The organism is Ralstonia sp. AU12-08, from assembly GCF_000442475.1.
In the GTDB taxonomy this organism is placed as follows: Bacteria; Pseudomonadota; Gammaproteobacteria; order Burkholderiales; family Burkholderiaceae; genus Ralstonia; species Ralstonia insidiosa.
Genome location: NZ_ASZV01000049.1, coordinates 57,157 through 111,776, shown reverse-complemented (window position 1 = coordinate 111,776; position 54,620 = coordinate 57,157). Strand labels below are relative to the sequence as shown.

Annotated in this window: 66 protein-coding genes (2 of these 66 only partly in view); 26 read left to right on the top strand and 40 right to left on the bottom strand. The window is 61.6% G+C overall.

Annotated elements, in window-relative coordinates:
* From C404_RS55425 to C404_RS55415, 3 genes are all read right to left on the bottom strand, one after another.
* Positions 1 to 1,329, bottom strand: the 5' portion of a protein-coding gene (locus C404_RS55425; RefSeq protein WP_012435715.1) for a metallophosphoesterase family protein. 84 nt of this gene lie to the left of the window's left edge; the window shows 1,329 of its 1,413 coding nt (coding positions 1-1,329); it begins with the start codon at positions 1,327 to 1,329; the stop codon falls past the left edge of the window.
* 121 nt (positions 1,330 to 1,450) lie between these two features.
* Entirely contained in the window at positions 1,451 to 2,728 is a 1,278-nt protein-coding gene (locus tag C404_RS55420) for a recombination directionality factor (RefSeq protein ID WP_012435714.1), read from the bottom strand.
* On the bottom strand, positions 2,680 to 2,997 hold the full coding sequence (locus C404_RS55415) for a DUF7696 family protein (RefSeq protein ID WP_012435713.1): 318 nt from the start codon (positions 2,995 to 2,997) through the stop codon (positions 2,680 to 2,682). Before C404_RS55415 ends, C404_RS55420 begins: the two co-directional genes overlap by 49 nt.
* 640 nt (positions 2,998 to 3,637) lie before the next feature.
* Here C404_RS55415 and C404_RS55410 point away from each other — a divergent pair.
* From C404_RS55410 to C404_RS59685, 6 genes are all read left to right on the top strand, one after another.
* A complete protein-coding gene (locus C404_RS55410; protein WP_012435712.1) occupies positions 3,638 to 4,225 on the top strand; it encodes a hypothetical protein in 588 nt (195 codons plus the stop codon).
* Positions 4,226 to 4,418: 193 nt separating this feature from the next.
* The gene (locus C404_RS55405) at positions 4,419 to 5,099 is read left to right on the top strand and encodes a hypothetical protein (RefSeq protein ID WP_012435711.1); all 681 of its coding nucleotides are present in this window, start codon (positions 4,419 to 4,421) and stop codon (positions 5,097 to 5,099) included.
* Between the two features lie 10 nt (positions 5,100 to 5,109).
* The gene (locus tag C404_RS55400; RefSeq protein WP_012435710.1) at positions 5,110 to 5,493 is read left to right on the top strand and encodes a bactofilin family protein; all 384 of its coding nucleotides are present in this window, start codon (positions 5,110 to 5,112) and stop codon (positions 5,491 to 5,493) included.
* 159 nt (positions 5,494 to 5,652) lie between these two features.
* Positions 5,653 to 6,384: a hypothetical protein gene (locus C404_RS55395; protein WP_012435708.1), complete on the top strand. Its 732-nt coding sequence runs from the start codon at positions 5,653 to 5,655 to the stop codon at positions 6,382 to 6,384.
* 10 nt (positions 6,385 to 6,394) lie between these two features.
* A complete protein-coding gene (locus C404_RS55390; RefSeq protein WP_012435707.1) occupies positions 6,395 to 7,084 on the top strand; it encodes a hypothetical protein in 690 nt (229 codons plus the stop codon).
* A 120-nt stretch (positions 7,085 to 7,204) separates the two neighbouring features.
* Complete coding sequence (locus C404_RS59685; RefSeq protein WP_012435706.1) at positions 7,205 to 7,492, top strand: hypothetical protein; 288 nt, start codon at positions 7,205 to 7,207, stop codon at positions 7,490 to 7,492.
* A 174-nt stretch (positions 7,493 to 7,666) separates the two neighbouring features.
* Here C404_RS59685 and C404_RS55385 read toward each other — a convergent pair whose 3' ends face one another.
* The 10 genes from C404_RS55385 to C404_RS0130475 form a co-directional block, all read right to left on the bottom strand.
* Positions 7,667 to 8,071, bottom strand: coding sequence for a hypothetical protein (locus C404_RS55385; RefSeq protein WP_021197377.1), 405 nt, complete (start codon positions 8,069 to 8,071; stop codon positions 7,667 to 7,669).
* A 143-nt stretch (positions 8,072 to 8,214) separates the two neighbouring features.
* Positions 8,215 to 9,432 carry a vWA domain-containing protein gene (locus C404_RS55380; protein WP_012435703.1) on the bottom strand — a complete coding sequence of 406 codons (1,218 nt, stop codon included), beginning with the start codon at positions 9,430 to 9,432 and terminating at the stop codon, positions 8,215 to 8,217.
* A gap of 9 nt (positions 9,433 to 9,441) precedes the next feature.
* The gene (locus C404_RS55375) at positions 9,442 to 10,365 is read right to left on the bottom strand and encodes a hypothetical protein (RefSeq protein WP_012435702.1); all 924 of its coding nucleotides are present in this window, start codon (positions 10,363 to 10,365) and stop codon (positions 9,442 to 9,444) included.
* Between the two features lie 76 nt (positions 10,366 to 10,441).
* Positions 10,442 to 11,506 carry an ATP-binding protein gene (locus C404_RS55370; protein ID WP_012435701.1) on the bottom strand — a complete coding sequence of 355 codons (1,065 nt, stop codon included), beginning with the start codon at positions 11,504 to 11,506 and terminating at the stop codon, positions 10,442 to 10,444.
* A gap of 280 nt (positions 11,507 to 11,786) precedes the next feature.
* Positions 11,787 to 13,325, bottom strand: coding sequence for a hypothetical protein (locus C404_RS55365; protein WP_012435700.1), 1,539 nt, complete (start codon positions 13,323 to 13,325; stop codon positions 11,787 to 11,789).
* Between the two features lie 85 nt (positions 13,326 to 13,410).
* Positions 13,411 to 13,791 carry a hypothetical protein gene (locus tag C404_RS55360; protein WP_012435699.1) on the bottom strand — a complete coding sequence of 127 codons (381 nt, stop codon included), beginning with the start codon at positions 13,789 to 13,791 and terminating at the stop codon, positions 13,411 to 13,413.
* Positions 13,792 to 13,913: 122 nt separating this feature from the next.
* A complete protein-coding gene (locus tag C404_RS55355) occupies positions 13,914 to 14,345 on the bottom strand; it encodes a hypothetical protein (protein WP_021197375.1) in 432 nt (143 codons plus the stop codon).
* Positions 14,346 to 14,640: 295 nt separating this feature from the next.
* A complete protein-coding gene (locus tag C404_RS55350; RefSeq protein ID WP_012435696.1) occupies positions 14,641 to 15,111 on the bottom strand; it encodes a hypothetical protein in 471 nt (156 codons plus the stop codon).
* Positions 15,112 to 15,123: 12 nt separating this feature from the next.
* Positions 15,124 to 15,504: a hypothetical protein gene (locus C404_RS55345; protein ID WP_012435695.1), complete on the bottom strand. Its 381-nt coding sequence runs from the start codon at positions 15,502 to 15,504 to the stop codon at positions 15,124 to 15,126.
* 181 nt (positions 15,505 to 15,685) lie between these two features.
* Entirely contained in the window at positions 15,686 to 15,919 is a 234-nt protein-coding gene (locus tag C404_RS0130475) for a hypothetical protein (protein WP_012435694.1), read from the bottom strand.
* Positions 15,920 to 16,043: 124 nt separating this feature from the next.
* Here C404_RS0130475 and C404_RS60875 point away from each other — a divergent pair, with 124 nt between their 5' ends.
* Complete coding sequence (locus tag C404_RS60875) at positions 16,044 to 16,169, top strand: hypothetical protein (RefSeq protein ID WP_257019857.1); 126 nt, start codon at positions 16,044 to 16,046, stop codon at positions 16,167 to 16,169.
* 67 nt (positions 16,170 to 16,236) lie between these two features.
* On the opposite strand, the gene C404_RS55335 is transcribed toward C404_RS60875, so the two are convergent.
* The 19 genes from C404_RS55335 to C404_RS55265 form a co-directional block, all read right to left on the bottom strand.
* A complete protein-coding gene (locus C404_RS55335) occupies positions 16,237 to 16,536 on the bottom strand; it encodes a glycine zipper 2TM domain-containing protein (protein ID WP_225694730.1) in 300 nt (99 codons plus the stop codon).
* 461 nt (positions 16,537 to 16,997) lie between these two features.
* Complete coding sequence (locus C404_RS55330; RefSeq protein WP_012435691.1) at positions 16,998 to 17,294, bottom strand: hypothetical protein; 297 nt, start codon at positions 17,292 to 17,294, stop codon at positions 16,998 to 17,000.
* A gap of 15 nt (positions 17,295 to 17,309) precedes the next feature.
* Positions 17,310 to 17,474 carry a hypothetical protein gene (locus C404_RS60500; protein ID WP_012435690.1) on the bottom strand — a complete coding sequence of 55 codons (165 nt, stop codon included), beginning with the start codon at positions 17,472 to 17,474 and terminating at the stop codon, positions 17,310 to 17,312.
* A gap of 252 nt (positions 17,475 to 17,726) precedes the next feature.
* A complete protein-coding gene (locus C404_RS55325; RefSeq protein WP_012435688.1) occupies positions 17,727 to 18,152 on the bottom strand; it encodes a hypothetical protein in 426 nt (141 codons plus the stop codon).
* A gap of 319 nt (positions 18,153 to 18,471) precedes the next feature.
* Entirely contained in the window at positions 18,472 to 18,855 is a 384-nt protein-coding gene (locus C404_RS55320; protein WP_012435687.1) for a hypothetical protein, read from the bottom strand.
* 138 nt (positions 18,856 to 18,993) lie between these two features.
* On the bottom strand, positions 18,994 to 19,269 hold the full coding sequence (locus tag C404_RS0130470) for a hypothetical protein (protein ID WP_225694722.1): 276 nt from the start codon (positions 19,267 to 19,269) through the stop codon (positions 18,994 to 18,996).
* 120 nt (positions 19,270 to 19,389) lie between these two features.
* On the bottom strand, positions 19,390 to 21,465 hold the full coding sequence (locus tag C404_RS55315) for an SPFH domain-containing protein (protein WP_012435685.1): 2,076 nt from the start codon (positions 21,463 to 21,465) through the stop codon (positions 19,390 to 19,392).
* 372 nt (positions 21,466 to 21,837) lie between these two features.
* A complete protein-coding gene (locus tag C404_RS60160) occupies positions 21,838 to 22,368 on the bottom strand; it encodes a hypothetical protein (protein WP_021197371.1) in 531 nt (176 codons plus the stop codon).
* Between the two features lie 279 nt (positions 22,369 to 22,647).
* A complete protein-coding gene (locus tag C404_RS55305) occupies positions 22,648 to 23,439 on the bottom strand; it encodes a PRTRC system ThiF family protein (protein ID WP_029674028.1) in 792 nt (263 codons plus the stop codon).
* 5 nt (positions 23,440 to 23,444) lie between these two features.
* Entirely contained in the window at positions 23,445 to 24,086 is a 642-nt protein-coding gene (locus tag C404_RS55300) for a PRTRC system protein A (protein WP_012435682.1), read from the bottom strand.
* 1 nt (position 24,087) lies between these two features.
* Positions 24,088 to 24,810: a PRTRC system protein B gene (locus C404_RS55295; RefSeq protein WP_012435681.1), complete on the bottom strand. Its 723-nt coding sequence runs from the start codon at positions 24,808 to 24,810 to the stop codon at positions 24,088 to 24,090.
* 8 nt (positions 24,811 to 24,818) lie between these two features.
* On the bottom strand, positions 24,819 to 25,811 hold the full coding sequence (locus C404_RS0130465) for a PRTRC system protein F (protein ID WP_235180687.1): 993 nt from the start codon (positions 25,809 to 25,811) through the stop codon (positions 24,819 to 24,821).
* Between the two features lie 32 nt (positions 25,812 to 25,843).
* Positions 25,844 to 26,062, bottom strand: coding sequence for a hypothetical protein (locus C404_RS60755; protein ID WP_012435679.1), 219 nt, complete (start codon positions 26,060 to 26,062; stop codon positions 25,844 to 25,846).
* On the bottom strand, positions 26,055 to 26,273 hold the full coding sequence (locus C404_RS55290; protein ID WP_012435678.1) for a PRTRC system protein C: 219 nt from the start codon (positions 26,271 to 26,273) through the stop codon (positions 26,055 to 26,057). The genes C404_RS60755 and C404_RS55290 overlap by 8 nt, the downstream gene beginning before the upstream one ends.
* Before the next feature lie 9 nt (positions 26,274 to 26,282).
* Entirely contained in the window at positions 26,283 to 26,768 is a 486-nt protein-coding gene (locus tag C404_RS55285) for a PRTRC system protein E (RefSeq protein ID WP_012435677.1), read from the bottom strand.
* A gap of 44 nt (positions 26,769 to 26,812) precedes the next feature.
* Positions 26,813 to 28,477 (bottom strand): PRTRC system ParB family protein, encoded by a 1,665-nt coding sequence (locus C404_RS55280; RefSeq protein ID WP_012435676.1) that lies wholly within the window; start codon positions 28,475 to 28,477, stop codon positions 26,813 to 26,815.
* 266 nt (positions 28,478 to 28,743) lie between these two features.
* Positions 28,744 to 29,676: an N-6 DNA methylase gene (locus C404_RS55275; RefSeq protein ID WP_012435675.1), complete on the bottom strand. Its 933-nt coding sequence runs from the start codon at positions 29,674 to 29,676 to the stop codon at positions 28,744 to 28,746.
* Complete coding sequence (locus tag C404_RS55270) at positions 29,673 to 30,047, bottom strand: hypothetical protein (protein ID WP_012435674.1); 375 nt, start codon at positions 30,045 to 30,047, stop codon at positions 29,673 to 29,675. The genes C404_RS55275 and C404_RS55270 overlap by 4 nt, the downstream gene beginning before the upstream one ends.
* A gap of 351 nt (positions 30,048 to 30,398) precedes the next feature.
* Entirely contained in the window at positions 30,399 to 30,887 is a 489-nt protein-coding gene (locus C404_RS55265) for a hypothetical protein (protein ID WP_012435671.1), read from the bottom strand.
* A 172-nt stretch (positions 30,888 to 31,059) separates the two neighbouring features.
* Between C404_RS55265 and C404_RS55260 the strand changes: the two genes are divergently transcribed.
* The 12 genes from C404_RS55260 (at position 31,060) to C404_RS60870 (ending at position 42,066) form a co-directional block, all read left to right on the top strand.
* Positions 31,060 to 31,494: a hypothetical protein gene (locus C404_RS55260; RefSeq protein WP_012435670.1), complete on the top strand. Its 435-nt coding sequence runs from the start codon at positions 31,060 to 31,062 to the stop codon at positions 31,492 to 31,494.
* A 1-nt stretch (position 31,495) separates the two neighbouring features.
* The gene (locus C404_RS55255) at positions 31,496 to 32,956 is read left to right on the top strand and encodes a 3'-5' exonuclease (protein WP_012435669.1); all 1,461 of its coding nucleotides are present in this window, start codon (positions 31,496 to 31,498) and stop codon (positions 32,954 to 32,956) included.
* 11 nt (positions 32,957 to 32,967) lie between these two features.
* Positions 32,968 to 34,188: a DUF1173 family protein gene (locus C404_RS55250; RefSeq protein WP_012435668.1), complete on the top strand. Its 1,221-nt coding sequence runs from the start codon at positions 32,968 to 32,970 to the stop codon at positions 34,186 to 34,188.
* Positions 34,188 to 35,555 carry a hypothetical protein gene (locus C404_RS55245; protein ID WP_012755744.1) on the top strand — a complete coding sequence of 456 codons (1,368 nt, stop codon included), beginning with the start codon at positions 34,188 to 34,190 and terminating at the stop codon, positions 35,553 to 35,555. The genes C404_RS55250 and C404_RS55245 overlap by 1 nt, the downstream gene beginning before the upstream one ends.
* A 39-nt stretch (positions 35,556 to 35,594) precedes the next feature.
* Complete coding sequence (locus C404_RS55240) at positions 35,595 to 36,365, top strand: hypothetical protein (protein ID WP_012435666.1); 771 nt, start codon at positions 35,595 to 35,597, stop codon at positions 36,363 to 36,365.
* Positions 36,366 to 36,544: 179 nt separating this feature from the next.
* Complete coding sequence (locus C404_RS55235) at positions 36,545 to 38,374, top strand: hypothetical protein (protein ID WP_021197368.1); 1,830 nt, start codon at positions 36,545 to 36,547, stop codon at positions 38,372 to 38,374.
* Positions 38,375 to 38,412: 38 nt separating this feature from the next.
* Complete coding sequence (locus C404_RS55230; RefSeq protein WP_225694719.1) at positions 38,413 to 38,706, top strand: hypothetical protein; 294 nt, start codon at positions 38,413 to 38,415, stop codon at positions 38,704 to 38,706.
* 34 nt (positions 38,707 to 38,740) lie between these two features.
* Positions 38,741 to 39,553, top strand: a complete 813-nt coding sequence (locus tag C404_RS55225) for a hypothetical protein (protein ID WP_021197367.1) — start codon at positions 38,741 to 38,743, stop codon at positions 39,551 to 39,553.
* A 310-nt stretch (positions 39,554 to 39,863) separates the two neighbouring features.
* Complete coding sequence (locus C404_RS55220; RefSeq protein ID WP_012435662.1) at positions 39,864 to 40,106, top strand: hypothetical protein; 243 nt, start codon at positions 39,864 to 39,866, stop codon at positions 40,104 to 40,106.
* A gap of 80 nt (positions 40,107 to 40,186) precedes the next feature.
* The gene (locus C404_RS55215) at positions 40,187 to 40,759 is read left to right on the top strand and encodes a Lar family restriction alleviation protein (RefSeq protein WP_021197366.1); all 573 of its coding nucleotides are present in this window, start codon (positions 40,187 to 40,189) and stop codon (positions 40,757 to 40,759) included.
* 241 nt (positions 40,760 to 41,000) lie between these two features.
* Entirely contained in the window at positions 41,001 to 41,918 is a 918-nt protein-coding gene (locus tag C404_RS55210; protein ID WP_012435660.1) for a DNA/RNA non-specific endonuclease, read from the top strand.
* A 25-nt stretch (positions 41,919 to 41,943) separates the two neighbouring features.
* Positions 41,944 to 42,066 carry a hypothetical protein gene (locus C404_RS60870; RefSeq protein WP_012435659.1) on the top strand — a complete coding sequence of 41 codons (123 nt, stop codon included), beginning with the start codon at positions 41,944 to 41,946 and terminating at the stop codon, positions 42,064 to 42,066.
* 79 nt (positions 42,067 to 42,145) lie between these two features.
* Here C404_RS60870 and C404_RS55205 read toward each other — a convergent pair whose 3' ends face one another.
* Positions 42,146 to 43,303 (bottom strand): hypothetical protein, encoded by a 1,158-nt coding sequence (locus C404_RS55205; protein WP_012435658.1) that lies wholly within the window; start codon positions 43,301 to 43,303, stop codon positions 42,146 to 42,148.
* Between the two features lie 9 nt (positions 43,304 to 43,312).
* Positions 43,313 to 44,500, bottom strand: coding sequence for an integrase domain-containing protein (locus tag C404_RS55200; RefSeq protein WP_012435657.1), 1,188 nt, complete (start codon positions 44,498 to 44,500; stop codon positions 43,313 to 43,315).
* A gap of 1,179 nt (positions 44,501 to 45,679) precedes the next feature.
* On the opposite strand from C404_RS55200, the gene C404_RS55195 reads away from it, so the two are divergent.
* The 3 genes from C404_RS55195 (at position 45,680) to C404_RS60495 (ending at position 47,339) form a co-directional block, all read left to right on the top strand.
* Complete coding sequence (locus tag C404_RS55195; protein WP_012435655.1) at positions 45,680 to 46,678, top strand: PRTRC system protein D; 999 nt, start codon at positions 45,680 to 45,682, stop codon at positions 46,676 to 46,678.
* 19 nt (positions 46,679 to 46,697) lie between these two features.
* Positions 46,698 to 47,084, top strand: a complete 387-nt coding sequence (locus C404_RS55190; RefSeq protein WP_012435654.1) for a hypothetical protein — start codon at positions 46,698 to 46,700, stop codon at positions 47,082 to 47,084.
* Positions 47,085 to 47,201: 117 nt separating this feature from the next.
* Entirely contained in the window at positions 47,202 to 47,339 is a 138-nt protein-coding gene (locus C404_RS60495; protein ID WP_012435653.1) for a hypothetical protein, read from the top strand.
* Between the two features lie 81 nt (positions 47,340 to 47,420).
* Here C404_RS60495 and C404_RS55185 read toward each other — a convergent pair whose 3' ends face one another.
* The 6 genes from C404_RS55185 to C404_RS55165 all read right to left on the bottom strand — a co-directional run bounded on the left by C404_RS55185 (position 47,421) and on the right by C404_RS55165 (position 51,210).
* The gene (locus tag C404_RS55185) at positions 47,421 to 47,627 is read right to left on the bottom strand and encodes a hypothetical protein (protein ID WP_225694718.1); all 207 of its coding nucleotides are present in this window, start codon (positions 47,625 to 47,627) and stop codon (positions 47,421 to 47,423) included.
* 101 nt (positions 47,628 to 47,728) lie between these two features.
* Positions 47,729 to 48,805: a primase-helicase zinc-binding domain-containing protein gene (locus C404_RS0130460; protein ID WP_012435651.1), complete on the bottom strand. Its 1,077-nt coding sequence runs from the start codon at positions 48,803 to 48,805 to the stop codon at positions 47,729 to 47,731.
* 237 nt (positions 48,806 to 49,042) lie between these two features.
* On the bottom strand, positions 49,043 to 49,576 hold the full coding sequence (locus C404_RS55180) for a single-stranded DNA-binding protein (RefSeq protein ID WP_012435650.1): 534 nt from the start codon (positions 49,574 to 49,576) through the stop codon (positions 49,043 to 49,045).
* A gap of 17 nt (positions 49,577 to 49,593) precedes the next feature.
* On the bottom strand, positions 49,594 to 50,361 hold the full coding sequence (locus tag C404_RS55175; RefSeq protein WP_012435649.1) for a hypothetical protein: 768 nt from the start codon (positions 50,359 to 50,361) through the stop codon (positions 49,594 to 49,596).
* Positions 50,362 to 50,369: 8 nt separating this feature from the next.
* Positions 50,370 to 50,798, bottom strand: coding sequence for a hypothetical protein (locus tag C404_RS55170; protein WP_012435648.1), 429 nt, complete (start codon positions 50,796 to 50,798; stop codon positions 50,370 to 50,372).
* A gap of 97 nt (positions 50,799 to 50,895) precedes the next feature.
* Positions 50,896 to 51,210 (bottom strand): hypothetical protein, encoded by a 315-nt coding sequence (locus tag C404_RS55165; RefSeq protein WP_012435647.1) that lies wholly within the window; start codon positions 51,208 to 51,210, stop codon positions 50,896 to 50,898.
* On the opposite strand from C404_RS55165, the gene C404_RS60155 reads away from it, so the two are divergent.
* From C404_RS60155 to C404_RS59675, 4 genes are all read left to right on the top strand, one after another.
* Positions 51,209 to 51,388 (top strand): hypothetical protein, encoded by a 180-nt coding sequence (locus C404_RS60155; protein WP_146049767.1) that lies wholly within the window; start codon positions 51,209 to 51,211, stop codon positions 51,386 to 51,388. The two genes, C404_RS55165 and C404_RS60155, sit on opposite strands and share 2 nt — an antisense overlap.
* A gap of 652 nt (positions 51,389 to 52,040) precedes the next feature.
* Complete coding sequence (locus C404_RS55160) at positions 52,041 to 53,165, top strand: hypothetical protein (protein ID WP_012755742.1); 1,125 nt, start codon at positions 52,041 to 52,043, stop codon at positions 53,163 to 53,165.
* 50 nt (positions 53,166 to 53,215) lie between these two features.
* Positions 53,216 to 54,397, top strand: a complete 1,182-nt coding sequence (locus C404_RS55155) for a FlhC family transcriptional regulator (RefSeq protein WP_012435645.1) — start codon at positions 53,216 to 53,218, stop codon at positions 54,395 to 54,397.
* A gap of 146 nt (positions 54,398 to 54,543) precedes the next feature.
* Positions 54,544 to 54,620, top strand: partial view of a hypothetical protein gene (locus tag C404_RS59675; protein WP_012435644.1) — the 5' end (the start) only. It continues 283 nt past the right edge of the window; the window shows 77 of its 360 coding nt (coding positions 1-77); its start codon is at positions 54,544 to 54,546; its stop codon lies beyond the right edge, outside the window.

Here is a 54,620-nt window from a genome sequence, read left to right as displayed (position 1 = left end):
AGCGTCCTGCCAGGCCGGCTGAACTGTCACCGGCTCAGCCGTGGCGGACGCCACCGTTTCACCGTTGTCGGCAGCAGACCCGCTCTCCAACGAGGCGACCACTCGATCCGCGATGTCTTGCGGCTCCAGTGCCTCCAGGATGGACAGGCGCTCCAGCAACGCGTCCGGCTTCACGTCGGTCAAACCGCACCAACGCTGAACCTTCTCACCGAGAGTCGCCGCGCGGCTGATGCCCTCCGCACGGCTTCTGACGGCAGGCAACACACGCGGATCCAGCTTCAGCTCCGCGGCGCCGGCGAACAGCGTGCGGATGGCCTCGCGGTCGACCAGCTGGCGATGCTCCTCGTCAATGGTCCAGCGAACGCGCACGAACTTGTCCTGCGTTTGCTCGGCGATGTTGGCCAGGCGCTCCATATCCGGCGGGCCGTCGAAATCGACACAGACCGTTTCGCGCGCCGGCGTTTCCACCTGCACCGCTTCGGCCCGGCCCGGCTTGATCTGCCAGCTCAGGTAGCCCTTCTTGCCCTTTTCGCCGTAGTGGAAGCACCCGATGGAACCGGCGTAACCGACCAGCCGGCCTTCGCGTTCCCACAACTGCATCGCATGGATATGTCCCAGCATGAAGGCATCGCACTCGGCTTCGAACAGCGCGCCGAGCGAGAACTCATGGTCGAACCCGGCCATCGGTACGCCGTGCTCGGTGTAGCAGCCATTGACCGTTCCATGCGACACACCGATGGTTCGGATGCCTTTGGACCGCAACAGCCGATTCACCTTGCCGGCGGCACCCAGGAATACCGTCAGATGCTCGCCCACCGCGGTTGCCGCATCCATGGCGCCCACGATGCCCGCCAGCACAGCCTTGTTGACGGTCGGAACGCAGGTGAACACAGCAGAGGGTGTGCCCTCCTGCAGCAGCGTTTCCAGCTCTTCGACGGTGAACAGCGGGCCGGCCGATGGCAGGAACGTCGATCCGACGAGCGCAACCTGGTGAATGCGATCGGCGACGTAGACGGGGTGGCGGCTACCGATCAGCCGGAACAGGTCCAGCGTGCCCGGCGGCTCATGCGAGAAGGTCCCCTGCAGCATGAGGACCGGCATGTGGCCCGACAGCGCATGAATGCGCTCGGCAAGCACCCGCAGTGCCGGCGTGTGCGCGTCGAGCCGATGATCGGTTGCGTCACCGGAAACGATACCCACATGGCAACCACGCGCGACCGCATCTTCCACGGCGAAACCGAAGCATCGGTCCGCTTCCACCAACCGCTCAGTCGAATAGTGCAGGTCGGAAAAATGACCCACGTGAAGGCTTTCGCCATCGTTGGGCATGCTCACCTCCTATGGAATAGCCGCAACCAGAACGGTCACAGCAACAGAAAAGAAAAACGGCGTCGGGGGAACTCTCGACGCCGCACGTTGATGCTACGACCAGGCGCCAAGCCGGCGCAGGTCAAGCTGAGAACAGACTGCCATCGAACTCCGCTTTCACCTTCTCGCGGAAGGCGGGAGGAGACACGAGAGCCACACCCATCTCATCGATCAGCGCTCGCATGTCCTGCTCGCGCTTGGTCCAGCCCTTGCCAAACTTGGAGTGTGCGTACACGCGCAAATGCTCGCGCGTTTCCTGCCCCTCCATGCCCAGCGCCACGATGAGACGTTCAAACTGCTCGGCGATAGAGCCGCCGACAGGCGGCTCGCTCTGCGCTCCTGGCTGACCACCCTCCTCGCCTGACGTTGGCGTGGCAGTGGCGGCCGGCTCGGTCGTCGGGTGCTCCAGCAGGGCAACCGTCTGCGTACCCACCTCGATCGCAGCACCAATATGGTCAGCGCCATCCAGCAGCGCGCCCAGGTCGATTTCGGCATCCAGCGTGGTGAGCCATTGTTTCTGGCGTACCGGCAAGCCGTTATCGTCGATGCGGGAAATCTCCACTTCCTGCTTGGAGAGCCAGAACCTGGTGCCGACCAGACGGCCGCCGCGCGCAATCGCCACAGTCTGCATGGCCGCATGGGCCTTCTGCAGGACGTAGATCGAATTGGTGGGCAACTCAATCAAGCCAAGGCCTCGAATGTCAAGGATCGCAAATAGGAAGCTGGCCGTGAGGTTGCAGTGTCGGTCCTGGTATTGCGGGCAGACCTGCGGGTCGCATACGCCATCGGGAATGGCGTCGTCCTGGCGCAGGATGATGGTGCGGCCGCCGAAGATGCGCTTTGCACGCCTGGCGCGGTCACTGCGCTCGACAGGTGCGTACGTCTTGCATTGACGAAGACCATCCGCCCCGTACTGCGACCAGAACACCTTTCCCGTGCCGTTGAATACCGCCAGCTCGTTGGGGATGTTGCGCAACCAGTCGTCGAACGCAAAGACGACCGGAAAGCGCCAGAGCTTGAGGCCGTCACCGCGATCCTCCCCGTATCGGGTCAGGATCTCTTCCGCGATGGCAGGATTCGTGAAATCACTGCCACGACACGTGAAGTACGGCGTATTGCGGGGGATGAGGGCGTAGCTCAGGCCGGTTTTTCGTTCGATCTCGGAACCGATGTCCTCGAACGAGAGCCCTTGGGCGAGAAGCGCGTCGTGAATCTGGACGGCTTGGGGATTCTCCCTGGCCTTCTTGGTGAGGACCTTGATGCCAGGGCGGATCTTTCCAATGACGGGCGGCCGCAGGGGCCGCTCCTCAATTATGCTGCGCGGGGTCGCGAAGCCTGGGTGGGTTGGGATTGCGTGCATGAAACGCTCCTGTTGTTCAGGTACTGAACGACTTTGGAACGAAGGGTCTCAGCACGGTCCCCAAGATGCAGGGCGGCGTCGGCCCCGCGTTGGGTCGTTACTTCGTTGAGATATGCCGCTCGCGCGGCGTCGGAAAGGCTGGCAACGTGCGCCGCCTCGCAAAAATTTTTCCAGCTGTACGGCTGGTCCTTGTACTTCGGTCGACGGGCGTGGATCAGTTCGGCGATCTGCGCCTTGATCTGGGATTGCAACGTCATTTCGAGTGCCATGGTCAGCTCCTCCGTGTGGGGTCTCTCACTTAAAAGCAAAAAAAGCCCGCTCCGGTAACCGGAAGCGGGCTTCTTGTGAGAAACCTGCTGCCACGCCCCTTTCGGGGGCGTGGCTCACAGGGAGCGTCGTGCCAATGCACTTCGCTCAGGGGGGAGAACGTAAAGTCGTTCTCGTGCAGCATGTTCACGCCGCACAACAACCCATTTAGGACTTTCGTCCACCGCAGGTTCACGGATCAGTCGACGACAACCGTCCTGCACCCGGAGGCGCTGGAGAGAGAGACCACACATTTCCGGGGCTCAGACGGTGTTCACAGGCATGACCTAGGGTCATACACACGGGAACGCGTATTACGGCTGATAGATGGGGAGTGTCTGGCTAAGCACTCATCACAAGGGGGGATTTCCACACCAGTTGCCAACTGGTCGGCGCATGCGCAAGGCACGACTTTTTTAAGGAGATGGACTCGCTAGGGAGTCAGTTCGATGCGTCGATGACGCGAGGAGTGATTGCAGTATGCACCAGACAATCCATTAGGAATCCCGGAAAGCTCGCCAAAATAGCGTGGCTTTTGTAAGCAGCCACCGTGTTCACGTGCCGGAAAATTTCGAGTGAGAGATGAGATACCACACATGAACCATGGTCGCTGCCCAACACCCCCAGGAACTTGAGGCGCCATTAGGCGCGCCACAGCCGAGTACATCCAACTCCGGACTCAAGCCGATCGCGCGGCTGGTCGGAGAAAACAGGATTAAGCGGATCGTCCCCGAGACGGCCGCCAGTGCTCAAGTCACCTATTCCTCTGTGTACGTTCGCGATTTCCTGCGCTCCGCGTACAACTTCTGCTCTTCCAAGTTCTCAGTCGCCAGGTCAGGCAAGACCCGAGCGCTCGACGAAAAATTCCGCGAAGCCGAGCTTTGGTTCGAAAAAGCCATCGCGTGGCACGCGAACAAAAGCCAAACCCCCATCCCCATCGAGACCGATACCGTTGAGGTCCAGGTCACACATCCGCTGTCTGGGCGCCTCATTCGCCTCCTGAACCAGCACGACAGGCTGTTCGCGCTCGCCATCTTCGCCCGCGTCGCCAACTCCATATCGGCGCTCGAATTCGAGGGCACGATGAAAGTGGCCGGCAGCAAGATCGCTTCAATCCACCAGAGCTGCATCCCCGACAACGACCGTTTCGCTGCTGACGGCGCACAAGACGGCGACACCCCTGCGGGATAGCCAACCACACCACCCAACGCACCCATCGGGATGGCAGCCGGCATGGCGCCATATCCGACCTAGCAGCCAACACGGCGCCCGAAACAGTGGCCGGTACGAAGGCCAGAGGGGATTGTCGTCCCGCGCGAAGGCATCGCGGACCGAATAAACGACCTCTCAGGCGCCCCCCTCACCCCAACCGCTGGAGAGAGCCATGGATATTCGCGAAATCTACCGATTGCACCAGCAGTACTCGCACTCCCCTGTCACGATCGACATGGGCACGGCGGAAGATCATGCGGCCGCACCGGCCCTTACCTACGCCGCCGGCGGCAAGCGCCGGTGGGACCAGCACAAGCCTGCCTTGAAGGTTACTGCGATCTGCTGCGCGTTCATCGTGCTGGCCACGATTGCTGGCCTGGGGCTTGGGGACCTGTACGCCAAGAAGGGCCGGGCGGGTTCGGCGGCAGCGGCCGGGCCCGAGCAAGTCACGCACGCAGTACAGACGCAAGCGCCGGCCGCCCCTGCCTCGGCGCCGGAACCTGCAGTCGCCGCAAACCAAGCCACGCCGGCAGCCATCGGAAGCTCGACGCCCTCAGCGCCGGTTGCAGCATCTGTCACGGCCGCGCCCACTGCACCGGTGGCTCAACCACAGCGAGCCGCCCTTTCCGCAGCCGAGGTGGCGCCCCGCGAGCGCGTTCCTGCGCCGGAGAAGGTCGAAACAGCCCCGGCTCAGCCCGCTGCTCGGCGTACCGAGCGCACCGCACCCGATCAAGCCCCTGTTACGCGGCCCGCGCCGGCACCCCAACCAACCGCCACGGCACCGCGCGCCGCTACACCACCGGCACGCACCACGGAAGCGAATCGTCCGTCCGGCGACGTGAAGATGTTCTGAGGAGCAAACCATGAAAGAGCAGATGGAAATCAGCATCATCAACGAGGGCATGGCGATTCACGGCAATGTCGACATGGACCATGGCGGCTCCATCCTGGGTCTCGTCAATGGCAACGTCGTCTCGTCAGGCGGCCTTCTCCACATCGGCCCGGCCGCCGTCATCAAGGGGTCGGTCACCGGGCAGTTCGTATTGATCCAGGGCGCAGTCGAAGGCGACGTCAATGCCCAGGTCTCTCTCAAGGTGGAAGGTGCGGTCAAAGGCGAGATCCGCTACGCCGGCACGATTCGGCTCGGCCCGCACGCCAACCTGGAGGGTCGCATCACGCGCATTCCGCGCCTTTCAGCGGCGGCGCCCGCGCCTCCTGTCGAAGATGCGCTCGAATCGAGTACCTGACGCTGGCCTCTCGCCACAGCATGGCGGCAATGCGAAATCGACACGACGCAAACACCATGAAAATCACCGACGGCGTGATGGATCGACACGAGATGCCGCGCTTCCAGCTCTTTGGCTGTCTGACCAGCCGCACCAACAAACCCAACTGACAGGTCGATCATGCACCTTGCATCCAGATACGCCGCCCTCATTCCGGTCGCCGCACTCTGCCTTGGCTTGGCCGCCTGCAGCGACAAGACAACCGATACAGCCAAGCAGATCAACCGGGAGATCGAGACAACCAAGACCATCTCCGACCCGGTTTCTGCTCTGGCCAAGCTCGATCCGCTGCAGGGTAGTGGTCGAGATGCCCTGACTGGTTGCGAAGTCGTCTGTGGCGATATTGTGCAAGCCATGGCCAACCTGGACGACGCACGCACGGCGCGGATCAAGCAAGCGATGGACCGGCTCACGCCGGCAAAGCTGGCGGAATACTTCGAGGGCGACTCGATGCTGCCCCTACGCGACGACATGGCGCCCCGCATTCTCGCGGCGGCCCAGGCTTCCACGGGTACCGCAGTCAATAGTCGGCTCCTGCGTGTTGCTGGCCAGATCGTGCGCGATGGAAAATACGTGATTCGTAGCTCCGACAAGGCGGCAGAGTTGTTCGCGCGCGCCTGGTTGGCGGGCGACCCGACCGCAGCGGCGAACAACGCGCAGCTCTACGATTCGTTGCATGACCTGAACAACGCCTACCTTTGGGCGTTACGCTGCCGAGCCGAGTGCCATCCTGATGACGGCTACCGCCCGGTCAACGCGGAATCGCTACGCAGCCGCCTATCCACGGCGGCGATCCGGCAGGCCGAACAGGCGGCACTCGACCCCACCGTGCTGTCTCTCGCTGGGCGCTAGGGGAACCACCATGCGCAAGATCTCGACCCTGACCGTTGCCCTCGTGCTTTTGAGCGCGGCACAGGTCGCAGACGCCGGCCGCGGTGGCGCTGGCGGTAGCTCGACAGCAAGTCGTAGTGCCGGAGGCATTTCGCGGTCTGCCGGCGCCAGCAAGCCCGGCACCTACCGACCAGCGACCAACAGCCTTGCGCAGACTAGCACGCCAGGCGCGCGGGCGCGCGGCACACGCCGCAGTCTGCTGGAAGGTGGCGCACAGCCCTCCGCTCATTTGGCGCAGGTTATCCGCGAGCGTGAAAGCAGCGGCCCGGGATGGCTTGGCACCGCGTTCCTGGTGGCGCTGCTCAGCCGCCACGATCTCTCCGACAGTGACCGCCACTGGCTGCAGGCCAAGATCGACGCGCTCGCCGACGACGAGGCTGATGACCAATCTGGTCTCGAACCCCCGCTCGTACCCACTGTCACGTTCCTGTATGCCGGCCTGCAGGGCAATTTCATGACCGGTCGCGGGTCTACGATCCGCGTGACTGCGCACGGGACGCCTGTGAATCCGATTCCGGTGAGTTGCACCATGCCCGAGGCACGCATCAGCACGGAAGGACCCGCTGCGGTGATCGTCTGGGAACCGCGCGCGCCAGCGGCCTATGTGCTCACATGCCAAGCGGGCGGGCAGCGCGATCGACGCCTGCTCAAGGCCGGGTAGCAACCTGGCGCCGGATGGACTCGTCCTACAAGACACACCGTACATCGCTCCGTGCATCGTTTTTTGCTCGGAAAACAGGGCCAGTCGGAATATCGTGTTGAACAAATCATTGGAGACGCCGTGGAACCCGTGAGCACCTTGATCGACTGGATTGATTGTCGTGAACGCAAGCCTTCCCCGCCTGAAACACCCTATAAGGAGTACCTGGTCTGGGTGGTGCAGTTGCTACCGAATGCCGCCGGCGGCATGTACTTGCTGCAATTCAGCCGTGAACGCAACGACTGGATGCCGCTACCGTATGGTCCTGCCGGTGCACCCATGGTCGTCACGCACTACAGTGAAGTTCTTGACGTATTGGGTTCCCCTGACCCCAAACCCTATGGCCCTCGAGGGCGTGAGTACCTTTGAGGCGGGCGCTGCCGCACTTGCTCTTCAGGATAGAAAAAGAAAAAGGGGGCACTTGGCCCCCTTGGTTTGCACCCCCACCATCGGGTGGGTTCTGACACACGCGTTTACCGCGTTCAGGATAAATCCACAGAAAGCCGCTTCGCGCATCAGCCCTTTCGCCATGCCTAGCGCAAATCAGGCCGCTGGTCCGGGCACCAGGATGAGCGTGTGCAACTCTTCAGCCGTGAACAGCCGGCTGATCGAGATCCAGGGCCGGCGCTCTGCGTCGCCATCACCATAGAAGGACACAAACGGTACGTGTCCATCCATGAGGCAGTGGAAGCGCCGCTTCGCGCTGCCGCCCTGCTCGATCTCGAAATCCGCGCCGTGCTGCAGTTCGAAGATCACTGATCCCTGTCGATACTGCACCGGCTGGCCATCGCGGCCACCGGCCGCGCCGATCAGTGCGGATTCGAACCAGTCGTCAAACCCGAGATCCGTACCACCCTCTTCTACAGCCTGTTTCCAGCGGCCAATCCACCCGAGGTCGGCCGCGCGAGGAAGAGACTCGATGTCGATCGGCTCTTCTTTGTCCATCATGATGTTGCTCCTCCGGGCACAGGACTAGATATGTCGAGTGCCACAAAAATTTTGATCGATTTCGGCACGCGGTCAAATTGGGCGGAACACCCACCAACCGATGCCGGAGCAAAGAAATGCCCCGGGATGGCCCGGGGCAATGGTCAGACGATGACCTCGATGCAATCGCCGAATGGCGGGGTATGGATTCTGCGCAACGGTGTGGTTGAGGCCCACAGCACCGGATACTCCGGCGGCACTTCGGGGAACGTGCCATACATGTCCGTCAGATAGGCGAGAAACGCCGGCCGAAAGCCCTGTTCCTCCACCCACTCGAACGGCGGTGCGAAGCAGGTACCGCCGCCGCCTTTCACAGGCGCCAGTTCAAGCGCATCACCGGGCTCGAACACCTGCACCTGCGTGACACGCGCGTCACAGTCGATGACGATCAGCCGCGATGGCTTCACTTCATCGAAAACGCGGTGGATCTCGGATGCGAACTGGCGTTGCGTTTCATCGAACACCGAGCCACTCGAATCGCGCACAAACACGGCGTCCCCCACCCGCCGGCTATGAAGCGCCGGCAAATAGAGACCAAGGTGCGTGAAGCGGCGGTTCGGTATCGACCAGCTGTAGTCGGCTTGGGCCGACTCGCTTGCAAAGCGCGCGAGGGCCGCACGCCAATCGACCGCCGGCGTAACCAGTTGGTCAACCACGGTCTGCAGATCCGCACCGAACTTGCCGCGCATCTTGGCCACCTGCGCAGCCTTCATCGCCGCGACTTTCCACTGCGTCTCCGTCGAGGCCTGGTCATTGCCGCGATCCTTGCGGATGTCGCCGGGCTCATACGTCGGGCTGCCGTCGGCGTTGCCACCTTCGGCAGCGCCCTGCCCTTGTGCCGCATCGGATGCGTTCGGGTCGCGCGATGGCAGCCCAGCGCCCGTACCGCGAGCGCCCTGGGCCTGAGGCTCTTGGGGAGCCTCAGGTGGCCGTTCCTGGCGGAGCACCGCATAAATCTCCTCTGCTGACTTGCCAGTGAAGCGTTCCTCCAGCAGTGCGCCTTTCGGGAGCTTCAAGTTGGCAGCGAGCACAACCGGATTGACCGCATAGTCACAGGCCGCGTTCCACAGCTTCTGATCGCGATTGCCACGCCGCCAGCAATGCCCGCTGGCGGGGTGCAGCACCTCATGAGCGAGACACCCACGCAGTTCAAGATCGTCCAAGGTGGCCACGAACTGCGCGTTGTAGCCAAGCGCCCGGCCGTCAACCCAGAACGTGTGGCACGTGGGGTCTTCGACAGGCTTCAGACGAAGCGCCAGCGCCCCGAAGAAAGGGTGGTTCAGCACCAGTTGACCACGCTGCTTGATGATCCGTTCGAGCATGGCCACACCTCACGAGGCAAGGAGGAAACTGAGCGCAGACGAATCGCCAAGTGCCGGTGCTGCCGGCGTGCTGAGCGCGCCGGTCATGTACACCGCCATCTGCGCCTCGATCTCCATCGCCTTCTCCGCCACCTTCTGGCGAAGATCGGCCGAATCCTTCAATTCGGCGCCCGTGTAGCAAGCCAGGTGATTGCGCGTCTCGTTCAGGATGTCCGTCAATGCCGGATCCTGTGTGAAGTTCAACGTCGGAAGCAGGTCACACAGTTCGCGCACCTTGTCGACAACGCCCAGCCGGACGTTGCGTCCCGCGTACAGACGGTTGGCGAAGTGCTGCACAGCGTCGTAGAGGCGGCCGACGATGTCTTCGTTGGCCGTCTTGACCGCGCTGAACACCCGCTCGTCCATATCCGCCTTGATGCCGTCCAGCACGTTGGCCGGCAAGTTGATGCCGAACTGGCTTGCGTCCGGAAACGGCAAGGGAGACAGGCGTATACCGAACTTGGTCGACAGCGCTTCGAGGGTCGGGTAGTCCGCCTCGGTATAGAGCCCGTTGAGAGCACCCTTGGCCTGCTCCTTCAACGCTGGGTATTCGGCGAGAAAGGCTGACGTGGCTTCACGGAACTCGTCTTGAAACTCGCGCAGCCGGTCAGCGACCTTTAGGTAAACAGCCGTGGGCAGCAAACGCACGCCAAGCTGGTCGTATTCGAGGGTGTGCGCATTGAAGAAGGCACGTGCTTGCGTGGCGATGCTGCACACGCTCTTGTAAGAAATGGCATCGTCGGTCAGGAGCTTCTTGTTGAAGCGCCCGATGTCTTTGGTGGCGTGGTTCTTTTCCACCTCTTCCGTGGCGCGGGTATCGAAGCGACGTGCGCGCCAAACGGAGATGCCAAGGGATGCGAGCATGACACGCTCGTGAACGTTGAGGATGTTCATGGAAATAGCCTCTTGAAATGAAAAGCGGCGAGCCAAAGCTCGCCGCATGGGATGTACTGCTTGAAAGGGAACCGGTTTACCGGCCGTCCATCGCGGCACCGATCCAGCCGGATTGCGCTGCAATGAAAGCCGGCACGGAAACGATAGACTCGTCACGGCGGATCGCGTCGCTGATCATCATCGTTGCGCAGTCACCGTCACCGCCCGCTTGCATGCGGTCGGCGTAGACGAGGACGCGATCGATGTTCGCGACCGTGGTTTGACTCGCAACTGCCGTCGCAATCCCGATGCGCGCCGAGGGCTCCTCCGGGATGGAGGCAGTGTCCGGCGCAAACAGAACGCTTGCCACAGAGGGGAGACTGCGAAAGGTCTCGCGAAACGCCTGGAACTCGGTCGCGGCACCAGCGCCGACAGCACCGGTGAACACGATTGCTTCCAAGCCAGCTGGCACCACGGGCATCTGCTTCCCAACCGCGCCCCAGCCTCGCGGCGACGGCAGGTTCTCGATATCACGCGTGCGCTCCTTCGCCACCAGCAGATCCGGCTTGAAGCGCAGGAACGCGATCAGTTCAGCGGGAAGCTGCGACTTCACAGCCCATGCCGCCCAGGCATCAACGTTTGGCACAAGCTCGACGATGGTCGCAAACCGCGACTTCACCGGATCGAGAATGCCAGACACGCCGGCGTTGTCGGTCCGGCGATTCGTCGCCGCCAAGAACGTCACATGCTCGGGAAGCTTGTGCTCGCCGATGCGGCGCGCGAGCAGCAGTTGCATCTTGGCGGCTTGAACCGCCTGAGACGCTTGACCGAGGTCGTCGAAGAACCAGACCAACGGCTCTTTCGCGTGTAACACCCTCTCCAGATCCCCGAACGGCAGGAACCTGGCGGATTGGCCATCCGCGCCGGGGAACGGCAGGCCCTTGGAGTCTGTCGGGTCCTCGACCACCGGATGCGAGATCAGCAGGTCGTAGCCGGCGCGCTCTGCAGCCGCGGCTGCGATGTCGGATTTCCCGACACCTGGCGCGCCAGTCACGAGCACGGGCAGGTGTGCCGGAATGTAGGCAGCCAACAGGGTCTCCAGTTGCGACGGGGAAACCTGATTGGTGAGGGGCGTAACTTGATCGGTAAGGGTATTGTCCATGGGGTATCACTTGACGAAAACCCACGGAATCCACGCCCACAGGGAGTAGACCCCTGTGGGATGGTTGAAGAAACGGCCGATGCTGCCGGCGTTGGATCGATGCGTCGGAGACGCGAGGAAAAACAGTGTTTGGGTTGGCTCAGGCCAGTCCGAACAGCGCTTTTCAGCAAGGAGAGGTTAGCAGGTTGCGCGGCGCGGCGCCACACGCGCAAGGGGGTAGAAACGGCCGCCCTGCCCCCGTGATGGAGGGGCAGGGACTGGCGCGTGAAAGAGATTGGCGTCAGGCGTACGCCGGCACACGCTCTGCCGGTGTACTCAAGCAAGCGCGTGCATAGTCCAGGGTGCCGTCCTTCACCTTCAGTGGCCTGCCCAGGTCGCGCTTCGGATCGACGAAGAGGTAGCTGACAGCATTGCCGCGCCGCGAAGGAACAATCTGCGAGAAGCCTTCCGCGATGCACAGGTCGACGTACTGCTTGCCGGTCATGACCTGCCCACCGCCGACGGAATAGCGTACCGACTCAGCAGTCTTCTTTGCCTGCTCCATGGCCTCAATGCGGCGCTTCTCCGCCTTGGCCTCGGCCGCATGCTGCTCCCACACGTCCTGCTCCTGCTGGGCGAACCCGCACATGCTGAAGATGGCGCGCCGGCGCGCTGCTCCCGTTACCGTCAGCAGGTTGACCCCGATGACTTCACGAATGGCGCGCTTGCTCGATTTGTTGTTGGGCTGGTCCAGAATCTCGAGCAGCCCAGCGACATTACGCTCCAACAACAGCGAGGCAATCATGTTGCCGTAGTGGTAGTTTCTGCAATTGCGTTGGCGCTCGGCCATCATCATCTGCAGCTCGAAACGGCGCTTCGAAAGGTTACCGTCCTCCCGCTCCTGCCGAAGCCGCGCCACCGTCTTCTCATACACGCTCTCGTTGACGCACTCCGTCACGCGCTTGGCCAACGGCGAAAGCGGCTCTGCGTCAGGCCCCTCTGCGAGCTGAAGTGTCGGCGCCGTGAGTGGGCCGAGGATCTTCGCGTCGTAGAACGCGTCGTCGATGTCGATATAGGAGCTACCGACCGGCAAGGCCCGAACGATGGCGAGCAGCTTCGACACGTTTTGCTCGGTCATCGCCATCTTCTCGCGTCTGAGCACATCACACAGGTCCCGCAGCGTCTCCGCCGGCAGCGCGCCGCGTAGCACTGGGAACTCAATGAGAGCGTTCAGCCATTCCAAGCCGTGAGGGATCGCCGTGCTCGTGTGACGGTAGAAGTTGAGGATGCAATCCTTGACGCGCTCGCCACGTTGTAGCGCGTAGGCGACGTGCCATTCATGCCCCTTGCACGCCCCTCCGCCCGGATAGGCGTGTGGCCCGCCTGTTCCGAAGCCAAACCGGCGAAGTAGCTCGTCCGTGATGAAGCGCTGCGGACTCTCGACTTGGAACTCCGAGAAAAGCGAGCCCTCCTTCAGGCGTTCAGGATCGATCAGGTATTCGCTCTCGTAGGCCAGCGCGCTTGCGGCAAGGACAGCTTCCCAGGATTCAAAGCTGACCTCGTAGGGCCGCAGCAGCTTGCCGTCCGGTTTCAGGATGATCCGCTCGACTTCGGTGATCACGTGCAAGAGGATCTCGTGCACCGTGCCGTCGGGACGCAGCCCGATTCGGCCGCGTGGCAGACCAACGACGGGGATTGGACCATTTTCGACGGTATGTACAGTGAACGAGTCCGCGGTGAATTTGCGCGGAATCGATTTGTCGGCGTTCAGGAGGGCCAAGACGCCGGCCATCGTTGTGCGGGTCTCGGTCTTCGTATGGTTGATGGTGATGATGTACATGAACGTTGCTCCAATAAGGACTGGGGCAACGCGCCCCACCGGGGCGATTGCCCCTGGTGGGATGGAAGGAATTGAAGGCCGCGCGTCAGTGCGACTTGCGGCGCCTCTTTGTCGCGGCAGCAGCGTCGACACGCATCGCGACGACTTGGCCGATCAGTTGCTCGTCGGCAATGCGCCAGATGGGGAACGTCGCATAGCCGCTGCGAATGACGCGCCCGGTATCAGCAAACGCGCCCGTGTGCAGCAGTGCTTGGCACATATCCTGCGGCACCAGCCCCGAAGAAAATGCAAACTCGTCGTCTGCGAGCGGAGCGTGCCGGATGTTGGTGGACAACGAGGCATAGCGCAGACCGTCGTCCGCCGCGTGCAGATGAACTGCGACGTGCATATCCGTGTAGAGCTGCACGGCGATCGTCACGCCCGCTGGGAATGATGCCAAGCCGGCACCGACGACTTGATGGCCCATGGAGAACTCCTTGTTGTACGCGGAGTGCCCCATCGGGGACGCACCCCGCGTGGGTTGTTGGATGAAATGGTGATGCGGCGGCGTCAATGACTGACGACCATCCTGCGACTTGAGGTGGAGATTTAATCGTCAGCCTGGTGCCAATTGCTCTCGCGCTCCTTTGCGACTGCAACAGCCTCTTCAAGCGTCGGCACGGCTTCACCGTAATGCACGTCGCAATCTCCGCCTTGGTACGAGACTTCCAGCCCCGGGAGGTAGCCTGCTGGCGACTGCGCAACGCTCGCGCGTGTTTCGCGCAGACCGTCAAAGTCCATTCGCCACCTGCCAAACCAAACGGTCGGTGGGTGACGCTCGGCGTATTCGTCATCTTCCTTTCCCTGCCGGCGGCCATCGCGAAAGTGCATCTCAAGCGAGCCGCCATCGGCTACAAAGACCGGAATGCGGTCGCTATCGATGGCCTGCATTCCTGCAAGTTCTGCCGCCCATTCGGCACGCTCCTGCAGCTCCCGGCTGCCGATCGGGTCAACCGACGACAAGACGCGCGAGAGCGACATGAGAACGCTTGCCCCGAGGGGGTCAAGCTTACAGTTGTATGCCAACGCCTGGCATTCGGGTGAACGGATTGAAATCATGGTTGAGCCTCCTTAAGAGGGCTTTTGCCGCTTCGGCCAAAGCCGAAACGGCAAAAAAAACGCACCCACGAATGGGTGCGTCATTTGGTGTGGCTGGCTGGGCCAGCGTCGAGCAATCGCTAGTCGTTGTTGAGCTGACGACCACGTCGGTCGGCCCACAGCAGATATGCCGCGATCAATGTCGTGACGACAGCGGCGAACATTCCGAGCGTCATGGTCAGTCTCCTTTGGACAAAACAGCGCCTACTACAAATAGTACAACAGTGACGGCGATCAACGTAGCGACATCGGACACGGCACCCAGCGTCCAAGCGCGACTGCCACTGAAATAGCTGGCAGCACCGATCAGCGCCGCGGCCGACAGCGTATGAGCGAAACGACCGTACTGCTGGCGCTGATCGCGCGTTGGCGCGAGAAGTGCGCTTCGCACCACGCTCCACAACGACTTGCGCGCCCGGCCCTTGCGGTTCAAGCGAAACGTCGCCGCTTCGACGTGCACGAGCGGCATTTCGTAGCCATCCTCGGCAGCAACGAGGACGTACGCCTCGCCTGCGGCCTTGGCCGACTCGATCTGCTGCACCAACCGGTTGGGCAACACGACAACATCGGTGTCAGCCTGGATGGCTGCCCTTCCAGATGTCTCGTCCCCGCTGGTCGAGCGCAGAATGACCTTGATGAGTTTGGACATGGCGGCCTCGCTTTAGCCACGGCGGCCGGCAACGAATCGCAGGTTGGCCAGAAGCTGGCTGTAACCTTCCGGCGATGCCAGCGACTCCAGGCAGACGGCGTTGTTGCGGCCGCCGCCAAGATCGTGACGGCCGGCGCAGGTGCGATAGCGGACCAACACCTTCGGGTCCGCCGGCGCGTGCGAGATTTCGAAGTACAGCGCGTCGGTGTGCAGCGCGAAGACGTCGACCAGGCGGCGACGCTGGCGACGCGTGCGGATCGAATATTCCCGTTGACGCAGCGCCAGGTCATTGGCGACGCGACGCAGAACGCGTGAAGCATCACGTTGCAGGATTGCGCCGGCGGCCGTGTTCGACGGGCAGCGGCTTCGGGTAAAGGATTGAGGAATCTTCATCGTTGGTGTCCTATGAAAGAGTGCGGTACACCAACCCCAGCGGGACGGTGTCCCGCGATGGGTATGGTCTGGGCATGCCAGACAAAGCTCGATGCGTCGGTGACGCGATCAAAAGCGCTTGCCCAACTGTTGGCAGTTGGGCAAGCCCTCTCGGGCTTGCTATGGGATGGAGCGCCGCGGACTAGCGCTGGAGCTGCGGCAGCGGAACACGCGCGGTGACGCGCAACAGCCCCTTGCGTTCGGGCAGAGGTTTCTCCGGGTGTGCGTCATCGAAGAACACCACCACTCGGTGATCCTGATCGACATACCCGAAGCGAAAGCCCGGGACGCAGCTGGAACCCGAGAGAGCGTCGCTCGCCTCGCCGGGATTTGGGTACTTCGAGGAAGTGCAGCGGATGAGATTTTGTTCGCTCATGATGGGTCGGCTAGACGGGCAGTACTGCCGCCTCGCGTTGCAAGAATTGTTGGCCCGCCTCCCGGATCAACTCCGTCGTGATGCCCTGCATGTAGCTGGGAATCAGGAACGGAACGATCGAGGGATGCGAACTGAATTCGAAGAAGAAGACGGTGGAACAGCGGCCACGCGTCAGGTGGCTGAAGACTTCCAGCGTCCGGTGATCCCGACGATAGACAGCCAGATCGTCTGTGGTTGGGGTGGCCATTGAGTGGAGGGGGAGCAGCGTTGGCAGCGCCAACAGGGCGGTGACCGCCTTGCGGCGGCCACCAAGAGGATCAGCGGGTCAGGCGAAAGCCCGCCGCGCTGGAGATCATGTACAGACGCTCCCGAGCCACAAACTGCTGCGTGGCATCCTGGGTAACGACCAACGTTCGCCCAGCATCCGTGCGAACGATGACTTCTACGCCCGGGCGCTTGTTCAGCACCTGGGAGACTTGCTGCGTGATCACACCGCCCACGGCGCCGGAGACTGCGCCGGCGACATAGCGGCCATTGCCGTTACCGATGGAACGGCCACCGAGGAATGCGCTGATGCCTGCCCCGATGAGACCGGGCATGCCGCTTGATGCGGACATGTAGCCATCGTCACCAGTGATCGTGACATTGCGAACGCGAACAACAGTGACCTGCTCGGCATCACCGCGGCGCATGACTTCCATGCCGCGGTAGACGTCGGGCGAGCTCTATTGAAGAGCGCATCCAGATGCTAGAACGCAGAAGGCGACGAGAGCAGCGGAGAAAAAGGACTTGAACATGATGGGCCTCGAAAAAAACGGGCCCATCACACCTACGGGCGTGAGGGCCCGTAAGGGGGGGAGAAGAGATACCAGCCAAAGACTGGTGTGAATCGATGCGCCTAAGACGCGGAAAGCAAGGGCATCGTAGCAGCTTGCTTTGGCGCCGGAAAGGGGCCGTCGACACGCATTTTGAAAAACTCGCAGCATCCCCGAAAAGGCACCGGCCGGCTACCCCCTTTCGGGTCCGACTGTTGCCTTCACAGCGGCAACGATCAGATCAGGCGTCCGAGGCTTTCCCTCTATCGCTCTTGATTCGGGTCCTGTCGAAGCCCTTTCAACGGCTCCATGCCGAAGGCATGGAGAAGCGATCCGTCCACGGCCAAAGCGAGTGGAGTGAGTCCGTACAGCACTGCGACACACGCGATGGCTGCGCACGCGGTCTCGACGTACCTGCCATCATCCAGCAGCGGCAGGATGGTCCGCATCCCGATAATCGCGAAGCCACCAGCCCCGCATATCGCGGCGCCGAGTGCGATCAGCTTGCAGAACAAGCGCACGAACCACTCGCCGAGCTGCATTTCAACGTGCTCACGCATTATCCGTTCTTCCGATCAACCTTCCGCCTTACCGTCTGCCACCATCCAGGCCATGGCAACCAGCAAAGCGATCAGCGTTGAAACCCACCAGTACGAACTAAACGAATAGCGATCAACCTGCATCCACAAAAGACTACCAACCGCATCAACTAACCCCGGCAGCGCATATTTTGCATTCATCGTCGTTGTCCTATTTCGTCAGCCCGCGCGGTGCCGGCGTCTTTCCTTCGCACTTATCACTGGTCCTGTAGGCCGCCACCTTGCGAATGTGCTTGCTCCCGCTGGGGCGATGCCCGGTCTGGTGAGGCAACGGCTCTGTCGGGAAAGGAAGCACTTCGCGGCAATGCTTGCAGCTATAGCCGTTGCCGTGTTCACACAGCGGCGAGAGTGGTTCGTCCCAGTGTGGCGGCCGGCGACTCGGCATGTTTCTTTCTACCGCCCAATGAGAAGGTCACGCAGATGCTGTTCCTGCTCTTGCCGGTCGAGCACGGACTGCGGAAAGTTCTCTTTCAGCCCCAGCCAGATCCGGCCAAGGTCGTCTGCGTAGGAATGGAGTCCTTCGGAACGAACCTGTTCAATGAACATCATCAGGTCCATCATCGACTTTCCAACCTTGGGGCCCTGCGCGACCAGCACCTTGCCTGCCTTCATCGCCTGCACCGCAGACGCCCAGTCCGCACACCCTGCCCGGCGCGCAAATGCATCGCACGGATGCACGATCTTGGCGCCTGGCCCGAACATCGCTTCAACCAAGTCGGTCGGCTTCGACAAATCCACTTTGAACGGTGCTGCGACAGGCTGGCTGGCCAGGTGCCCCAGCAGGTGCTGCGGATCGGTACTGTTGTTCGCAATTGACATGGTCTGTTTCCTTCTACCGGCGCAGCCGGCGTTTTTCCTATCCCGGTATGACGAACGATGCGACTGCCGCCGCAATGCACAGGGCGATCACGCCGAATGAAACCGATCGATTGAATGGTGCAATCACCCCCAGGCTGAAAGCCGACATGAAGAGCACTCCGATGAGTGCCAATCCGATTTGGCCAAGTAGTGTTGTTGGCATAGCCTGCGCCCTTGTTTTATTCACCCTTTCCTTCTACCTGCGTAGCCGACGCGCGAAGCGCACACACGCCGAAAGAAGTTCCTAGCCGGTCTACGTAGTCGCAAACTGTTGGCAGTGTTAGTTTGATTCGCCTTTCACAAGGCGCAGAAGGCGCGCTCGCTCGGTTTCGCGCGGCCCAATAGCAGCGGGCACGCCATATCCAACCGGCGCGGCCTTGGCCCACATGCCCATCAGCCGCTCCCGATCAGCGAGCATGATCGCCCCACGCTCTTTCACCGCATCACGAACGGCTGCGCGGTACACGGGTGAGCCCGCCGTATAGCCGTCCGCCAGGATGCGGTACGTCACGGCATCAACTTCGCGGCGTTGCTCTGCGGGATTCGAGATGACGCCAAATAGCACCAGCACCGCATTCAGTGCGATCGCCACGGCGGCGCATTGCACCATGAGGGCGAGAATCCGCCACCTGAGTGGCTTTTTGGGCTTGGGTTCGGGGTTCATTGTGTGCACCAGACATTCCGAATGGTCGTTCGTACGCTCTCACAACGCAGACGCGCGACTTCGCACGGCAAAGGCCGTGGGCGCACTGGTGGCACGCCCACGACCTCAACTCGACACGGCGCCGCCATCACCGGGAGCTTAAGCACGGCGAGGCTCATCTGCTCGCTTGCGAGGACCGCGCCAGACCTGGAAGACACCCACCGCCCCCAAGCCTGTGGCCACGACAAGAGCCGCAAACATCGACCGCTGCAGCACGCGAATGGTGCTCTCGGCACCGGCGATCGCTCGATAGACCTCCTCCGCGATCGGGCCCGGCGTGCTGGCAAGCAGCGTATTGAAGAGCACCAGCTCCAGTTCGTGCGTGGCCGAAACCAGTTGATCCGCCAACACGAGCGCAACGCTTGGAGCTGACATCAGGGCCGTCAGTAACAGTCGGCCCAATCCCCGCTTCGCGCGCTGACGCAGAAAAGGCGCCCCGGCACCACGCCAATGCTCCGTCCCGATGTTATGTCTCCCCGCGTTCATCGCGCTGGCTTAGGGGGCCGGGAGGGCTTCGGGCTTGACCGCTGACTCGCCATTCAAGGGCAGACCACTTCCCTTGTGCATGCCATCGCGAATCAGATTGGCCAGCAGCACTTCCACGAGAGTACCGCCACCACTACCGCTGCCGCCGGTTGCAACGACATCCGGCACCAGCTTCATCCCGGAGCCGGCAAGCGCCTCCGCGACCTGGACGACGGCGTAGTTGCCGCTCTCCATCGAGTCGATCTTCTGCTTGATGACGCTGGCCTCCGCGGTACCGATGGCCTCGACCTTCGCGGCCTCCGCTTCACCCACCAGCCTGACCACCTTGGCGTCCGCTTCCGCGTTGATCGTCTTAGCTTGCGCTTCACCCTCGGCCTGCTTCACCGCCGCCCGAGCGTTGAACTCCGAGATGGACACCTGACGCTCTGCGTCGACCACCTTCGCCTGGGTATTGGCCAGGGCCGTCGCTTGCTCCAGCTCCTGACGGACGGCTTGGGCTTGCTTCTGGGTTTCGAACGTGACTCTCTCCTGCTCGGCCTGCTTCCGGTCGGTCAGGGTCTGCATCAGCTGCTCGGGTGGCACGATGTCGCCGATCAGCGTGTCAACCGCGCCGACGTTGTACTCAGCCAGCGCGTCACCGATGGCCTTTCGGGCGTCGTCCTGACGCTTCGACCGCTCACGCAGGAAGTCGATGATGTCGGAGGCCTGGGCGCTGTTACGGAAGTAGTTGCCAATGGTCGGTTCAAGGACCTGCGTCACCAGCGCGGACATATCACCGAATCGGGCAATGACCTTCGGAGCATCGTTGCGCGGAATGTGGATGATCTGGCTGACATCGAGGTTGAACTTGAAGCCATCTGCCGAGCGTACCGTGATGGTCGACAGATTGGCGTCGAGCTTGTGGGCCTCCGATTTCCCTGCCGCCCAGTTCAGCACGACGTTTGCGGTCGGCACATTGCGGATCTTGTGGGTGTAGGGATTGATCGGATACTTGCCCGGATCGAGCGGCTCGGCCCATACTCCCTTCTCACCACGCGAGACGAGGTTGGCATGCTTGAAGGAATCGCCGGAAACGTCCCGTCCCTCGTTGCCGACATAGGCGATCACCACGCCGACGTGGGCAATCGGTACCTCGGTCATATCGACGACGTCAACGGTGGCGAAGCGCGGGTTGATGAAGTAGCGGCCGGCGAGGAGCACCTGTTCCTGCAAACCCTTGCAGCCCCCGTTCTGGATGAACGCCTGCGGATTCTGGAACATGTTGTGGTCAGGCACTTCCGGGCCAGCGATTTCGCCCCGCCCCAAGGGCTTGCCTTCGCGCGTAGTCACGATGCCGACTTTGTTGTCGGGAATGTCCACCACTTCGGCCACATTGACATCGAAGAGTACCGGGTTGATGCGATAGGAACCCGGGGCGATGATGCCACTCTGCGGCCCACGCTCACCACCGTTTTCCAGGAACGAAGCGCCATCCTGGTAGGAGTCACACACTACCTGCTTGGCGATTACGCGGCCCGCCGGCAACGGTGAGCCGTCACGGGCTTCCACGACGCCGATCTGGCTGGGCGGGATCGTGATGGTATCCGCGAGCGTGACCTTGAACAGCAGGGGATTGACCCGATACGTGCCCGGCGGAATTACATCGATCTGCGGGCCACGTTGGCCATCTCCCTCGAGGAACTGCCGCGCGTCCTGAAACATGTCGCAGTTGATGCGTTTCGCAAGAATGCGGCCGCTCGGCAGAGGATGGCCGTCACAGGCTTCGACGACCCCAACCTTCCCCACCGGGATCGTCACGAACTTCTTCAGCTCAACTGCGTACTGCCACGGCCAGAGCGCCCAATGGAGGCCCGGGGCGAGCGTGTCCGCCTGGTAACCAGCTTCGCCGGTCAGCGCCAAGATGCGCCCGTCGGGGAGACTGCGGTTTGAGCCGAAGAGAACGAATTTCTTCGTCACGACGCCAATGCTGTCATCGGGGACGATGATGACGCCAAACAGCCAGAGCACTTGGCGGTAGGCTGCTGCGATACTGATCACTGCGATTGCACCCACAATCTGCCAAATATGACCGAGGAGGTAATCCATAGAGAAATCCAGGTTCTTGTGTGTTCTGCACTGCCAGGAACATGTTCCTGGTCAGGAGTTGCAAACCCTTTGGGGGCAACGGCGTTGTGCGCGCAAACCTTGGCACCGCCGCAACACGATTATGTCTGTCGCGCAGAACAGAATGATCGACAAGAGCCCTGTTTTTTCTGCCGCCTTTCTTCGGATTCAATGGCTGGCATCGGGTATGGGCTTGGCCGGCCCACTATCCGAACACTGGCACTGCGAGCACTTCACCGAGGACGCGTCCGGCAGTAGCTGCTCCCCCCAGGCGGCAGGAAGAAGCTCGGTGCGTTCTCGCTCTTCGCCTCTTCGATCATCTCGCGTCCCCGCTTGCTCAAGATTTCGAACGTGTCAGGAGTAGCGCCCGAGACTGTCATCTGTCGAGATAGCCAGCGCTTCGAGCCCCATGGCAGCTGCAGCAGCATCCGAGGCTCTCTGATCCGGAGCGTCATCGCCCCAGTTCCCGGACGTCCCAGCGCCCGAGAATTGTCCATGTGAATCAGTCGGCATGCCATGATGATACGAGTTGAGCGCACTGAGTAGCAGCGTTCTCAGGCTGGTCGGAACATCTGTCGCCATGTACAGCCAGAGATCAAAATCATCGCTGTCGCTGGACAGCTTGTCGCTTCCGACGAACTGCTGTCTGGAAGGCATTGAACTGGTCTGCTGACGACGAGAATTCAATGCTGTCCTCTCGCGAGCAACATCGGCAATCTTCCTGATCTGTGCCTCTGCCTGGGCGGGCAACGGCACCTTCTTGGCTTTCACCTGCCCAAGCAGGGCGAGCAGATCCGCGCTCTGCTCGGCGGAAGCCGTGGACTGGGCAATGTGCGCATCCAGCTCCGCGTTGGTGCGCTCTATCTCGGCGTCAATGCGAGGCAACCCATGCCCGCACCGGGAATGAGTTCCCGGTGGGATGAAAGCCAAGATGCCCCGAAGAACGTGGCAAGGCCTGTTGGTAGCACCGTGTGGCGCGGAATCGATGCGCGAGAAGCGCGAGATAAGAAGGCAGGATATTCGATGCAAAGGAACACGCACCAGAGGCACGTTCTGCGCACTCCTAGGCAACCTCGCGCAGCGGCTGCAGCACAACATCCCGGTCGACTCTCAATGCCGCTCAGAAAGAAAAAAGGCCATCCTTCGGAGGATGGCCATGTTCAATCAAGCAGCAATTCGCGGCGGCTTCTGCGCCTTGCGCATACTCGGCACGTACCCGAATCGCGCCCATGCCTCCGGGTCTACCGGGAGCGGACTCGTGCGCCCCGCTTCGAGATTTACAAACACACCGCTGTACTGCAGCGTCCCGGTGCGGAACAATGTCCAAAGCAAATTGAAGGCTTGCACTGCAATCGCCTGGTTGATGACCAGCGACTGCTTGCGCAGCGCATCCTCCATCGAACAAGACGGCGCCGTGTCCTTTGCATCGCGCTTCGGATCAATCAGCTCAGGAAACAGGTCGCCGACGTGAGGTAGGCGATGTTCAGCCCGGCCGCGAACTTGGCCAAGGATGACTTGACCACGATCGGTCTCATTGCCGCAATCGAGATAGTAGCCGCCCGTGCCGCGTTGCATGGCCTTGAGGATGGCCTTTCGCGCCGCCCTCGTATCCACACATCCAACGACCAAATCACAGCAGAACCGATCATTGGCATTGATACGCTGCACTTCCGCCTGCCAGTTGGTGCCCATGAGCACATTCAACCGATTGACCAGAAGAGCAGCCTTGTGCCGACCGACATCCGCTGGATAGAAGCCCTGGCGGCCGACGTTGCTCTCACTGACCGTGTCATCGTCATAGACGACACAGTCGATACCACCGGGATGGCCAAGTTCGAGCATGGCGTGATGGAGCCGCGCCAGACTTGGGATAACCGCACTCCCCGTTCCGCCGGCGCCTACTACAGCAATGCGCCATGCCCGCTCTGTCATCGCGCGAGGGATGCTATGCGTCATTTTGGTCACACAACCTCCCGAATGCCGAACTTCTGCCTCCAGGCGGCCGGTATGTCGTGGACACGTTCGAAGATGCCCTTGACGCACAACCTTAACGCCATGGACGGGCGAATGCTTGCGCAGTTGCCCAGCACGAACGCAAATTTCACGTCGTGCCTGTCGTCCTGATTGTCGGTTCCCGAGAAGAAGGCTTCAAACGTGCCATGGGAATGGCAGTCCATGACCAAGTGCTCGTTTTCCTGCAGCACCGGCCGGTCGTAACGCAGATGTCCGGAGCCGTGATCCAAGATTGCGACAGGGACGAGCCGGAACTCGCACGAGACGCCATTCCAGACGATCCAAGCACCGGTTTCGTTCGGCATCGACGCACGCGCCATCTCGCCAAACTGGCCAACCAGTTCAGCTGGAAGTTGACCGCATGGCAACTCGGTCTCCTCATTGACAGTCCCGTAGGGGACGGCAGTTTCGACTTCGTAGCTTGCGATCTTGCGAACTACCCGCAGCCACGGGCGAACCACTTCGAGGAACACGCCGTTGGTTCCCACCAGCAGGCGTTCACCACTACCAGACAATGGTGTCAGGCTACCGAATTTCGGCACCATGATCGTCGGGAAAGACGCTTGCAGCGTCATGTCCATCGGATGCATTTCAACCTCCAACTTTGCCGGCGATGAGATCACCGAGCGATTTCTTCAACGGAATGAGCACTTCCTTCGGGTACTCGGCAAAGTTGCCATCGAGCATCTCCTTCCAGAAGGCGTACACACCTCTTTCGAACTTGACGCGTTGGGCGCCGCGGTTTGGATGCGTGAAGGCCGACGAGAAGAAGGCTTCTTCCCAACCGGCAATCGAAGCGACATCGATCTGCTTCGGAACCTGCGCAGAGCCGATGCAAATCCTTCCCACGTCCCACGTATTGAAGTACGGCGGCTCGTGCAGCATGGATTCCGGCGTCGGCCTGACGTCCTCCATCAAGGCAAACACGCTGAACCCGTCATTGGCCGCCTGGAACACCAAGCCCGGGTGCGGCACTACCGCACTGCGCGTACCCAATTCTTTGCATTGAAAGAACACCCGGCGAATCGCCGGCGGGCACCACCACGTTACGGCGCGCGTGCTCACGGACAGTACGTTCGGCGTCAGGAACTCGCCCTTCGGCAACGCTGACAAAGCAACCTGGGTCACAGCGTGAATGAGTGCTCGCCGATTGAGCGGAACACCCGGGCCGATTGCAGGCTTTCGAGTCCCCGCCTCGTGAGTGATGCGGTGTGCCGTCGAGTATGTGAACTGCCCCTCGGCCGGCCCATACAGCAAAATGGCCCCTTGCAGGGCCACGTCATGAGACCGACTGGCGGTCAAGATCTTGGCCATGGGGCCTCCTATCGTGAAATGATGGTCAGTAATTGGTCGAGAGCCTTTACGATCTCGAACATGCGCGACAGGTCCTCATACTGCTTGGGCACCTGTTGCGGGTCGCTCGCCAGCGGAATCAGCACCTGGTACATCGTCGCCTCTCCGCTATTGCTAATGCATTCGAAATGGTCATCCAGCAGTTCGCCGATCCACTCTTCGGAAAACACCGCAATGGAAGCGGCCGAATATGCAGGTTCGGCCCATTGCGAATGTTCGAAGAGCTTCGAGCCCTTGGCGCGCTGCAGTGCATCTTCCAGCTGCAGCATCGCGCGGCATACCCGCTGAATCCAGCGACTTGACGAACGCGCCAGCTCCAGCACCTCCGACCTCTTGAGAACGGACCGCCGAGGGCCTTTCCGGCCCTTGCGCTTGCCGCGCTCGGGGAACATTTCTTCCGGCGCCAGGACCGGACGAACATTGGAAGGCAGGTAGCGCTCGATGTCCTCACTGTCAGCCCCAAGGCGATCAGCAAGACTCTCCCTCGCGTTCTCGTCGGACACACCCTCATCCCAATCCCACCACCACCTGGCGAACATCTCCAGGAAGTAACTCGGTGTGCGCAAGAAGAGCGAGTTGCAGGACGCTTCGTTGATCAGCGCCATCACAGAGCACAAGAGCCCGGGGTGGGCGCGCTGCAGTGGGTGCATCCGTGCGCCAATCTCGAAGATCTGCTCATGAGGCAACTCGATCGCCAAGTACAACGGCGCCGAGAGGTCCGTCTCCCATCCAAACTGATCGACCTGATCGCGTGCTGCCGCCTGGTCGAGCAAAGCGAACCCAAACAGAAGCCGCTTGCACGTCGGTGTGCGTCGCCGCAGCCACGCGAACATCGCCTCTGCGAACATGTCACCAGCATTGCCGCTGGAGCGAGCGTCGCGCGGCGAGAGCGGACCAGCCTCGAAATGCGCCCGTATCAGACCGGTAAGGTCTCCCTCGTCGGTATGCCGAAGGCGTGCAATCGCTGGAACGCATTGTGAAATGGCCGGGAGTGTTAGAAAACCATCGGCAGCTCTATGTCCGGCAGGGGAATCGAATCGACATGCCGCCCCGCCGGTGAGGCTTTCACTGAAGCCTGATAAACCTTGGCAAGAATCGAACAACACGATTCCACCTCCTCATCATGTAGAAAAACCGCCCTATCGGGCGGTTTCTCAGTTCCATTGATGCTGACCGGATCGGCCAACGCATTCATCAGATCGCGCTTACGCATGGTTGCCCTTTGCGCCCGCGGCACGCACGAACTTGTACACAGCGTTTTCCCCCTTGTACTCCGGACCCTCCACGGCTGCCGTGGTGAGTTCGGGATACTGGGCGGTGTACATGTCGCGCACTTGGTCCGGAGTGAACTGCGTTCCCGGATCGGCAAGCGTCATGCCGTTGTAGGAAAACTCGCGCTTGACCGTGTTGATGGTGATAGCCATGGCTTCTCCTTAACCGAGCAGATCAGCGAGGGAGGTGCCAGACGATTTTTTGTCGCCTTGCGCATCTTTAGCTGACGAACTCGTGCTACCGGACGTCGTTTCAGTGACCTCAACATCGACCACACCATCGTCATCGTCGTCGTCCATGCCTTTCGACTTGGGCGCCGGCAACTTCGGATTGGCGCGATTGGATGTCGCGAGGGCCTTGGTCGCCTTGTTCGACTGAGCAGCGGTAGCCGCTTGAATCACCGCCTTCGTGGACTCGACCTGTTCGGCGAGACCCTGGCGGGCCTGCGTCACACCACCGATCGCATTGGCAAACTCAGCATCCAACTCCGCCGGCGTGGCCGTCAGAGCAATCGGCGCAACCAGGGCTGCGTCGTCCGGCTTGCTGACGGTCGGCGCGACGACCACGGTCATCTCGTCACCCTGCATTGAAAGGGTGATAACAACCTTGTCGCTCGCCTTCACGAGCGGCACCAGTTCTTGAAACATAGGGATTTCCTTGAAAATGAATGGGATGGGGAAGCGAGGCGTGGTCAGAACTTCAAGACCTTGGGCACCTTGCCCGTGTAGTCAAACCCGTCTACCTTGAGGAGGGCCTCAATGACTTCGAGCTTCGATTGGTTGAACAGCTTGGAAAAGCGATCGCCGAGCGCGTTGCGCATGCCCAGCTCGTCGGCGAGAGCCTTCAACTCCGATTTGGTCAGGAGTTCCAGAAAATCCTTGGATTTCTGAAGGTTCCAGTGCTTGGTCAGGTCGAGCGCGTGGTACTTGCAGAGCGACGTCAAGACAGGCACATCGATTCCTTCGATCGCGGCAAGCGCGAGCGAGATCGTCAGATTGAGCCGCTTGTCAGTAGCCAGGCCGGCCACAGAGATAAGGTTCTTCGAGAGATCGGTGGGAGAGCTGGTCTCGTCCGCGATCCGTTCAAAGAGCGTCCCCATCTTGTCGCTGGTGATGGTGCGTGCATGACCGGACAGCGAAAGTGCGAGGAGATAGTGGTTGGCCGTTGCTTCGTTGGCCGCCACCTCCCGGCGTAGCGCCTTGCGCCACACCCCTTGTCGGTAGGTCTTCACCTTGTCCGACTCGGCAATCGACGTGGCCGCGTGTTCGGCCTTTCCGCCCTTGTCCGCGCCCTCCTTGGCCGGCGCGGCTTTGGGGCCCTTAACAGTAGACGGCGCTTCAGCGCGCTCGGCCTTGATCCTCGCTGCAACCTTCTTGGCATTGCAGGACGGATCAAAACACTGACCACGGAAGACCTTGCCCAGGCTGTCCGGCAGACCACTCACCGCGGCGCCGAAATTCTGGCAGCCGTGACATGCTTTCGCCTGTTCGGCACCGACTCCCGTCGGTCCCTCCACCTGCAATTGCACGCGCGTGTGGTTGTCGCCAGCGCGGACGATACGGATAACCGGGTATTCGTCCTTCAGGCCGTACGAGATACCTTCCAGCTGCGTCTCGGTCTTGCCCTTGTAGCAGGTCGGGTTGGTACAGCTACCGGAGGAAATCGCCTCGGAAAACATCACCGACTGCAATTCCGAGTTGTGCGCGCATGTCGCACACTCGCTCTTGTCGAAGATCGCGTCCTTCAGGTTGCAGGCAGCTTGTTCGATGGCCTTCTTGAGGTCCGCCACCGTCTTTTTCTCTTGCAGAATGATCGGCAAGAACAGGTCCTGCTTTTCCTTCGTCAGGGTCGCAAGCAGCTCGGCATGCCCAAGCTGGATGGAACGCGTGTTCAGCGCGTCCAGCACCGCAGGACTGCAGTTCATTAGCGCCAGCCGGCGGTCGAGGGTCGATCGCGGCCAGCCGAGTTGGCGGGCAGCTTCATCGCGGTCACCTTTCAGGTCCCCAACGATGTCCGCGGCCGCAACGGCTTCTTCAGACGGCGCCATGTCGGCGCGCTGAACGTTCTCGATGAGCGCCAGCCGGCGCGCTTCCCCTTCCGTCATCTCACGGATGACAACGGGCATGTCGTAATCGTCACCGCAGGCAGCTTTCGCCCCACGGTACCGGCGCTCGCCAGCGACCAGTTCGTAGGTGCCGTCCTCAAGAGGGCGCACCAGTACAGGTTGAATTACGCCATCCTCACGGATGGACTCCGTGATCTCCGCCATTTTCGCGGGATCGAAGTACTTCCGGGGGTTCTTGCCCGGCCGGATTTGGCCGAGTTTGACGGTGACGCTCTGTTGGTTTTCTTGCATTTGTGGGTTCTCCAGGGATGGAAAAGGGGAACCCGTTGCCGCACCGGGAACAGGTTCCCGATGGGATGGAAAATGAAAGCGAGGGCCACCGAACCGCTGGCCCTCGGACAACCGCGAGACGCTGCGCGTCCTGCGATCAGGAGATCGATGCGTCAAAGACGCGGAGTGAGCTTTGAGAATACCGGAAACACGTCTGCGGTGCCAGACAGCGGATCCCCCTCCGCAGATGGGGACCCGCTCTTGCGCGAGGCCGGCCAGTGGCCAACCTAGAACAACGACAATTGCTCACGTTGCCGGGCAATTTCAGCGTGCTGTTGCGGCACCGCTTCAATGATGGCCGGCGCTTGCGGCGGTTCAATCGCCTCCAGAATCGACAGGACCGTACCCATTTCTGCGGGCACGAAATTGCGTTCGGAATCAACGGGCGGGGAGGTTTCCTGGCTACGCTCACGCGCAGCCAGTTTCCGGTTCCACCCGCCAAGCACGTGCGCTGGTGTGTACCAAACCTCGCGCTCCTCAAGCATCAATGAGTTGCCAAGGATGACAACCGCAGGGATATGGAGCAAGGCCAGCTGCACATACGTCATGTGTACGCACCGTGGATCGATATCGATGCACGTTGCATGCATGGCCGTCTGGTAGTTGTGGCCCGCCTGATGCATAGCCTCCGCCATTGCGATCACCATGCCACCAGCGCCGCAGGTTGGCTCCATCACGGTGATGAAGCCATGTTCCGCGACGTCCGGATCATGGTCATTGACCTGCATCGCAGCCATCATGCTGGATACCGAATAGGGCGTGAAAAACTGCCCCGCCCTATCGTTGCCCAGCTCAAGCAGCATGTAGGTGTGACCAAGCACATCGCCAAAGCCACCGGCGACTCTGACCGGCGCCGGCGACCCGGGAAGGACATCAGTCATCCGGCGCTCGTAAGTGAGCACGAGGTGGCCAAGCATCTTCGGGAACTGGTCCACTTCTTCTTTGGTGTACTTCTTGACGATCTCCATGTACCGAGCCTCTCGGCCGTCTCGCTGAGCGAGATCGACCGCATTGCTGAGGCTCAGTGCGGACATCTCAACGAAGTCGGAGAACACATCGCTTGCGCGGTGACGGTACCCGAAGGCCTTGATCAAATCGACCAAGGCCTTTTGGTGTTCGTCGGCGGTCTCCAGGTGCCGGCGTTGTGCTGCCCTGCTCATTGCAGAGCCCCAACTCGCACATTGAAGCGCTGGTTCAGCGATGCGCAAAAGGCATCCATGTCGGGGACCGCGCCAATAGCCAGAGCGGCTTTGATGTCGGCTTCAGCGACCCGGAGTTCCGATTCCACATCGATAGTCGATGCCACACTAGTCGAAGCATTGCTGCGCACAGTCTCCACAACAGCACGTGCAATTCGCACACAGAACAGCTCGAACTCGTGTGTTACCTCAGCTTCTTTCCTGATCCGCGTTGCACGCAACGATGGATCGAGGATTGGCAAGGCCTCCTGTTCGAAACGAGCCACCACCAGGTAGCTTTCGAAGGCTTTGAGCTGTGCTTCTTTGAAACGCTGAATAACGGCGTTGAACATGGAACGTCTCCAGAAAATGGACGAGAGACGTCCCTGCTGGGACGGCTCCCAGCGGGGAAGAAGATGGAACGACCTGACCGACCAGCGCTAACGAATCGGCGTGCGTAGGCACACCGCGACGTAGCGAAGTTCGCTCAGGTGTTCAAGGGAAAGACCGGCCGCAGAATGCGAACGATAGGCCGACACGTGCAGTGTCGGAGATGAAACCGGACCCTACAGCTGTGGGGGAAACAAGATGTAGGCCGCCCAGATGGCGGTCAAAATCGATGCGTCGTAGACGCGGCAAACCGTTTCAGAATATCGCAGTTGCTCTGCATTTTCCAGCAGCTGCGCGCACGCGCGCCCAGCCCGCTACCACCTTCCTGGCATCGGCCGCGTCATTGCAGCGCTCCGCAAGCGATTGACGACGGCCCAGCGATAGTGGTCCTTCTCCTCTGGTTCTTGCATCCCTGAGAAGTCTGGCATCAACCCCGCCAGCAGGCCCGGTGCGTCCTCACGAAGCACGCCGTCAGCGATGAGCTTGTTGCGTAGTAGCTTGGAGACGCTCCAGCCAATCTCCTTGAACGCCACATAGTCCCAACGAGCTGGAATGAGGTCCTCGCTGAACCACGCTTCGCCGCCGTGCCCAACAACCCCCACCACAGTGTGGTGTATGCCTTGCGAATCCGAATGCACGCGCGCCTCGAACCGCAGCACATGCGGCTCCGGGAACCAGAAGACGCGATCCAGCATGCGCGCGAAGGCCTGCGCCTCAATGCTGGCCAGTGCCTGGTCTTCAGCCTCCCCAAACTGGGAGCAGGGTTCGGCCTTTGGGCGGCCGCCTATTTCAACTTCTCGCATGTCGTGTGCTGTGGTGTGGGAATGCGGCGAAAGCCCACGCGAATATCGAGCTTTTGCTTGATTCGATCGTCGTTGCCCGCCCCAAAATCGTACCGGCCAGTTCGCTCAACCGGCGCCATTGACTTCGCAGCCATGCCGGTAACTTGGAACCATATCCCGATGGTTTTCCGACATGCGCTTCACACGTTATCTCCGTTACTACCCGATCGATTTTACCTCGCGCCGCGAGGCCGCTTTCGCTCGCAAGCAGGCCCGCGAGCGTGCGCGCTATCCCCTGTTTCCCGAGCACATAGCCGAGTCACAACGCACCGTCGCTGACGAAATCGCCCTGCGCCAGCGTCGTTCCGACAGTCTGGAGCTGCGTATGCGCGCGCTCCAGGCCAAACACTGGCGCAAAGGTCGCAGCATGTACTTCGCCCAACCGGCGGCCGTTCGTGCCCACATCCAGGAAGCGTGGCGAGCATGGCGTGGCCCCACCACTCCCAACAACTTCATCTATGTAGTTGAGCAGCAAACCGGCGAGGGCGAGCGCCGCCGTGCGGCGATCCGGGAGAGGGATGCGGCGTTTCGCGCGTCTCTCGTTGACACACAACTGACCCTCGCCTGACATGCAGCCTACCGAAGAGCAAACCGCTGTCGTTGATGCGTCCTTGGATGGCGAACCGTTGAAGGTTGACGCTCGTGCGGGCGCCGGCAAGACCTCCACCCTAGGCCTCGTCTCGACCGCCAAAGGGCGGGCTCGTGGTGTCTATTTGGCCTTCAATCGCCTCATTGCGGAGGAGGCCAAGCGCAAGTTCCCTTTGTCCGTGCGGTGCGGAACGGTCAACTCCCAGGCATACAGATCCGTATCGGCCGACATCACCCGGAAGCTCCGTAATCCGTTGGAGCCCAACTACCTCCTCGCAGAGCGATTCGGCCTACAGCCTATCAAGGTCCCGACAACGATCGGGAAGAACCTTGAACTGACCTCCGCCAAGCTTGGCCGGATGGTGCGAGACGGCTTGGCCAGGTTCTGTGGCTCTGCCAAGCCGACGCCGCTCGATTGGCACATCCCGGTCGATCCGCTGATCACCGAGCAAGCGGCTGAAGCGCTACGCCATGCGCTGCTGCCTTCGGTCGTCAAGCTCTGGGAGGAATCACAAAACCCCCAATCCCCGGGCGCTATCTCCCACGACGTGTACGTCAAGCTGTGGCAGTTGAGCCGGCCGACCATCCCTGCCGACTACATCCTATTCGATGAGTCGCAAGACGCAAACGGCCTGATGCTTTCGGTGCTTCGACGCCAATCGGCCCAGGTGATCTATGTCGGCGACCCGTACCAACAGATCTACGAGTGGCGCGGTGCCGTCAACGCGATGGACCACATCAAGGCGCAGAAGCGTGCGCTGACGCTGTCCTTCCGCTTTGGCGAGCCGATCGCTGCGCTGGCGACCCGCATCCTGCGCACGATGGACGAGGAAGTGCCCGTCAGGGGCCAGGCCAGCATTGCATCGCGTATCCACAAGGACATCTCGCCGAGCGAGCTGAAGGTCAACGCCGTGCTTTGCCGCAAGAATGCAACGGTGCTGTCCTATGTCGCCGATGGTCTCCAACGCGGCGAAAAGGTCGCGATCCGCGCCAATATCCGCGACATCATGGCCTTCCTGGACGGCGCCGAACGGCTGATGTGCGGCCAGCGGACCGACTATCCGACCGCGCTATCCCTGTTCGCCAACTGGTCGGAGGTGCAGGACTACGCCGACTCGTTTGCCGGGCGAGACCTGAAGCCGTTCGTCAAGCTGATCGACGATGAAGGCATCCCCTACGTCCGCCAGCTGCTTAGCACTGTCAGCCCAGAGTCCGAAGCCGATTACGTGGTCTCGACCATCCATCAGGTCAAGGGCCTTGAGTACGACTCGGTCCGCATTGCCGGCGACTTCAGGTTCAAGACGGACGACGACGGCAAGTACACGATGGACACGGAAGAGAAGCGCCTCCTCTATGTCGCACTCACGCGCGCCAAGCGCAACCTGGACATCACTGCCATCCAAGTTGACATGCACAGAATGTTCCGGGATGCCGGGGTGTAAAGGGGCACACCATGATCAAGATCCGGATCGGCCCGTCCGACTTCGACCTTGCTGAGGTGCTGGAGAACCCGGGCCGCTACACAACCCAGCTCGAGCGCGCCAAGCGAATTCAAGGGTTCGCCGAGTGCGGCTGCACAGAGCATGCCCCTCGGCCGAAGCTCGTCATCCGGCGCCTCCGGTCGGCGTTCATCCTGGCGCGCTGGCCAGATGCCAACTACAAGCATCGTCAGGGGTGCCCGTTTCAGGAACGCAAAGGCCACGCCACGGCGACGGCAAGAACCAAGGGCCCATTCCAAACCCGGAACGGCAAGCACCTCATTCAGCTTGATCTGTCCTTGGAGGTTACACAGCCCGGCACCGGCCAGCCTGGCCCGCGATCACCCCAGGCCTCCAGTGCGCCGCGAGCGCATCGCCGATCGGCACCTCTCCTCGCATTTCTCGAATACGCCTGGGAGGCGGCTGGATTGCACGCGTGGGCCGATCAGGGATACCGCGGTTGGAATGCATGCTGGTCCATGCTCAGTGCCGAGTTCGCCGACGCGAAAATCAACGGCCGCCCGGCAGCCGATGTGCTGCACATCATGCGCAGGTGGGACCCGGAACATAAGGCCGAGATCCTTGCCGAGTTCGATGCATTCGTCGCGCGGCTGACCACTGCTGGCACCACGACGCACCGGGGGCTGATCATCGGCGAGGTCGGCGAGTTCAAACCGAGCGCTCACGGCGGCATGCTGGTGCTGCGCCAAAGCCACCAGCGGTATTTCATGTCCAATGCGCTGTTTCAGAAGGTCTCACGCTCCTACGCGACTGCGCTGGCCGGTCTCGGCCGCAAGGATTTGCGGAGCGTGGCGGTCCTGGCCGTCGAGAAGACCGCCAATGGCTACTTGCACGTCGCCGACATGGCAGCCATGTTGACCAACTCGTCCTTCCTGCCATGCGACTCGTCGCACGAGGCAGTCATGGCCGACCACCTGATTCGCCTGCAGCGCAGGTTCGAGAAGCCACTGCGCCATGTGGGCGCCGCCGCAGTCCACCCGGACTTCGAGTTAAAGGATGTCGACCAGCGCACCGTTATCGAAGTGCTCGGCATGACCGGCAACCGCGAGTACGACCGGCGGATGCAGGAAAAGCGCGAGTACTACGCGACCAACGGTATCCGGTTGGTCGAATGGAACCCGAACAAACACCCCGTAGCGGACACCCGCCTCCCGCCGACACATCGAGACCGGTGATGAAGACTCCACTGAACCGCTCTGCCGATGGCGCACGCATGCAACCAGGCGCCCCGCTCAGCTCACTCAAGTCGCCGGCGATGACCGGTAACATCGTCAACAAGGAACCCCCCATGCAAGACACGCAATGCTTGGCAATTCGTGATTGGCTGTTTGACCAGCATGACAGGGTGACCGGCACCGCACGCCTGTTCCGTTACGTGGCCGTTGTTCCGAACGACAGCGATGTCAAAAGCGCGACGGTCCACTATGCATTGGCGCGCCCGGTTCCGATTACCGGCACGTTCGCTGCCGAGCCCGACGACATCGTGCGCGAGCTGCTGGCCCAATCGCCTTTCCGGTCCGCCGAATTGCACCTTGCAGAGCACGACGTGCTCAAGGACAGCTGGCCGGTCAAGTGGGGCCTGACTGCCAAGGACAGCCTCTCGAACTGGCCGGTGCTGGTGCTGAGCGAGCGGGACGACAAGAGCGTGTACGGGGTCGTCATGCGCTCGCCCAACCTCGAAAGCAATGCTCTTCGTTTTGCGTCGCTCTATTGCGACCCGGAAGAGGTAGGGCTGATCCTGGATCTCTTGATGCTCATGCAGCCCGACGATGCGTTCCTGGGCTGGTTCAAGGAGTCAGAGATTGCGGCAAGCGACCTCGAACAGGCGCTCGCGGCCACTCCGCAAACGGATGCAGGCCAAAAATTCGTTTTGCTGTATCGCACGGACGAATGGCTGTCCGGCATCTGGAATGCAGATCGGCCCATCGTCGAGCGCATCAACCTGACGAGCCTGGCTGATTTCCACGGCATTCCGGTCTCACTGGCCAAGAAGCGCCGGCGCGCTGACCTCGAGCAGGCCTGCGACAACCAGACGGTCACGGGTGACTATGACGCACTGGTGAAGGCACTCACAGCCGCCGGCGGCGAGATGCCCAGTCGTGGCAGCGACTACGAGGCTGACCCGGCCGTGCGCGTTCTATGCGATTGGTGGAACGGCGCGGCACCCGACGGCATGCGCCACGCCGGCGCGCTTCGCATCTACGTCTGGTCCGACGAGCGGCGCGTTTTCCTCCCAGGCGATCCCGAGGAGCCGGGCCTGCCGGCCGATGTGCTGGCGACTCAACCCACCTATGCACTGTTTCAGGAGCCCGGCAAACCCACCGTGGCAGTCGTCTTTTTGCGTGGGCGCGAGCACAACGTGGCGCTGCCCAACGGGTCGACCCAGATCCAGTTTGCCAACGGCAATCCCTGCTACGTAATTGCGCTTCCGATATCCGTGGCCAATGAGGCCTTCTACTCGGCTCAGGGGTTGCGCGCGGTGCGCCGCTTCATGGTGACACGCGTGCCAGCGCTGGCCGCCGGCGACCTGCAGGTGGCCTGAACGACTGACTCCCGGGCGTACACGACATCGGAGGATGGAATGGCAGAGCAATTGATCGACGCAGCGCAAAGCACGCTGGCCAAGGCGCTGTCGGCACTGAGCCGTCGTGCCGACCGGGTGCACTCACAGCTCTGTGCTGCGCAGCGTATTCGCACGGCCTATCTCGCCGCGCAGGTCGGCATATTGGTGCCGGCCGTCTCTCGGTCGGTTGTTCGTTCGCTTCAGGTCAGGCTCCCCGCATTCATGACCTCCGACGTCATCGCGGAATTCCACCGCGGGCGCAAATTCCTTGCGGTGTTTCCCCGCAAGCAAACCCGTGAGTCGCTGTCGATCCTCCAATACGCGCTTACGGCGTATCTCAGTCAGATCCGCTACCAGGAATTGAAGGAATTCGACGCTGAAATTGCCCACCTGCGGGCCTACCTCACTGACTTGGAACGCGCACGTGAGCAAGCGTCAGACCTTCTGCGGGTGCTCCAGGTGGTGCAGGATCGCGCCGCACCGGTTCCCTCCGAAGCGCAGCCGCTACTGGCTCGGATGGCTGGCGCTGGGGATCGACATTGCCGGCGCTCGAACGCCGGCACCGACGGTCGGCGCCGCGCGGCCAGTGCATTGGATGATCAAGACACGAACCTATGCGCGTTCGTGTTGGCAGAACTTCCCTCTCGTTTGGGGGAGCTTCTGACGCGCGACAAATCGGCGGCCTTCGACGCGTCGACCGAACGCCCTCGCGCTGGGCCGACCACTGGCTCGCCACGTTTGCCTGTTCCGGCACTCGACACGCTTGACGCGCAACTCGCGACGGCATGACCACCGAGCGGCTGGTGCCATCCCTTGACTTTGTACTGGGCTGGCTACGCTGATCTGAATCCATTGCCACCCGAGGCCAGCCGCCTCGCACACAATTGACGATGAACACCTCCGCATCCTCCAGCCCTGCAGTCGCATGCGGTCCCGATGGCCGCGCCCGCGCGAACGCCACGCTCACCATGGCGAAATGGATTCTGCTCAGCAGAGACCGCACCCTCGATCATGCTTGCGTCGAATGCGTGCCAGATGGCGCACTCGTTGTGCCAGGCTTTCGTTGCGGCTACCACTCCGCGCTGAATGCGGTGACCGCCGTAGATGATGCTGACCGACAGGAACCAGCGTACGCGCCGGTGCAAGCGGTGGTCGACCAGTTTGTGTCCGGATACCAGCTACACGGCACGCTGGGGTCCCATGTCCCGACTCCACGGGAACGCGGGCTGATTGCCAACGCAATCGCTGGCCTGCTCGCCGACACGGTCTTCCTTCGAGAGTTCGACAAATGGCGGCGTGCCGACGCCCCGCAAGCCAGCATGCCACCCGCGGCAGCAGTTCCCGCGGACTGTGCCGGTGCCGGTGAACCCTCCACCCTTCGCAACATGTTGGCCGCCATCAGGGTCGTCGGCCAGATTGACGGCCACGATGTGATACGTCGCCTGTCCATGCTGGACCTTGTGGACCGCGAGAGGCGCGCAGCCGAGGAAGAGGCGCCAGCTGGCGCCATCGCCTTGTCCGATGCGCATGCGAAAGGCGTCATGGACGCGCTGCGCGGCGTTCACGAGCTGTTTGTCCATGAGGACGGTTGCGGTGCCTTGCCTCCTGACAGCCCATTTCAGAATGGGGACCAGCCGTTCGGCCGGACCTCAAGAAAACCACAGCGAACAAGCGCAATGCTGAGCGAAAAACATCACAACCCGCATAGGAGCGGCACGGAAGCCTATCTTGCAACCGAGCACCACAACGAAGGCTGGAACGGAGCATTGGCCGCCGTCCGCAAAGTCCTGGGCAGTAGTCTGGCGGCGGCGATCCACTACCCGGGCTGCTGGGACACAGCGGCATATCCGACGATCGAAAGCGCACTGGCCGAGATGGGCGAGGAGTTTCAGTGCACGAACGATGATTGCCCCCACCACTCCGACCTACAGCAGGGCGAGCCGAGGGCGTTCGACGTGGCTGTGAGCGGATACAAAGTATTGCTGGTACGCACGCGCAGTGAAGCAGACGACACCGCGAAGCATTTCCGAGGCCGTGGCTGTGAAGTCGAGGTGTACCCCTTGTACGGTGGCCAGCGGTTCCATACCTTGAAGGCCACCGACTTCTACGAGCTTGATCCGGACCGCAACGGCGAGCCCGGTACCGAGCCGGCACGCAACGTCACGCACCTAATGCCGGAGCCGTGGCCACCGGCGTTGAGTGGCGCCCCTGTCGTTCCGGCGACGCTGGAGGTTGACAATGCCGCGCTGGCTGCCGAGATCGACTGGTGTCTCGACGAAGGCCATTGCGGACCCCGCACCCGCGCTGTGCTGCAGCGAATCCGCGATCATCAAACTGCGGGCATTACACCGGCGCGGCGCCCCATGCTGCTCATCACCCTCCGCCAGGCCGAGAGCCTGCAGCAGTTCTTCGGTGGTCACGACGCAGAGGTCGCCGTTGTGCCCTACAAGGACGGACTGCTCGCCTGGGACGTCGAGTGCCCCGGCGAGGGCTCTCAGTGGCTGGGGCCAACGGCGGTGGATGACGAGCTGGCCGACAAGGGCCGGCCGGACACGTCACGGCCCGCGATCTGGAAAACGACGCATCCCGCTGTGTGCGTGCCCATCACCGACAGCAAGGCGATCGCCGACGACTGGAAGGAGCATGGCTACGACGTGGTCGAGTTCTACCCAGGACCCCAGGAGCTGCGATTGTGCGCTGACGGAGTCGGCACGGCCAACGCTGACGCCGATGGCCACACAGTTTTGCGCGATACGCCCGGTGCTGCGTCGATTGACGCAGACGAGGGCCCACGCTGATGTGGGGGTTCCATATACACCTGGACATCGAGGGCTTCGTGCGGAGCAGCACGTACCCGGACGACTACATTGGCCTCTTCCGTGATGCCACCGGGCGCTCGCTCACGCCAGCCGAGGCGCGCACCAAGCTGACGATCGACAAGGCAAGGGGCCACAAGGTACTCCCGATGAGCAAGGAATGCGGCGCCGCGCTGTGCCCACACGCAACCGATGGTTGCTCCGGCTTCGACTATTCGGGCGGTGGGTGTCCAGGCTACCAACGAGGCAATGGCAAGGCCGCTCCACACAGCACAGCAACGACGACGGAGGTCAACGATGCAGCAGACGAATGAGAACGCTTCCCCGGCAACAACTCAACACGAAGCCATGACGCTGCTTGCCGACCTCGTTCTTTCAGTGCAATGGTGGGCGGGCCAGGAAGACGGCATTCCGGATACCGTCCGCCCCGCCTTTGACCGGGCTCAGAAGGCTCTTGGCTGGCCACAAGGGGAATCGACCACCACGCCGGCGGCAACGGCAATGCCCGAGGCGCCATGTGCGAGTTGCCACGGCTTCGGTAGCGAGCTGACGGTGTACAAAGGCAAGGTTCCCTGCCGGGCATGCCAGAAATCCAACAATGCCGCGCCATGGCTACCTCCCGGCTGGGAAATCAGTGTGGCCGATGACGACGGCTCCACCTGGGTGACACTGCGCCGCTGCACTTCGGATCGCAAGGTGCTCGCCCAGTCGGTCTACGCGCACAAGCGGGGATCTCTGGATTCGCATGTTTGGCATGCACTGCGCCATTCTCTCGACATCACGCGCCCTCAGATCGCAGAGCTCGACCACTGGCGAGCCCGGGCACTGAATGCAGAGCAACTGCTCAACAGCCCCGAGCTGCATGACTTTGCCCGCGGGGTCGTGCAAGAAGCCGCCCACCAGCGCCAGCGTTGGGGAACTGCCAAGGACGCCGACAAGTCGCCAGCGGACTGGGTCTTTCTCGTTGGCCACCTCGAAACCCGCTCCATGATGTACCTGCAGGCCGGCAACGTTGACAAGGCGCTGCATCACACGATCACGACCGCTGCGGCACTCGCCAACTGGCACACGAACATTTCCGGAGCGGATAGCAGCATGTGGCCCAGCCTTCCCGGCCAGCCACATGCCAGCGCCCCGGTGGGCGGCGGCGGCCATGCGTGAGCACGTCAACCTCCGCAGCATCTTCAGTGGTCGCAGCCCGACGACCGGCCTTCCCTTCGCCGAACGCCACAGGTAGAGCGGTAGCGCCTGGGGCAAAGCAGCCTGCGAGCTTCGCTGCCGGATGCTCGACCAGTTGCTCAAACCCGCGGCGCCGTCCACGTCGCCTCGCTGACTTGATCCCGCACAACAGCAACAATCGGCACGCACAATGAACATACATTCTGGTGCCGCCCAGCTATTCTCCGCATTATCTCCAGCCATTCCTCAAAAGCGCAGTGAGGAAGTTGGCCTTTACCAAATAACGTAGTACATGCCCCCAGCAGATCTCTCCTCCGAATTTCCCCACCCTGAAACGATCATCGCCGTGCGCGGCGCCCTGTCCATCGGCCTCCAGCAGGGGCCAGACAGCCCAGGAGGCCACTGGCTGCACGAGTTCTGGGCGTTCGGCCGCGCCCGCGCCGAGGCTGAAGCCATCATCCAAGGCTTCATGGAAAGCGCCGCCATCAGGATTTTGGCGACGTCTCACGCATATTTTGGAGCCGCTGCAACATAAACCCGTCTGCAGTGGTGGTTCAACAAACTCGGCGACAGGCATAATCCGGACTTAAAATCCAATCATCGAGACCCAACGGTATGTTTGACGATCTGATCGGCTGTGGTCACTGCGGCGGACGGGCCAGGTTCTTCGCTGGCCGAAAGGAGGCCGTCATTGTGTGTACACAGTGCGGCATTGGCACGCCGCCCGTGCAAATCGGAACCTCCAAAGAAGCGGCCTACGACGAGCTGGCTTTGATCTGGAACCGACGCGTCGAGTATCGCCCAACCGATCAACACGAGCTGGCCTCGATCGCGCGTCGCCAATTGACGCCGGTGGACATCCCAATGCTGCTGGACGCGATCGCCCGCAATGCCATGGATTGGGAAACCCGCGGACCGATATTCGCGGCAATGGCCGCCCAGCTCAGCAGGCCCGCTTCCCCCGCCGCCGCGGAAGTACCAATGGCCACCGTCCTTGAAGACGCCGGCCGGTATCGCAAGCTCGTGCGATTGGCCAAGGTCATCTACGTCGATGGCCGTCCCTGGATCCGCTTCGAACCACTCGACGCGTTCGACGCCGAACTGGTTGAAGGCGAAGAAAATGCCTTCGCGCGCATGGACGTATTCGTCGCGCGTGCGGTGGATGCCCTGGAGCCTCAGCTCGACTAGCGCCCCTCGCCACCATGATCGCGCGATCGGCGAGGCGCTGACCTTCCAACTGACGATGGCGTCGACGCGCGGTAGATGACCGTGCGGTAACGGCCATGCTTTGGCCGGCCGGATCTCGTTCCGTGCCCAGCACTCCCAAACCCTTCACGCAAATCGGCCCGCAGAAGCTCTCGCTTTCGGGTACTTGACATTGCCCGTTACAAGGCACGATGGATCTAGGTCAACCCGGATCCCAACTGCCGTGCTCAAAAAAACCCTGCTCTTCGTTGCCCTCTCTGCATTCCTCCAGGTCGCCGGCGCCTCTCCCGATCACTGCGGCGCATCGGTCGCGGACGGCGCGCAACCGAAGGTGCTGTCCAGCAAGCACGCTGGCGCCAGCCACCTGCTCTGCTACCGCGCCTACGCGGTGCTCGTGTCCTCGGCGACCCGGACACCGCTGTGGTCAGCCGAACACCTGACCGCGCAGGCGGTGAACCAGGCGCGTGAGCTGCCGCGCGAAAGCGATTTCTTCGAAGAGACGTCTTTGCCGGCAACCGCCCGCGCCACCCTGCAGGACTACCACGGTAGCTCGCACGTCCAGATTGACCGTGGCCACATGTCGCCAAGCGGGGACTTCGGCGACCTGGCATCGCAACAGGAAAGTTTCAGCTTGGCCAACGTCGTCCCGCAGAACTCGGTCAGCAACCGCCGCATGTGGAGCCACCTGGAGACGTCGACCCGCCGCCTGGTACGGCAGACCGGCGAAGCCTACGTGGTGACCGGCCCAGCATTCACGGACGGCAAGGCCCGTTACCTCAACGAACATGTACGGGTACCCGACTATCTGTGGAAAGCGATCTACGTCCCGGGCGTCGGCGCAGCAGCCTACATCGCACCCAACGATGCCACGCCGAAATATGCGGTGGTCAGCATCGCCAAACTCGCACAATTCACCGGCGTCGACCCGTTCCCCCGGCTGCCGGCCGCGACGCGCGATCAGGCGATGGAGTTGCCGCCGCCCACCCCGCATCCGCACGAGAAGGCTGGTCGGCAGACCACCCTCAACGATCTCTTGAGCCGCGCGCCGGCAGCGGAGGTGGAAGATGTCGGACCGACTGCCGTGGCCCGCGTTCCCAACGTATGGCGGCTGGCCCGCGCAATCAGCGCCGCCGTTCGCTAAGATGGAATCTAAATGGAGGCATCCCATGAAAGCCCAACAACCGTACGGATCTCCCCAAACCCTGGGCCGTCGTGTCAGCTTCTGGCTGATCGCTGTGGCCGTCGCGCTGTACCTTTCCTACATCGCCGGGACCAGCCCGCCGTTCTAACCCGCCGACCAATCCCGCAAAAGCCGCCACACCGTTGGCGGCTTTTGCGTTATTTGTCCTGAACGCGTCTAGCGCGCGATCAGTTCTTCGTTGGGTCGGCCGCGCCCGATGAGCACGAACGCCCAAGCATTCCGCAAACCCGGGCGAGCAGCTCTGCGAGTCGCGATCGCACAACCGGGGCCGGGCCGGCACCGGCACCGGCACCGGCATGTGCGTCCATAGCAGCTCTGGCCGAGATCTTGTAGGCGAGTATCTCGCCCGACGTGATCAACCGCTGAGCCTCTCGGTCAGCCTCTTCGGCGCACTCGATGTACCGGAGCTCTCCTGCAGCCCATTCCACTCTCACTTCGTCGCGCTCCCAGCAATTGCCGTGCACCCGACGATGAAAGCGCACCCAAGGGAGGTCGACGTAACCAAGATGCCCATACAGGCGCCGCCACGCAGGTGCGCTGCCCGGCCAACACGCATCGAGTGGCCAGTGCCAGAAGAACTCGGGGTCGCCAAGTTCTGGCCGGTACATCCAGACGTGTGGCGCGTGGCTGAACCGCCCTTCCTTCCACCATTGCTTCAGCAGATCCCACCCGGCACGATTCGTCGGCACACTGAAGTTGAGAGACCACTCCGGCGTAGGCGCCTCCTCGAATGGAATCCCATCTTGGGACGCGCCGTGGATCTGACAGTGGCAGCACCCCGCTGCGGCAAGTGCGTCCCGCATACGCACAACTTCGGCCCCACTGGGGCTGATGCTCCTGCGCTCACCATCCGATGTCCGCAGGCCCCAGCCAATGCTGACAGTCACCCCCTCTAACGAGAGGGAGAGCGGTAGCCGGCCGCCGTCCATCACCGTCCGAATTGCCTGGAGGATGTCCACCCCGAGTTTCGCGGCGTGCGCCCGCCGAAGCCGATCCTCCTCGATCTCGCGAAGCCGCCGAGCTTGGTTGGCCGTGACTTCCGCTGGGCTCAGCGGCCACCGCAGGAAGCGGAGCGCTGCGCGCCATTGCGGCGAGATAGCAGCCCCACGAGCCAGCAGCAAATCGCGGGCCTGCTCGATCAGGTCTTGAGCGTGATCGATGGCCACGTCCGTCAACAGGTCGGTGCCGTCAGTCTCCGCGGTCGCGTTTGGCAGGTTCTCTCGGATGAGTGTGTACAGTTCTTCGTCTGTGCACGCCCGCAGCTCTGGCTCTGGAAACAGGTAGGTATCCCAATCGCCATCGGCCATTGCGTCATCTTCAGTCATCGCACGACCTCATCCCGTGAAGTGCCGATGGCCGGCCGCAGTACCCGCCTCGGCGGGCTTGGCAAGCAGGCGATACAGTGCGGGGCGCGAAATGCCCAGGGCCTCTGCCGCCTTCAGCTTGACCCCATTGGCCGCGGCAACCGCCGCGACGGCCATCTCACGTGTGACGACGGGCCGGCTCCGGGCTGCGATCGCGGAATGCGTCGACAGGTAGGCGTTGGCCTTCTCCTTGCGGCTGTGGCCGGCGGCTTCCACCACCCGCGTCATGGCGTCCTTGTGCGCTTCACGGTCGAGAACGCGTGCGCCCCCCTTGATGGCCGCTTGCTCACCGGTCAGCCGTTGGTACATCTGCTGCAGGAACTGGTGTCGTAGACCGTGGGCGGTGACACCGTCGCCGCGCTTGGTCACGGCGTGCTTTTCCAGCACGGTATAGAAGCGCCTGCGCCACTGCACCTGCGTATAGGTCGCCGGGATCAGGGAGCCCCGTTCGGGATTCGTGCACGCGGCCAACTCAGCCGCCTCCGCAAGCAGGTCGTACTGCCAATCGAACTCGATCAGCACCTGTCGCGGCCGGCCTCCCTTGGTGCCGTCCTGCACGTGCAGATAGCCCGATGGAAGTAGGTCGCGCGCTGGGCGCAGTCGCCAGCTTTCCTTCGCGCGCAACCCGAACGCTGCCTCAAGCTTCAGTTGAATTGCGACGTGGGCATCCGTCTGGGCGATCTCCTCGATCTTGGCTAGCGCGTCGATGTTGTTGCCGTCCCAAGAACGGTCGGTCTCGGCGGCGTAGCTGCGCGTGTAGCCTGCCGGCCTCTCCACGTAGTCATCGATGCCGCCCACCATGTTGGTCTTGCCCATCCACGAGCACAGCGCGCGCAGGTGTGAGAGGCGCAGTTCAACGCTGCCCACCGCGAGGTTTCGTTCTGTCACCCAACGCTGCACCAACCATCGCAGGTGCTTCTCCGCCAGGTTGTAGGGCGACATGATGGTGAAGCCGCCCTCACGCAGCTCCACTGCGAGACTGAGCAACATCTGCGCGCGCTGTTTCTGCGAGATCGACGACAGCGCGCGACCGCTGACGCGGGTCTGGCTGTGCGGCTTGTGCAGGTTCTCGCCCGCCAAGACCGCGAATTCCGACTTGAACCGTTCCGGCAGCGAGTAGTTCGCCAGGATCGGCTTGAGATTGATGCGCGTCTGCACCGTGACTCCGAGTATTGGTTGCGCAGCGCGCACGTCCTCGACGCAGGTTTCCCCGCCGGCAACCGCGCCGCACTCACGGAATCCGCACCCCCGTGCTGGCTTCCCCTTTACCCGACCCACCACGGTCGGCTGCCGGTTCCCCCGGCCAGGCCCAACTTCCCCGCCTTTAGCGATTCCAATCGATCAGCCCGACGCATGGAAGCAATGCGTTCTGACTGTCCGTCCTGCAGCGAGCCTGCGCTTGCGCGCTGACTCACCGCTTCGCGGCCTACACACCGGCCGGCATCTTGCGACGCCTTCCTGCCGACACGAGCAAGGCACGCGACTCCGCGGCCTTCACTCGCCCACAGGCTTTTGCCCTGGTGTGAGATTCTCCTTGCGCATTTCTGGTGCCGGCTGCGCCTACCGGTCGTCACGTTCAGATACGTGCGGTCACCCTTGCTCGGGTCGCTCTCGTATCCCACCCACAAGCCGAACCATCTCCGCCGCTGTGTATCGGGCCTTGTGATTCGTGCCCAGCCCTCTGGCTGAACGGGTGCGTCTTATCGCGTTCCATCCACAAACACTGTTCGGTGTTCGGCTTCGGATTTGTACGCACTGCGGTCTAGCTTCACAGCCAGCGCGCTGATCGTTTTGGTATCGCGGTGTCCGGTGGCCTCACTCTCCGGCCCCATCCACTTGATTTGCTTGAAAAAAATGCCGGATGACTATCCGGCACGAACATTGGTGCCCAACAACCTCTTGGTCGCCGGCTCACCCTGAGTTTCCGCGGTCTTCGCGGAGCTATCGATGCGTCGGGGGACGCGTGTGGTGACTCAAGGATAGGGCAGCCCAGTGAATTGCGCCGCACGAAAGCTACGCAAGATTGACGGGCTTTCTTCCATCAAACAGCCGGCGCAGCCTCGTACAGTCCCAACGTAAGGCGACGTGACACGTACATACCCCGTAAGGGGAAGCTACGTGTCACCGGCGGGCACCGATCGGTTATGCGCTGAACCACGTGACACTCACGTGCACCGCACGGTGCAGCTACGTGTCACTAGCAGAGGCTGACCAATCTCGCCCAGCTCGTCGTGACATCTACGTCTCCCGCAAGGGGGAGCTACGTGTCATGTCGCCCTCACGCGTCATTCCACTGCCCCGGCGGAAGCTGCTCCGCCCCAACACAAGGTCTGCACCATGAAAGCCGCCACCGTTGCCGTCGACGTCGGATACGGAAACACCAAGTTCGCGTTCCCGATGGGCTCCGAGACCAAGCTGAACATGTTCCCGTCCCTCGCGCCGCAAGCCGCGCCACGCGCGCTTGCCAACCACGGGAACGGCTTCTTCAAAGCGCGCGACGTAATCACCATTGCCATTGACGGCGTGGAATACGAAGTCGGCCCCGGTGTGTCGCTCTCCTCGGCATATGGTCAGACCGGCCGCACGCTGTCGGAGGACTTTGTGACCAAAGACGAGTACGCCGCGCTGCTGGGTGGCGCCCTGCGCCTCGCCCAGGTATCGGAGGTGGGCCAACTGATCCTAGGCCTGCCCGTTCACACGACCCAGAAATACGCTTCCTACTTGCGCGATCGCTTCACAGGAACGCTTGATTTCGGGGGCGAACCCGTTGAGATCGGATCGGTCATCTGCTTGCCGCAACCGCTCGGCGCGCTGGTGACGTTTATGCGCCAACAGAACACCAAGTTCGATGCCGACAACGCGCACCTGGTCATCGATGTCGGCTACTTCACCACCGATTGGGTGGTCGCCCAGGGCTTCACGATGGACGACAATCGCAGCGGCGGCGTACCGGGCGGCTCGTCCAAGATCTATCAGCAGATCGCATCGCTGATTGAGCAGGACGAGGGTGAGCCTGTCACCGGCATTGAGCGCATCGACAAGTGCCTGCGCGACAAAAAGCCGATGCTGTTCTTCGACAAGGAGATCGATCTCACGCCGTATCTGGAAAAAGCGCGCAGCGTCTGCCAGCTCGCCGTCAAGGAAATCCAGACCCGCGTCGGCCGAACCGAAGACATCCGCGCGATCATCCTCGCCGGCGGCGGCAGCGCACTCTATGTGCCTGCCATTCGTGCCGCGTTCCCGCGCACCCCCATCCATGCCCTTTCCTCCCCGTGCTTCGCTAATGTGAGCGGCTTCTACGACATTGGTAGCACGCGCCCGGTGAAGCAGAAGTAATCGGGGGCGCCATTCCACCATGGACAAGCTCTCGATCAAGGTCACGCTGACGCCCGTCACCGCGCCGACTCTCTTCCCCTATCTGGCCGGCATCCTGGATTCCAAACAACGCGCGCACGCGCTGCGGCACATGGCAGAACTCGGCTACACCGCGTTCCTGGCTAGGCAAGCGGTGCAGACAAATCTGGTGCCGGCACAGGCCATTGCACCGGCTGTCGCCACACTCGTGTCTGCAGCACCAGCGCCGTTCGCTCTCGCGGAGTCTGTGGCACGGCCAAATCCTTCGCCCGCCCCCGCTTTCGATCCGGCCGCCTTGTCCGAGTCCGACTCGCCTTCGCCTGATGGACTGCCAACGGCGATGGCCGAGCACCTCGGTGAAGCCATGGCGCGATTCTTTCCAAACTAACCCTGCAGCGTAGCGGCGCCAAAGGTTGACATGGCGACAGCCCGGGTATCCTGAAGACATCAAGCGGTCAAAGGCAACCGCGTTCGTGTAACCTCACACCCTTCAGGAGGCATTGAAATGGCTGACTTCTTCGCTCACCTCAACTACGTCAATACCGCCAAATTCTGGTTGATCGCCGGCACCGGCATGGCAATTCTGGAAGCCGCGCGCGTCGTGCTCGGCCGGTTTGCCCAGCGGCCCGTCGGCCACGAGTAACGGCCCGGCGAATCACGAATCGAAGGCGAAAAAAAACGCCCGGCAGTGCCGGGCGTTTTTCGTTAGGGTTGGGTACTTCAATCAGTGCAGCGATGCACGTTGCAGACAGAACGTCTCGACGAAATCGAGATCGCTGTCCTTGCCAACGAACTCCATGCTGCCGCCGTCGCTGCGGCGAAAGACGTGGTAGCACTGCGCATCAGACTTGCCCGCTGGAACCTCCAGCGAATCGACAATGCGCATCGCGTGGATCTGCAGTTTTCCGACCACTTGAATGAATCCCTTCATGGGCATAGCGAACTCCAGAATGCGCCCAGGGAATTCGCCCTGTGGGACGAACCCACAGGGCAGAAGTAAAGAGAAAATGCCACCCGAAGGCGGCAACGAACTTAGGCGGCAACCGCCTCGTGATGCACAGCGCGCGACTGATATTCAGCACACCACTCGTCACAGAAATCTGTACCGCGCAGCTTCGGCCGATGGATGACAACCGTGAAGCCTTCCGCACGCAAGCGCTTGGCGAGCGTCAAGGCATCGGACATTCCCGGCGACTTTCCCGTCTTTGGATCCACTGCATCAAAGTCGGCAAAGATGTGCACGGTGTGGATGCCAAGACCTTCTGGCACAACGAACTGGCTGACCAGCACGCGATTGAGGCAATACCACATCGGCACACCGAAGAGCATGTAGGCAGCGTAGGAAGTCTCCAGCCCTTCCGCGATCCCGATCTCACCGTTACGAGGCGTCATCAGCCGCACCGCGCCGCCGGCGAGCGGCAACGCCGACACGTCATTGCGCTTGGCGGGCAATACCTCCCCGTCCTTGCTGATGATGGTCGCCTTCATCGGCTTGACGGGGTCCAACGAGGTTCGATGCACGGTCGCCATCTGGCCATCGGGCAAGGTGAATTTGGCGATGATGGTTAGATAACGGCCGATCACCTCGTCCTCAAACAGGTAGTCCTGCATCGCAACCCGCAACGATTGCGGACGCGGCGCCCGGAGCCCCGGAACCCGTGCGGCCAAGTAGTGCATCACGTGGTCGCCTGGCGTGAGAGACACTGCTTCATCCCACTGCTTATGGATGCGGCGCTTCTTCCAGACGGGATCGGCTGACTTCTTTTGCCGACAGGCGACCGGCCGATTGACCAAGGGACCGATTGGATGAACGGGTTCGCCGTTCAATCTGCAGGTCAATTCGTGATACGACATACCAGTCGCGCGACACACGAGCTCAATGCCGTCTCCGGCTTTGGGGCTACCAGCGTTGCATTTGCGGCAGACCCAATCGCCGCGACCACGTTTGTTGTCGTAGGTAAATCGATCGTGCCCACCACAGATCGGGCACGGGCCAGGCCTACCCTTCCAGAAGCTCTCCGTGAGGAAAGCCGCCGGCAGGTATTGGTTCACCAGAGCATCCCATTGAGTGGGCGTCCAGTTTTGCACTATTTCACTCAGTTTCTTCATGGGATGACTCCAGGTGGAGTGTTGGTCGATGCCTGAGACAGGCGAGGGAACGCTTGCTCAAAGGACGGCCCGCACGGGCAGACCGTCTTTTCAGCACGACGTCTTGGGGGTGAGATTCGAAGGGGGATGCGCCAAGCGACCGCCGGCGCAGGAGAGGAAGTTGCCCCTCCAGGTTCCACTTTCGTGGAAGCCCAGAGGCGCTTGAGAAGAACTACAAATGAGCCCTGTCGATCAGGACTAGAACGGGATGTCCGGGTCGTCAAAATCCTCGAAGCCGTTGGACGGCGCGGGTTGACGACGTGCACTACTGCCCTGGCCACTGCCGCCTGCGCTGCGGCTCATTCCTCCAGCCTGGCTGCGGCTACCGCCATGGCCACCGCTAGTATCATCGCCACCGCGCGAGTAACCACCACCGCCTTCACTTTCACCACCGGCGCCCTGTCGGCCGCCAAGCATCTGCATCTGCTCCGCGACAATCTCGGTGCTGTATTGCTTCTGGCCGTCTTTCTCCCATTGACGGGTTTTCAGACGACCCTCGATGTAGACCGACGATCCCTTCTTCAGATACTCGCCAGCGATTTCCGCCAAGCGACCGAAGAACGCGATGCGATGCCATTCGGTGGCTTCGCGCATCTCACCGCTACCCTTGTCCTTAAAGCGATCGGTGGTTGCCACGCGGATGTTGGTGACCGCGTCGCCACTGGGCATGTAACGTGTTTCCGGATCAGCACCGAGGTTGCCCACGATGATGACCTTGTTGACTGAAGCCATACGGAATTACCTTTTGGTTAATGGGCTACGGAGATGGACCACAGCCACTTGTCATGAACCTTTTGGTTGCCGTTCTCATCGAGAACGGGGTCACCACTCTTTTCATCGAAGGCCGGGACCTTGATCTTGCGAAGGCGTTTGACCTCAACTGCGTCGCCGAGCTTGCAGCCCGCCTCCGAGATTGCGTCCTTCAGGCCTTCGCCCTGCAGCGTCTCCATGCCTGAGGCCATTTCGAGCTTCAACGCAAAATTCTTGTAGGACTTACCGGGACGTTTGCGATCAGGGAACCGCTCTTCGCCCCACGACTTGATGCGACCGTGATAGGTGGCACGCGAGCGCGCTTCAGGGGCACGTGCGCGGCGGGCCTGCGCATCGGCCTCAACCGGTGCTTCCTCCGTCGTTTCGGGCACTGCCCGTCTAGGGGCAGCCGCACTGCGAGTCGGCTCCTGCTTGACTGAGGAAGGCTGGACGCCGCCCTGAATGACCTGTGCCACCACCTCCGTCACCTTCAAGCCCTCGTGGACTGCTTTGAGAGACCAATGGGGGATTAAGGCAGGCAGCAGCTTGGGACCGAACGGGGTCTCGGTGAGACGGCTCTCGAAGAGCGCAACGAAATGCGCGACTCGATCACCTTCATCGCGAAACAGGTGCGGCTCACCGCTGATGGTCATCTGTGTTTCGTTGTTGCCGCCAGCACCAACCTTGATGGGTTCGGCGTCTGCGTGACGCTGAGGGTTGTCGGCTTTGGGAAGGAGCACCTTCACGAGCGATTCGAGGAACGTCATGCGGCCTCCTACAACAGCGTGCCGCAGAACGAATGCCTCAGTTCGTCGAGATCCTTCTTCAGCCTAGGCTGGTTCAGGATGACGTCCTGCAGGACTTCGGGGTTCACCCCGGTCACTGCGCACACGTACAGGTACGGCAGCGCACCGTCCCAGTAGTGAAAGATCCAGCCGAGCGTCATGCGGTAATCCTCCAAGTCATAGAGGGTTCCGCGCATCCGCGCGCGAAGCATGTCGGCGCAGTCGATAAGGGACTCGGGCATGTTGTCGCCTCGGCGGCTGTCGCATGCGAGGCTGATGAGAGCGTCGACCATCTTCTCCTTGACCGAGTCGGACCAGTAGGCCGGATCCGGGAGAGGGTCTTGCTTGTGTTGCGTGGGGGTTACGGCAGCAGCATCCCCGAAGAAATCGAGTTGCCACGCGACTGCATTGGTATTCATGGTGACTTCTCCATGGGGCAGCCTCCCCCCACCTGCTGGCGGGAGAAGACTCCCACCAACAGGGGGTTAAAGGCGCCTTCCAAGGGAAGGCCTGAGGTCAAGGGCGCGTGGCGGCCTTGGGGCGAAGCATGGGCGTGACAACCGCGGACTTCGCATAGCGTGCCGTGTTGGCAGCCGGGCGCACCGCGGGAGCGGCCTTGTCCGCCTCGGCTTGTGCAGGCTTCGGCGGGATGATGACGGGTGCAGCAGGGATCGGTGCAGCCTTCTCGCTCTTCAGGCTATGCCAGATGACCGAGAGGAACACGATGCCTACGACAACGGCGATGGCATGCGAATGCGCGGCCATGTACAGCACCAGCATCGTGCAGAACAGACGAAAGGGGGTATTGACGAACTTGAGCAGGGATTCCATGGTTCTCTCTCCAGAAAACGCGGCAAGGGATTTCCTGGCGGCTGCCAGGCGATCATTCGATGCTCGGATGAGCAAGGAATCCCGCAAGCAACAACGTGCTTGCCTCACGCGCGAGCGTCAGGCAAACAAGCTGAGCCGGGACAAATCAGAAAGGGAGAATGGCGCTGAGCGGCTGTGAAGCCAGATGGAGTTGCTCCATCAAGCGCAAGTTCGATGCGTCAACGACGCGGAGATGTCACGAACTTTAGCGGATGCAGTGGATCCGCGCAAGCTCGCACGCGCGAGCCTATCCGCTGCAAGGCAGTGGATGACGCGACGCTCATGCCATCGGATGCCCCCCTTTTGTGGGGCATTTGAAGATGCATTCAGAAAATCTTAATTCGCTTTGACGACTGATATTAGCTTCATTTAATTCACGCACCCCTCCAAATACTGCACCCACACCCCACCTCATTGGGGTTAAGTATTGCGATTCGGCGAACGATACAACGATAGAGTCGCGTCTTCCTTTAGCAATTCGTAATAGGCCGTTCGTATGTAGCCGCTTTCCGACCCGCCCCAACCGATGACCTTCGATTTTGCTCTCGCACATCGCAGGCCACGCGTTCACTTGACTTCTCCCTGACCGCCTTACGATGGCTCGAAGAGGAGGTGCATTCGCGGTAACCATCCGCATCGCACCGCCCGTTTGGCGCCTGAGCACATCTGGCTCCGGTCACGAGAACACTCCACTGGCTTACATCGACATGACTCATACGGACTTCCAGCTTGCGCAAACGATCACGGACGACGGTTCTGTCTCCGCCATGACATTCGCGAGGACCCAGTTCATGGACCTGGACGAATCGTCGATTGGCCGAATCGCACAGGCGACCGAGGAAATCTGGCAGTCGCAAAACCGTGTCGTGGCCGAGTTCATCGCAATTGGGGCACGGCTGGTCCACATTGACGGCATCATCATGGGGAGCCTCACGCGCACCCTCGGTGATGAGACCGTGGCCAGGAAGCGCGGGAGTGCCATGCTGTCCAGCTACGCAAGCACCGTCCTTCGGATGACCGATTCACGCGTGGCTCTCTACATCAACATCTACAGGAAGTTTGCGAACAACAGCCGGGCCATCACCAACCTGACCTTGGGTGAGATGAAGATCTTGGCCCGCAAGGACATCACCGATGACGAAGTCGACAAGGTCATCGAGCACAAGTTGAAGACGGATAGCTTTAAACGCGAGGACATCCGGCCGATCATCGAGAAGCTTCGGAAGACAGAAGAGGATCTGACCAATACCGGCCTGCAGCTCCAAGTCACGCAGGAAGAGCTGAACGAAAACCTGAACAACAACCGCGATCTTGAAGCACAGATTCGAACTCTGGCTGCCCAACTCACGGTGTCCCAGGAGGAGGTGGCCAATCGGCAGCGTGCCATGGACGAAGCACAACTCCAGGTCACCCGCAGCTCTTCGACCGTCAGCACGCTACAGCAAGAGATCGACCGTCTCACGCGCGAACGCAACGCGCTAGCAGCAAGGGCAGAGAGCGGCCAACCGGCGGCTGTGAAAGAGACAGTCGAAGTGCACGTTCTGCCGCCAGGACTCCAGACCCTGGACGATGCGCTCCAAGAAGCCAACCGTCGCCTCGAAGCGGCCAATGAGGACGTTAAGCGCAAGCAGGACGAGCTTGATCGACTCAACCTGGAAATCGCACAACAGCAGGACGACATCAACTCGTCTGCTGACGCCAGAGCGAAGATGATCACGCTGGTTGCCGACATCGAATCCGTCGCACACAAATACCAGTCTGCGCAACTCACGGCCATCTTTGCCAACGCATCGGCCGAATGCCGTCCCATTCTCGAAGGCCTCGCTGGCGTCCTGACCAAATTCCTCGGTGAAGTGAACGCTGCGCTCGCGACCACCGAGACCACAAACCGCGTGTCCCGCCGGACACGCACGTAAACCGCCTGATTCAAGCGCCGGTCCCAAAAACAACAACTGACTCTCTCGCCATGACTCGTTCGACTGCTCTTTCTGCCAAAGACTCGCTCATCCTTCCCGACCGGATTACCGACCGGATCCGTTCCATCAACTACCAGCTTGCGGATTTCATGGGCACCTGCATGCTTCGGCACCGGGAAGTGGCGCCAGTATTTGGAGTGCGGCCGGAAGAGCTGGCCATGCTCGCGCAGAACGCTGCAGGGCAGCGGCAGTTGATGGGAACACCGTTCCTGGTCGTGACACCGATGTTCAAGAACGTCGAAGATTGGCGCAGCCTCATCAAGAAGACGACACCAACCCTGGCCATTGACAAGGTGAAGGCGGAATTCGGCAACCTTGATCCCAGCCTGAAGATGAGCTTGTTCCACCAGAACAAGGATTACGTCTGGATGGTAGTCGACCTACTCCACTCCACGCCCGTTGCCGCTCAACTGCTGGGCATGCCGCAAGACCTGGCTGACTATCTCGTGACCGTGTCTCAGCACGAGCTGGAGCTTGCCATCTTCGGCGCCAACTTCCCGATGTTCCGTTGGCGTTTTGAGAATCCGATGTTCTGGCTTGAGTATTCGGCCAACCTCATCTCGGAAGAGACGATCTGCCACCACGTGATGAACGCCGGCGACTCACGTGCCCCGCGGCCCCTGCAACGTGAACGCTGGGGAAATTTCCGCGTCGGCCGCGCGCAGATGGAACGCTATACCGAGGCGCTCATTGGCCTGCGTTGCCGCGCATCCAGCGTGGCCTCGATGTTCCCTGGCACCGCGGCTACGGCGCGCGCTCTCTATCGACAAATCCACGGCGAATCGTCTCCCTGCGGCCTGATGCCCTCCTCGTCATCCTGGTACGTGGAGTCGGTGTCGAGCCGCATTCAGTCGACGACGCTGATTTGGCTGTACTGGAGCGCCCTTGCCGCACGTGCGAACGAGCCAGAGGCGTTCATCACCGCACTCGACACCGTCGGGCGTCTGTTCGGCGATGCCGCGCGGCTGACCCCGGACCGGGCGTTCCATTTGGCCCGATCAGTGTCCACCGGCAGCGATTTGTCCATGTCCAGTTGCCGCACCTGTTCCACGCACTATCTGACGTGCAATACCACGCCAAAAATCGAACTGGCGGCGTCCTTCTATTGCCCGTCATGCACAGGTGCGTTGACGGCGCCACGCAAGGGCAAACCGCGCAAACAACTCGCATAGCTGGATCGGGCCCCGAATGGTGGATGGGCTGGCGATGCCGCCCGAGCTTGACTCTGATTCTCTCGGCGTACGCTCAAGACGTAGAAGCCTCTGCCGCGGCGTCACGACTGGCGGCGGGTGCCTCCCCATCCACAAAGGACAACGATATGCGCCATCTTGCTTCCCGCTTCGTTTCTGGTACCGCATCGCTGTTTGGTACCGCACTGACTGGCGCGTCCCTAGT

Coding starts and splice junctions, on each gene's coding strand:
- C404_RS55175 (WP_012435649.1), bottom strand. CDS start 50,361: ATGACGTTCCTCGAATCGCTCGTGAAGGTGCTCCTTCCCAAAGCCGAC.
- C404_RS55240 (WP_012435666.1), top strand. CDS start 35,595: ATGGCAGAGCAATTGATCGACGCAGCGCAAAGCACGCTGGCCAAGGCG.
- C404_RS55215 (WP_021197366.1), top strand. CDS start 40,187: ATGTTTGACGATCTGATCGGCTGTGGTCACTGCGGCGGACGGGCCAGG.
- C404_RS55225 (WP_021197367.1), top strand. CDS start 38,741: ATGACGCTGCTTGCCGACCTCGTTCTTTCAGTGCAATGGTGGGCGGGC.
- C404_RS55170 (WP_012435648.1), bottom strand. CDS start 50,798: ATGAATACCAATGCAGTCGCGTGGCAACTCGATTTCTTCGGGGATGCT.
- C404_RS55265 (WP_012435671.1), bottom strand. CDS start 30,887: ATGCGAGAAGTTGAAATAGGCGGCCGCCCAAAGGCCGAACCCTGCTCC.
- C404_RS55180 (WP_012435650.1), bottom strand. CDS start 49,576: ATGGCTTCAGTCAACAAGGTCATCATCGTGGGCAACCTCGGTGCTGAT.
- C404_RS55380 (WP_012435703.1), bottom strand. CDS start 9,432: ATGCTCGAACGGATCATCAAGCAGCGTGGTCAACTGGTGCTGAACCAC.
- C404_RS55205 (WP_012435658.1), bottom strand. CDS start 43,303: ATGACTGAAGATGACGCAATGGCCGATGGCGATTGGGATACCTACCTG.
- C404_RS55290 (WP_012435678.1), bottom strand. CDS start 26,273: ATGGCTATCACCATCAACACGGTCAAGCGCGAGTTTTCCTACAACGGC.
- C404_RS55345 (WP_012435695.1), bottom strand. CDS start 15,504: ATGAAGATTCCTCAATCCTTTACCCGAAGCCGCTGCCCGTCGAACACG.
- C404_RS55195 (WP_012435655.1), top strand. CDS start 45,680: ATGAAAGCCGCCACCGTTGCCGTCGACGTCGGATACGGAAACACCAAG.
- C404_RS55375 (WP_012435702.1), bottom strand. CDS start 10,365: ATGAACATCCTCAACGTTCACGAGCGTGTCATGCTCGCATCCCTTGGC.
- C404_RS55390 (WP_012435707.1), top strand. CDS start 6,395: ATGCGCAAGATCTCGACCCTGACCGTTGCCCTCGTGCTTTTGAGCGCG.
- C404_RS55190 (WP_012435654.1), top strand. CDS start 46,698: ATGGACAAGCTCTCGATCAAGGTCACGCTGACGCCCGTCACCGCGCCG.
- C404_RS55270 (WP_012435674.1), bottom strand. CDS start 30,047: ATGTTCAACGCCGTTATTCAGCGTTTCAAAGAAGCACAGCTCAAAGCC.
- C404_RS55335 (WP_225694730.1), bottom strand. CDS start 16,536: ATGTCCGCATCAAGCGGCATGCCCGGTCTCATCGGGGCAGGCATCAGC.
- C404_RS55295 (WP_012435681.1), bottom strand. CDS start 24,810: ATGGCCAAGATCTTGACCGCCAGTCGGTCTCATGACGTGGCCCTGCAA.
- C404_RS60755 (WP_012435679.1), bottom strand. CDS start 26,062: ATGCGTAAGCGCGATCTGATGAATGCGTTGGCCGATCCGGTCAGCATC.
- C404_RS55365 (WP_012435700.1), bottom strand. CDS start 13,325: ATGTACATCATCACCATCAACCATACGAAGACCGAGACCCGCACAACG.
- C404_RS55320 (WP_012435687.1), bottom strand. CDS start 18,855: ATGAACCCCGAACCCAAGCCCAAAAAGCCACTCAGGTGGCGGATTCTC.
- C404_RS55330 (WP_012435691.1), bottom strand. CDS start 17,294: ATGCGTGAGCACGTTGAAATGCAGCTCGGCGAGTGGTTCGTGCGCTTG.
- C404_RS55410 (WP_012435712.1), top strand. CDS start 3,638: ATGGTCGCTGCCCAACACCCCCAGGAACTTGAGGCGCCATTAGGCGCG.
- C404_RS55405 (WP_012435711.1), top strand. CDS start 4,419: ATGGATATTCGCGAAATCTACCGATTGCACCAGCAGTACTCGCACTCC.
- C404_RS55255 (WP_012435669.1), top strand. CDS start 31,496: ATGCAGCCTACCGAAGAGCAAACCGCTGTCGTTGATGCGTCCTTGGAT.
- C404_RS60875 (WP_257019857.1), top strand. CDS start 16,044: ATGCGAACTGAATTCGAAGAAGAAGACGGTGGAACAGCGGCCACGCGT.
- C404_RS55385 (WP_021197377.1), bottom strand. CDS start 8,071: ATGATGGACAAAGAAGAGCCGATCGACATCGAGTCTCTTCCTCGCGCG.
- C404_RS55400 (WP_012435710.1), top strand. CDS start 5,110: ATGAAAGAGCAGATGGAAATCAGCATCATCAACGAGGGCATGGCGATT.
- C404_RS55305 (WP_029674028.1), bottom strand. CDS start 23,439: ATGACGCATAGCATCCCTCGCGCGATGACAGAGCGGGCATGGCGCATT.
- C404_RS0130460 (WP_012435651.1), bottom strand. CDS start 48,805: ATGAAGAAACTGAGTGAAATAGTGCAAAACTGGACGCCCACTCAATGG.
- C404_RS55280 (WP_012435676.1), bottom strand. CDS start 28,477: ATGCAAGAAAACCAACAGAGCGTCACCGTCAAACTCGGCCAAATCCGG.
- C404_RS55275 (WP_012435675.1), bottom strand. CDS start 29,676: ATGAGCAGGGCAGCACAACGCCGGCACCTGGAGACCGCCGACGAACAC.
- C404_RS60500 (WP_012435690.1), bottom strand. CDS start 17,474: ATGAATGCAAAATATGCGCTGCCGGGGTTAGTTGATGCGGTTGGTAGT.
- C404_RS55300 (WP_012435682.1), bottom strand. CDS start 24,086: ATGCATCCGATGGACATGACGCTGCAAGCGTCTTTCCCGACGATCATG.
- C404_RS55155 (WP_012435645.1), top strand. CDS start 53,216: ATGACTCGTTCGACTGCTCTTTCTGCCAAAGACTCGCTCATCCTTCCC.
- C404_RS0130475 (WP_012435694.1), bottom strand. CDS start 15,919: ATGAGCGAACAAAATCTCATCCGCTGCACTTCCTCGAAGTACCCAAAT.
- C404_RS55260 (WP_012435670.1), top strand. CDS start 31,060: ATGCGCTTCACACGTTATCTCCGTTACTACCCGATCGATTTTACCTCG.
- C404_RS60495 (WP_012435653.1), top strand. CDS start 47,202: ATGGCTGACTTCTTCGCTCACCTCAACTACGTCAATACCGCCAAATTC.
- C404_RS55250 (WP_012435668.1), top strand. CDS start 32,968: ATGATCAAGATCCGGATCGGCCCGTCCGACTTCGACCTTGCTGAGGTG.
- C404_RS55415 (WP_012435713.1), bottom strand. CDS start 2,997: ATGGCACTCGAAATGACGTTGCAATCCCAGATCAAGGCGCAGATCGCC.
- C404_RS55395 (WP_012435708.1), top strand. CDS start 5,653: ATGCACCTTGCATCCAGATACGCCGCCCTCATTCCGGTCGCCGCACTC.
- C404_RS55420 (WP_012435714.1), bottom strand. CDS start 2,728: ATGCACGCAATCCCAACCCACCCAGGCTTCGCGACCCCGCGCAGCATA.
- C404_RS55315 (WP_012435685.1), bottom strand. CDS start 21,465: ATGGATTACCTCCTCGGTCATATTTGGCAGATTGTGGGTGCAATCGCA.
- C404_RS0130470 (WP_225694722.1), bottom strand. CDS start 19,269: ATGTCAGCTCCAAGCGTTGCGCTCGTGTTGGCGGATCAACTGGTTTCG.
- C404_RS55360 (WP_012435699.1), bottom strand. CDS start 13,791: ATGGGCCATCAAGTCGTCGGTGCCGGCTTGGCATCATTCCCAGCGGGC.
- C404_RS55220 (WP_012435662.1), top strand. CDS start 39,864: ATGCCCCCAGCAGATCTCTCCTCCGAATTTCCCCACCCTGAAACGATC.
- C404_RS55185 (WP_225694718.1), bottom strand. CDS start 47,627: ATGAAGGGATTCATTCAAGTGGTCGGAAAACTGCAGATCCACGCGATG.
- C404_RS55325 (WP_012435688.1), bottom strand. CDS start 18,152: ATGTCAATTGCGAACAACAGTACCGATCCGCAGCACCTGCTGGGGCAC.
- C404_RS55285 (WP_012435677.1), bottom strand. CDS start 26,768: ATGTTTCAAGAACTGGTGCCGCTCGTGAAGGCGAGCGACAAGGTTGTT.
- C404_RS55165 (WP_012435647.1), bottom strand. CDS start 51,210: ATGGAATCCCTGCTCAAGTTCGTCAATACCCCCTTTCGTCTGTTCTGC.
- C404_RS55160 (WP_012755742.1), top strand. CDS start 52,041: ATGGACCTGGACGAATCGTCGATTGGCCGAATCGCACAGGCGACCGAG.
- C404_RS55370 (WP_012435701.1), bottom strand. CDS start 11,506: ATGGACAATACCCTTACCGATCAAGTTACGCCCCTCACCAATCAGGTT.
- C404_RS60155 (WP_146049767.1), top strand. CDS start 51,209: ATGGTTCTCTCTCCAGAAAACGCGGCAAGGGATTTCCTGGCGGCTGCC.
- C404_RS55355 (WP_021197375.1), bottom strand. CDS start 14,345: ATGTCGCTCTCGCGCGTCTTGTCGTCGGTTGACCCGATCGGCAGCCGG.
- C404_RS55245 (WP_012755744.1), top strand. CDS start 34,188: ATGAAGACTCCACTGAACCGCTCTGCCGATGGCGCACGCATGCAACCA.
- C404_RS60870 (WP_012435659.1), top strand. CDS start 41,944: ATGAAAGCCCAACAACCGTACGGATCTCCCCAAACCCTGGGCCGTCGT.
- C404_RS55350 (WP_012435696.1), bottom strand. CDS start 15,111: ATGTCCAAACTCATCAAGGTCATTCTGCGCTCGACCAGCGGGGACGAG.
- C404_RS55235 (WP_021197368.1), top strand. CDS start 36,545: ATGGCGAAATGGATTCTGCTCAGCAGAGACCGCACCCTCGATCATGCT.